Source organism: Pseudomonas alkylphenolica (assembly GCF_004025535.1).
Classification (GTDB): domain Bacteria; phylum Pseudomonadota; class Gammaproteobacteria; order Pseudomonadales; family Pseudomonadaceae; genus Aquipseudomonas; species Aquipseudomonas alkylphenolica_A.
In genome coordinates this window covers 790,304-846,778 of record NZ_QJRG01000034.1, presented here as the reverse complement: position 1 = coordinate 846,778, position 56,475 = coordinate 790,304, and the positions used below count along the sequence as shown (strand labels likewise).

The 56,475-nt window shown below is 61.2% G+C and carries 52 protein-coding genes; 29 read left to right on the top strand and 23 right to left on the bottom strand.

The features are described 5' to 3' along the window. Positions 1-241 precede the first annotated feature (241 nt). Entirely contained in the window at positions 242-1,123 is an 882-nt protein-coding gene (gene ypfJ, locus DM813_RS08060; protein WP_128322874.1) for a KPN_02809 family neutral zinc metallopeptidase, read from the bottom strand. Positions 1,124-1,323: 200 nt separating this feature from the next. On the opposite strand from ypfJ, the gene pcaH reads away from it, so the two are divergent. After that, positions 1,324-2,043, top strand: coding sequence for a protocatechuate 3,4-dioxygenase subunit beta (gene pcaH, locus DM813_RS08055; RefSeq protein ID WP_128322873.1), 720 nt, complete (start codon positions 1,324-1,326; stop codon positions 2,041-2,043). A 10-nt stretch (positions 2,044-2,053) separates the two neighbouring features. Then, a complete protein-coding gene (gene pcaG / locus DM813_RS08050; protein ID WP_128322872.1) occupies positions 2,054-2,659 on the top strand; it encodes a protocatechuate 3,4-dioxygenase subunit alpha in 606 nt (201 codons plus the stop codon). 69 nt (positions 2,660-2,728) lie between these two features. Here pcaG and DM813_RS08045 read toward each other — a convergent pair whose 3' ends face one another. After that, positions 2,729-4,447, bottom strand: coding sequence for an FAD-dependent oxidoreductase (locus DM813_RS08045; RefSeq protein ID WP_128322871.1), 1,719 nt, complete (start codon positions 4,445-4,447; stop codon positions 2,729-2,731). Between the two features lie 177 nt (positions 4,448-4,624). Here DM813_RS08045 and DM813_RS08040 point away from each other — a divergent pair, with 177 nt between their 5' ends. The 3 genes from DM813_RS08040 to DM813_RS08030 all read left to right on the top strand — a co-directional run bounded on the left by DM813_RS08040 (position 4,625) and on the right by DM813_RS08030 (position 7,217). Beyond that, entirely contained in the window at positions 4,625-5,401 is a 777-nt protein-coding gene (locus tag DM813_RS08040; protein WP_128322870.1) for an IclR family transcriptional regulator, read from the top strand. 105 nt (positions 5,402-5,506) lie between these two features. Further along, positions 5,507-6,322, top strand: coding sequence for a sugar phosphate isomerase/epimerase family protein (locus DM813_RS08035; RefSeq protein WP_128322869.1), 816 nt, complete (start codon positions 5,507-5,509; stop codon positions 6,320-6,322). A 16-nt stretch (positions 6,323-6,338) separates the two neighbouring features. Further along, a complete protein-coding gene (locus DM813_RS08030; RefSeq protein ID WP_128322868.1) occupies positions 6,339-7,217 on the top strand; it encodes a DMT family transporter in 879 nt (292 codons plus the stop codon). On the opposite strand, the gene DM813_RS08025 is transcribed toward DM813_RS08030, so the two are convergent. Then, a complete protein-coding gene (locus DM813_RS08025; protein ID WP_128322867.1) occupies positions 7,214-8,554 on the bottom strand; it encodes an MFS transporter in 1,341 nt (446 codons plus the stop codon). The genes DM813_RS08030 and DM813_RS08025 overlap by 4 nt on opposite strands. Positions 8,555-8,854: 300 nt before the next feature. On the opposite strand from DM813_RS08025, the gene quiC reads away from it, so the two are divergent. Together quiC and DM813_RS08015 are read left to right on the top strand one after the other, a co-directional pair. Further along, entirely contained in the window at positions 8,855-10,762 is a 1,908-nt protein-coding gene (gene quiC / locus DM813_RS08020) for a 3-dehydroshikimate dehydratase QuiC (protein WP_128322866.1), read from the top strand. A gap of 77 nt (positions 10,763-10,839) precedes the next feature. Then, a complete protein-coding gene (locus DM813_RS08015) occupies positions 10,840-11,508 on the top strand; it encodes a TetR/AcrR family transcriptional regulator (protein ID WP_128322865.1) in 669 nt (222 codons plus the stop codon). Between the two features lie 57 nt (positions 11,509-11,565). Here the strand turns inward: DM813_RS08015 and DM813_RS08010 are convergent, their stop codons facing one another. Then, positions 11,566-12,426 carry a shikimate dehydrogenase gene (locus DM813_RS08010; RefSeq protein WP_128322864.1) on the bottom strand — a complete coding sequence of 287 codons (861 nt, stop codon included), beginning with the start codon at positions 12,424-12,426 and terminating at the stop codon, positions 11,566-11,568. A gap of 165 nt (positions 12,427-12,591) precedes the next feature. Here DM813_RS08010 and DM813_RS08005 point away from each other — a divergent pair, with 165 nt between their 5' ends. Continuing rightward, positions 12,592-13,758, top strand: coding sequence for an alkaline phosphatase family protein (locus tag DM813_RS08005; RefSeq protein WP_241653145.1), 1,167 nt, complete (start codon positions 12,592-12,594; stop codon positions 13,756-13,758). On the opposite strand, the gene DM813_RS08000 is transcribed toward DM813_RS08005, so the two are convergent. The 4 genes from DM813_RS08000 to DM813_RS07985 form a co-directional block, all read right to left on the bottom strand. Continuing rightward, the gene (locus tag DM813_RS08000; RefSeq protein WP_128322862.1) at positions 13,759-14,205 is read right to left on the bottom strand and encodes a cupin domain-containing protein; all 447 of its coding nucleotides are present in this window, start codon (positions 14,203-14,205) and stop codon (positions 13,759-13,761) included. Positions 14,206-14,305: 100 nt separating this feature from the next. Next, positions 14,306-15,211 carry a LysR family transcriptional regulator gene (locus DM813_RS07995; protein ID WP_128322861.1) on the bottom strand — a complete coding sequence of 302 codons (906 nt, stop codon included), beginning with the start codon at positions 15,209-15,211 and terminating at the stop codon, positions 14,306-14,308. A 70-nt stretch (positions 15,212-15,281) separates the two neighbouring features. Further along, a complete protein-coding gene (gene trmA / locus DM813_RS07990) occupies positions 15,282-16,367 on the bottom strand; it encodes a tRNA (uridine(54)-C5)-methyltransferase TrmA (RefSeq protein WP_128322860.1) in 1,086 nt (361 codons plus the stop codon). Continuing rightward, on the bottom strand, positions 16,364-17,659 hold the full coding sequence (locus tag DM813_RS07985; protein ID WP_128322859.1) for an NCS2 family permease: 1,296 nt from the start codon (positions 17,657-17,659) through the stop codon (positions 16,364-16,366). Before DM813_RS07985 ends, trmA begins: the two co-directional genes overlap by 4 nt. 228 nt (positions 17,660-17,887) lie before the next feature. On the opposite strand from DM813_RS07985, the gene DM813_RS07980 reads away from it, so the two are divergent. Then, positions 17,888-18,436 (top strand): DJ-1 family glyoxalase III, encoded by a 549-nt coding sequence (locus DM813_RS07980; RefSeq protein ID WP_128322858.1) that lies wholly within the window; start codon positions 17,888-17,890, stop codon positions 18,434-18,436. A 5-nt stretch (positions 18,437-18,441) separates the two neighbouring features. Here the strand turns inward: DM813_RS07980 and DM813_RS07975 are convergent, their stop codons facing one another. Continuing rightward, positions 18,442-19,668 (bottom strand): MFS transporter, encoded by a 1,227-nt coding sequence (locus DM813_RS07975; RefSeq protein ID WP_128322857.1) that lies wholly within the window; start codon positions 19,666-19,668, stop codon positions 18,442-18,444. Positions 19,669-20,025: 357 nt separating this feature from the next. On the opposite strand from DM813_RS07975, the gene DM813_RS07970 reads away from it, so the two are divergent. From DM813_RS07970 to DM813_RS07960, 3 genes are read left to right on the top strand one after another with little or no spacing between them, the layout of a single operon-like run. After that, positions 20,026-21,465 carry a cytochrome ubiquinol oxidase subunit I gene (locus DM813_RS07970; protein WP_128322856.1) on the top strand — a complete coding sequence of 480 codons (1,440 nt, stop codon included), beginning with the start codon at positions 20,026-20,028 and terminating at the stop codon, positions 21,463-21,465. A gap of 3 nt (positions 21,466-21,468) precedes the next feature. After that, on the top strand, positions 21,469-22,476 hold the full coding sequence (gene cydB / locus DM813_RS07965) for a cytochrome d ubiquinol oxidase subunit II (RefSeq protein WP_128322855.1): 1,008 nt from the start codon (positions 21,469-21,471) through the stop codon (positions 22,474-22,476). Between the two features lie 12 nt (positions 22,477-22,488). After that, positions 22,489-22,644 carry a DUF2474 domain-containing protein gene (locus tag DM813_RS07960; RefSeq protein ID WP_128322854.1) on the top strand — a complete coding sequence of 52 codons (156 nt, stop codon included), beginning with the start codon at positions 22,489-22,491 and terminating at the stop codon, positions 22,642-22,644. Positions 22,645-22,739: 95 nt separating this feature from the next. Here the strand turns inward: DM813_RS07960 and DM813_RS07955 are convergent, their stop codons facing one another. Next, positions 22,740-23,864, bottom strand: coding sequence for a methyltransferase (locus DM813_RS07955; RefSeq protein WP_128322853.1), 1,125 nt, complete (start codon positions 23,862-23,864; stop codon positions 22,740-22,742). Positions 23,865-24,074: 210 nt separating this feature from the next. Between DM813_RS07955 and DM813_RS07950 the strand changes: the two genes are divergently transcribed. After that, positions 24,075-24,851: a ferredoxin--NADP reductase gene (locus DM813_RS07950; protein ID WP_128322852.1), complete on the top strand. Its 777-nt coding sequence runs from the start codon at positions 24,075-24,077 to the stop codon at positions 24,849-24,851. A 48-nt stretch (positions 24,852-24,899) separates the two neighbouring features. On the opposite strand, the gene mscL is transcribed toward DM813_RS07950, so the two are convergent. Beyond that, positions 24,900-25,313 carry a large-conductance mechanosensitive channel protein MscL gene (mscL, locus tag DM813_RS07945; protein WP_128322851.1) on the bottom strand — a complete coding sequence of 138 codons (414 nt, stop codon included), beginning with the start codon at positions 25,311-25,313 and terminating at the stop codon, positions 24,900-24,902. 175 nt (positions 25,314-25,488) lie between these two features. On the opposite strand from mscL, the gene radA reads away from it, so the two are divergent. Beyond that, the gene (radA, locus tag DM813_RS07940; protein WP_128322850.1) at positions 25,489-26,856 is read left to right on the top strand and encodes a DNA repair protein RadA; all 1,368 of its coding nucleotides are present in this window, start codon (positions 25,489-25,491) and stop codon (positions 26,854-26,856) included. Positions 26,857-26,928: 72 nt separating this feature from the next. Here the strand turns inward: radA and DM813_RS07935 are convergent, their stop codons facing one another. Both DM813_RS07935 and DM813_RS07930 read right to left on the bottom strand, forming a co-directional pair. Then, positions 26,929-28,449, bottom strand: a complete 1,521-nt coding sequence (locus DM813_RS07935; protein WP_128322849.1) for a nucleobase:cation symporter-2 family protein — start codon at positions 28,447-28,449, stop codon at positions 26,929-26,931. Positions 28,450-28,711: 262 nt separating this feature from the next. Further along, positions 28,712-29,077 carry a PilZ domain-containing protein gene (locus DM813_RS07930; RefSeq protein WP_128322848.1) on the bottom strand — a complete coding sequence of 122 codons (366 nt, stop codon included), beginning with the start codon at positions 29,075-29,077 and terminating at the stop codon, positions 28,712-28,714. 196 nt (positions 29,078-29,273) lie between these two features. Here DM813_RS07930 and DM813_RS07925 point away from each other — a divergent pair, with 196 nt between their 5' ends. The 3 genes from DM813_RS07925 to yjiA all read left to right on the top strand — a co-directional run bounded on the left by DM813_RS07925 (position 29,274) and on the right by yjiA (position 32,606). After that, positions 29,274-31,340, top strand: a complete 2,067-nt coding sequence (locus DM813_RS07925; protein ID WP_128322847.1) for a carbon starvation CstA family protein — start codon at positions 29,274-29,276, stop codon at positions 31,338-31,340. A gap of 18 nt (positions 31,341-31,358) precedes the next feature. After that, entirely contained in the window at positions 31,359-31,556 is a 198-nt protein-coding gene (locus DM813_RS07920; protein ID WP_028944033.1) for a YbdD/YjiX family protein, read from the top strand. 84 nt (positions 31,557-31,640) lie between these two features. Beyond that, positions 31,641-32,606, top strand: a complete 966-nt coding sequence (gene yjiA / locus DM813_RS07915; RefSeq protein ID WP_128322846.1) for a GTPase — start codon at positions 31,641-31,643, stop codon at positions 32,604-32,606. 72 nt (positions 32,607-32,678) lie between these two features. On the opposite strand, the gene DM813_RS07910 is transcribed toward yjiA, so the two are convergent. The 3 genes from DM813_RS07910 to DM813_RS07900 form a co-directional block, all read right to left on the bottom strand. Continuing rightward, positions 32,679-33,218 (bottom strand): hypothetical protein, encoded by a 540-nt coding sequence (locus DM813_RS07910; protein ID WP_128322845.1) that lies wholly within the window; start codon positions 33,216-33,218, stop codon positions 32,679-32,681. A gap of 151 nt (positions 33,219-33,369) precedes the next feature. Continuing rightward, positions 33,370-34,623, bottom strand: a complete 1,254-nt coding sequence (gene glyA / locus DM813_RS07905; protein WP_128322844.1) for a serine hydroxymethyltransferase — start codon at positions 34,621-34,623, stop codon at positions 33,370-33,372. Positions 34,624-34,807: 184 nt separating this feature from the next. Next, positions 34,808-38,635 carry a bifunctional diguanylate cyclase/phosphodiesterase gene (locus tag DM813_RS07900; protein WP_128322843.1) on the bottom strand — a complete coding sequence of 1,276 codons (3,828 nt, stop codon included), beginning with the start codon at positions 38,633-38,635 and terminating at the stop codon, positions 34,808-34,810. A gap of 267 nt (positions 38,636-38,902) precedes the next feature. Between DM813_RS07900 and ettA the strand changes: the two genes are divergently transcribed. Then, a complete protein-coding gene (gene ettA, locus DM813_RS07895) occupies positions 38,903-40,567 on the top strand; it encodes an energy-dependent translational throttle protein EttA (protein ID WP_128322842.1) in 1,665 nt (554 codons plus the stop codon). A 246-nt stretch (positions 40,568-40,813) separates the two neighbouring features. Beyond that, positions 40,814-42,151 (top strand): NADP-specific glutamate dehydrogenase, encoded by a 1,338-nt coding sequence (gdhA, locus tag DM813_RS07890; protein WP_128322841.1) that lies wholly within the window; start codon positions 40,814-40,816, stop codon positions 42,149-42,151. Here the strand turns inward: gdhA and DM813_RS07885 are convergent. From DM813_RS07885 to DM813_RS07870, 4 genes are all read right to left on the bottom strand, one after another. Next, on the bottom strand, positions 42,148-42,645 hold the full coding sequence (locus tag DM813_RS07885; protein ID WP_128322840.1) for a GreA/GreB family elongation factor: 498 nt from the start codon (positions 42,643-42,645) through the stop codon (positions 42,148-42,150). The genes gdhA and DM813_RS07885 overlap by 4 nt on opposite strands. A gap of 66 nt (positions 42,646-42,711) precedes the next feature. Continuing rightward, entirely contained in the window at positions 42,712-43,068 is a 357-nt protein-coding gene (locus DM813_RS07880; RefSeq protein WP_128322839.1) for a hypothetical protein, read from the bottom strand. Positions 43,069-43,183: 115 nt separating this feature from the next. After that, positions 43,184-45,037, bottom strand: a complete 1,854-nt coding sequence (locus tag DM813_RS07875) for an Lnb N-terminal periplasmic domain-containing protein (RefSeq protein WP_128322838.1) — start codon at positions 45,035-45,037, stop codon at positions 43,184-43,186. Positions 45,038-45,113: 76 nt separating this feature from the next. Then, positions 45,114-45,602: a DUF3015 domain-containing protein gene (locus DM813_RS07870; RefSeq protein WP_128322837.1), complete on the bottom strand. Its 489-nt coding sequence runs from the start codon at positions 45,600-45,602 to the stop codon at positions 45,114-45,116. A 278-nt stretch (positions 45,603-45,880) separates the two neighbouring features. Here DM813_RS07870 and DM813_RS07865 point away from each other — a divergent pair, with 278 nt between their 5' ends. The 5 genes from DM813_RS07865 (at position 45,881) to DM813_RS07845 (ending at position 50,589) form a co-directional block, all read left to right on the top strand. Continuing rightward, the gene (locus tag DM813_RS07865; protein WP_128322836.1) at positions 45,881-48,319 is read left to right on the top strand and encodes a Lon protease family protein; all 2,439 of its coding nucleotides are present in this window, start codon (positions 45,881-45,883) and stop codon (positions 48,317-48,319) included. A 159-nt stretch (positions 48,320-48,478) separates the two neighbouring features. Next, positions 48,479-48,820, top strand: a complete 342-nt coding sequence (locus tag DM813_RS07860; protein WP_045187966.1) for a hypothetical protein — start codon at positions 48,479-48,481, stop codon at positions 48,818-48,820. Between the two features lie 122 nt (positions 48,821-48,942). Beyond that, on the top strand, positions 48,943-49,431 hold the full coding sequence (locus tag DM813_RS07855; RefSeq protein ID WP_038614811.1) for a TIGR00645 family protein: 489 nt from the start codon (positions 48,943-48,945) through the stop codon (positions 49,429-49,431). Positions 49,432-49,579: 148 nt separating this feature from the next. Then, positions 49,580-49,885, top strand: a complete 306-nt coding sequence (locus tag DM813_RS07850; protein WP_128322835.1) for a DUF6482 family protein — start codon at positions 49,580-49,582, stop codon at positions 49,883-49,885. Positions 49,886-49,971: 86 nt separating this feature from the next. Next, positions 49,972-50,589, top strand: a complete 618-nt coding sequence (locus DM813_RS07845) for an FKBP-type peptidyl-prolyl cis-trans isomerase (RefSeq protein ID WP_128322834.1) — start codon at positions 49,972-49,974, stop codon at positions 50,587-50,589. Between the two features lie 120 nt (positions 50,590-50,709). Here DM813_RS07845 and DM813_RS07840 read toward each other — a convergent pair whose 3' ends face one another. From DM813_RS07840 to DM813_RS07830, 3 genes are all read right to left on the bottom strand, one after another. Continuing rightward, on the bottom strand, positions 50,710-50,952 hold the full coding sequence (locus tag DM813_RS07840) for a PA4570 family protein (RefSeq protein ID WP_128322833.1): 243 nt from the start codon (positions 50,950-50,952) through the stop codon (positions 50,710-50,712). A gap of 135 nt (positions 50,953-51,087) precedes the next feature. Continuing rightward, complete coding sequence (locus DM813_RS07835) at positions 51,088-51,429, bottom strand: zinc ribbon domain-containing protein YjdM (RefSeq protein WP_128322832.1); 342 nt, start codon at positions 51,427-51,429, stop codon at positions 51,088-51,090. 100 nt (positions 51,430-51,529) lie between these two features. Further along, on the bottom strand, positions 51,530-52,498 hold the full coding sequence (locus tag DM813_RS07830) for a polyprenyl synthetase family protein (RefSeq protein WP_128322831.1): 969 nt from the start codon (positions 52,496-52,498) through the stop codon (positions 51,530-51,532). A 251-nt stretch (positions 52,499-52,749) separates the two neighbouring features. Here DM813_RS07830 and rplU point away from each other — a divergent pair, with 251 nt between their 5' ends. The 5 genes from rplU (at position 52,750) to DM813_RS07805 (ending at position 56,428) form a co-directional block, all read left to right on the top strand. Beyond that, a complete protein-coding gene (rplU, locus tag DM813_RS07825; RefSeq protein ID WP_038614793.1) occupies positions 52,750-53,061 on the top strand; it encodes a 50S ribosomal protein L21 in 312 nt (103 codons plus the stop codon). Positions 53,062-53,092: 31 nt separating this feature from the next. Beyond that, the gene (gene rpmA / locus DM813_RS07820) at positions 53,093-53,350 is read left to right on the top strand and encodes a 50S ribosomal protein L27 (RefSeq protein WP_128322830.1); all 258 of its coding nucleotides are present in this window, start codon (positions 53,093-53,095) and stop codon (positions 53,348-53,350) included. A gap of 193 nt (positions 53,351-53,543) precedes the next feature. Further along, complete coding sequence (gene cgtA / locus DM813_RS07815; protein WP_128322829.1) at positions 53,544-54,767, top strand: Obg family GTPase CgtA; 1,224 nt, start codon at positions 53,544-53,546, stop codon at positions 54,765-54,767. Positions 54,768-54,842: 75 nt separating this feature from the next. After that, positions 54,843-55,961, top strand: a complete 1,119-nt coding sequence (gene proB / locus DM813_RS07810) for a glutamate 5-kinase (RefSeq protein WP_128322828.1) — start codon at positions 54,843-54,845, stop codon at positions 55,959-55,961. Continuing rightward, complete coding sequence (locus DM813_RS07805) at positions 55,958-56,428, top strand: CreA family protein (protein WP_431311936.1); 471 nt, start codon at positions 55,958-55,960, stop codon at positions 56,426-56,428. Before proB ends, DM813_RS07805 begins: the two co-directional genes overlap by 4 nt. Positions 56,429-56,475: the final 47 nt, after the last annotated feature.

The window sequence follows — 56,475 nt, the reverse complement described above, 5'->3', positions numbered from 1 at the left end:
TTTCAGGTTGACGCTGATGTTGGCAAACCAGCTGTTCATGTATTCCCTCCAGGAACGTAAGGCGTCGTTATCCGTATCGCTGGAAGATTTTTTGTTTTTGGTGGCCAGCCGATGTGCTTGAGCACGGGTTATCGGCGGCTTGGCCCGTAGCTGAAACGCTTTTTCAGCAAAAGTTGTCGGTGGAAGTAACCAGGTGTGTCCGCGGCAGCGTGGAAGGCTGCCGCGGGCGTGGAGGAGGGGGTTACAGTGAGCGGGTGCTGAAGGTGTCGCACTGGTTTATGTCACCCTTGGCGAAGCCGGTCTTGAACCAGCGCACACGCTGTTGCGAAGTGCCGTGGGTGAACGAGTCGGGCACTACCCGGCCCTGGCCCTGCTGCTGCAGACGGTCGTCGCCGATGGCATTGGCGGCGTTCAGGGCCTCTTCGATGTCGCCGGGCTCCAGCCAGTTCAGGCGTTGCTGCGCCTGGTAGGCCCATACGCCGGCCAGGCAGTCGGCTTGCAGTTCCTGGCGCACCAGCAGGCCGTTGTCGCCCTCCATGCGTTCGCCACGTTGTCGGGCCGCCTGGACCTTGGCCGAAACACCGAGCAGGGTCTGCACGTGGTGACCGACTTCATGGGCAATCACATAAGCCTGGGCAAAGTCGCCGGCGGCGGAAAAGCGCTGCTCCATCTCGCGAAAGAAACTCATGTCGAGGTAGACCTTCTGGTCTGCCGGGCAATAGAAGGGGCCGACAGCGGAGGAGGCATAACCGCACGCCGAACTGATCTGGCCGCTGAACAGGGTCAGGGTCGGGTCTTTATACTGGCGTCCGGCCTGGGCGAAAATTGCCCGCCAGGTGTCTTCGGTATCGCCGAGGATCGAGGCGACGAATTCGGCCTGTTCGTCGTTGGCCGGTGGCGCCTTGCCGGTGTCGGTGCTCATCGGTGCGCTTTGCTGACCCATCTGCCCGGTCAACTGGCCGAGGATCTGCAGCGGGTCCTGTCCGGTCATCCAGCCGATACCGACGATCAACAGGATGGCGCCGATGCTCAGGCCCTTGCCGCCGCCAAAGCGCATGCCGCCACCACCCTCGCCACGGGCATCGACCACATTGTCGCTGCGCCTGCCTTTTCGCCATTGCATGAGCGCTCTCCAGAGCTTGTAAACATGAGCTCAAAGATTAGTTCACCGCGCGTTGCTCTGTGAGATTACTGATGGACACATAACCATTTGGTTATCTGTGGCGGCGTTATTTTCAATATTCTCTGGCGCGCTCATGCCGGAAACTGCAAGCACGTCTGCCACGCCCAGGCGTTCCAATAATTCCAAGACAGGAGAACGGCATGTCTGCGCAAGACACAAGTCGCTTCGCTATCCGTGATCGCAACTGGCACCCGAAAGCCTTGACCCCGGATTACAAAACTTCCATTGCCCGTTCGCCGCGTCAGGCGCTGGTGAGCATTCCCCAGTCGATCAGTGAAAGCACCGGCCCGGACTTTTCCCACCTGAAGTTCGGCCAGCATGACCACGATCTGCTGCTCAACTTCAACAACGGCGGGTTGCCCATCGGTGAGCGGATCATCCTCGCCGGCCGTGTCTGTGATCAGTACGGCAAGCCGATCCCGCATACCCTGGTAGAGATCTGGCAAGCCAATGCCGGTGGCCGTTACCGGCACAAGAACGACCGCTACCTGGCACCGCTGGACCCGAACTTCGGTGGCGTCGGCAGGGCGTTGACCGACAGCGAAGGCTTCTACAGCTTCCGCACCATCAAACCGGGGCCATACCCATGGCGCAACGGTCCGAACGACTGGCGCCCGGCGCATATCCATGTGTCGATCAGTGGTCCGTCGATCGCCACCCGTTTGATCACCCAGCTGTACTTCGAAGGTGATCCGCTGATCCCGATGTGCCCGATCGTAAAGTCGATTGCCAACCCGGAAGCGGTGCAGAGCCTGATCGCTCGGTTGGACATGAGCAACGGCAACCCTATGGACTGCCTTGCGTATCGCTTCGACATCGTGTTGCGCGGCCAGCGCAAGACCCACTTCGAAAACTGCTGAGGAGGTGACCATGCCTATTCAATTGCTGCCGGAAACCCCTTCGCAGACGGCCGGCCCTTATGTGCACATCGGCCTGGCCCTTGAAGCGGCCGGCAACCCGGGGCGTGACCAGGAAATCTGGAACCGCATGGCCCGCAACGATGCGCCGGGTGAACATATCCTCGTGTTCGGCAACGTCTATGACGGCAACGGCCACCTTGTTCGCGACTCGTTCCTGGAGTTCTGGCAGGCGGATCACAATGGCCAGTACCAGAGTGACTTCGACCTGGAGCGGCCGTTCAACAGTTTTGGTCGCACAGCGACTACTTTCGATGCTGGCGAGTGGACCCTGCACACGGTCAAGCCGGGTGTAGTGCGCAATGCTGCAGGTGTGCCGATGGCGCCGCACATCAATGTCAGCCTGTTTGCGCGTGGCATCAATATCCACCTGCAGACGCGCCTGTATTTCGATGATGAAGCACAGGCCAACGCGCAGTGCCCGGTGCTCAACCTGATCGAGCAACCGCAGCGTCGCGAGACGCTGGTGGCGACCCGTTGCGAAGTGGACGGCCAGTTGGCGTATCGCTTCGACATCCGTATCCAGGGTGAAGGCGAGACGGTGTTCTTCGACTTCTGATCGCTGGCTGATCCGGTACAGGGCCGTTCCTGCTTCCACCGCGAGTGTGGAGGCAGGACGGCCCTGTATTCATTCGTAGTCTTTCACTTCGGCAATATGTCGCCCTGCGATGTAGCCGAAGGTTGCTGCCGGCCCCAGGTTGATGCCACCGGCCGGGTAATAGCCACCCATGATGCTGGCCATGTCCGTACCCACCGCATACAAACCGGCAATGGGCTGACGCTGGGTGTCGAGTACCTGGGCGTGTTCGTTGGTTCTGAGCCCGGCGAAGGTTCCAAAGCACCCTGGCTCGACTTTCACTGCGTAGAACGGACCTTGTTCGATCGGGGCCACGCAGGGATTGGGACCGTGCAAGGCGTCGCCCTGTTTACGGTTGTAGAGGGTTGAGCCGCGGCCAAACAGCGGGTCGTCGCCGTTGCGGGCATGGCGGTTGTATTCGGCGACGGTGTCGCTCAAACCCTGGGGGTCGATACCACAGGTGACGGCCAGCGCCTCGAGGGTGTCGGCAGTTTTCAGGTAGCCGCTGTTGATAAAGGGGCGCACCGGTAAGGGGAAGGGGCGTGACATGCCCAGGCCGTAGCGGCGCTGGAAGGCGTGGCTGCAGATCAACCAGGATTCGACCCGCTCACCGGGTGCCTTGGTGACCATGGCGCTGACATAGTCGTAGTAGCCGTCGGCTTCATTGACGAAGCGTTTGCCGTCGGCCAATACCCCGATGATGCCCGGCTTGCCGCGTTCAATGATGTGCGGGAAATGCCCGATCGTACCGTCCTTGTGCGCTACCCGTGAAACCGGGGCCCAAGCCACCGGGCTGTACAGATCGTCGGCCACCTGACCGCCGACGCTTTCACCCAGACGCAAACCATCACCGTTGGCGCCCAAGGGCGGCAATGCCAGGTGCTCGTGGCCAGTCGGGGTGCGCGGGAACAGCGCCTTGCGCCGTTCGATATCATTGGCAAAGCCGCCTGCGGCAAGCACTACCGCCTTGCGCGCATGAATGGTCAGCGGGCCGCGCGCCGTGTCGATCACCGCACCGGTGACGCGACCATCTTCCTTGATCAGCGAACGGGCTGGTGCCGACTCCCACAGCAACACCCCGAGGTCTTGCGCCGACTTGGCCAGGCGCGCCACCAGGGCGACACCGTTGACCAGTTGCAGGGCCCGACCGTGCAGGGCAAGGTCGAGCAGATGTCGGCTGAAACGCTTGCCCACATGCAGCAGCGAGCGCCATGAGCGCGTCAGGGTCAGAAAGGCGCCAAGGTCACTGCCGGCCATGATCGGCATACCGACAAATGAGGTTTCGCGCATGGTCTTGCGCAGGCGCTTGAGCAAATTGCCGACCTGACGGCCGTCGTAAGGTGCGGCGATCACCGAGCGCCCACCGGTGCCGGCGCCGGGGGTGTTGCCGTGGATATCGGCAATAGCGTTGCCGTCAGCAAACTGCAGCGCGGTATGACGCTCGAAAAACGACACCATGCGCGGCGCGGCGTCGAGAAAGGCATCGATCATCGTGGCGTCGAAGCGCTCACCCAGTTCGTGCTCAAGGTAAGTGCGCACCTGAGAGCGCTCCTCGCAGATGCCGGCGCGCTGTGCCAGCGGATTGCGCGGCACCCACATCCAGCCGCCGGACCATGCGGTAGCGCCACCGAAGACCGGGTCTTTTTCGACGACGATGACCTTCTGCCCGTGCCAGGCTGCGGTGACGGCTGCGGACAGGCCGGCAGCACCAGAACCGATCACCAGCACGTCGCAGTCGTGGCGGGAGGGTGGGGGGACAATCGCAGTCATGGGCAGCGTCTCCTGAAACAATGGATTTTGTTATATTATGGAACTTGATTCCATATTCTATGATTTCAGGCCATTCCCGGCCAAGCGCCCGGAAGACAAAGTGGGCGAAGATCGGACAGTGTTTTGCGCTTTGCCCAAGGCTCTTTAGAATCGGCAAAATTTTCAGGGACCGTGACCATGGCCGGCAGTCAGATTGAGCGTGCGTTCAGCCTTGTTGAACGCCTTACCAGCGAACCGCGCGGGCTGCCCTTGCAGACCCTGGCCGAGGAGCTGGATATTCCCAAGAGTGCGACGCATCGCATGCTCGCCGAGCTGATGCGCCTGGGCTATGTACGTCAGAACCCGGAGAGCAGCCGTTACTACCTGAGCACCCGGCTGGTGGCCATGGGCTTTCGCTACCTCTCCACCAGTGGTGCCGACGTGGTTCAGCCGATACTCGACCAACTGGCCGTGCAAAGCGGCGAACTGGTGCGTCTCGGGGTGATTGAAGACGACCGCCTGACCTGGATTGCCAAAGCCCAGGGCGCGCGTTCCGGCCTGCGCTACGACCCGGACATGGGCCGCGAGGCGCCGCTGTTCTACACCGCTTCCGGGCATGCCTGGCTGTCGAGCCTCAGCGATGCCCAAGCCTTGTTGCTGGTCGAGCGCCAGGGCATTGCCCGGCGTGAAGATTTCGGGCCCAACGCCCCGGCGTCCAATGCCGAACTGCTCGAGCGCCTGCGCATGGCGCGCGAGCTTGGCTATGCCTGGGTGGTGGAAAGCTCGGCAGTCGGTACCTCGGCGCTGGCAGCAGTGGTGCGTCATCCGGTGGATGGGCATGCGGTAGGCGTGCTCAGTGTGGCGGGGCCAAGCGCGCGAATCGATGAGGCGCGCATGCATGAGCTGGCGCCGATGCTGCTGGCTGCCACGGCAGAGCTGTCGGCCGCGAGCCCGGCGTCAGAGTTGTTCGTTTAACCCCTGCTCCCTGAAGCAGTCCTCCCGGGCTGCTACTTTTTTACTTGATTTGAAAATGGAACTAAGTTCTAAATAAAGCGAATTCATTCCACCGAGATAACAACAATGACTCAACGCGTGATGTCCCTGGCTGCCCTGACAGTGCTTGAGCTGTCGCCCGAGGACATGGTTGAAGTGGCCGCGCGGGCCGGCTACAGCCACGTAGGCTTGCGTCTGGAACCGGCGACCGCCGAGGAGCATCACTTTCCTCTGGTGGCGGATGGCGGATTACGCCGGCGTACTGCTGCGCGTTTACGTGATACCGGGATACGGGTGCTGGACGTGGAGATACTGCGGCTCAAACCGGATACTCGCGTCGCTGACTTCGAGGCGCTGCTGGCGGTTGGCGCCGACTTCGGTGCGAGCGAACTGTTGGTGGCCGGAAACGACCCCGACGAACAACGCATGACGGACAACTTTGCTGCCTTGTGTGATCTGGCCGGGCGCTATGGTTTGCACCCGCACCTGGAGTTCATGCCCTGGACCGATGCACGCAACCTGACCCAGGCGCTGCGAGTCGTCGAACAGGCTGGGTGTGACAACGGCTGCGTACTGGTGGATGCCTTCCATTTCGACCGCTCGGCGTCGTCGCTGGATGACTTGCGCCAGGTGACGCCAAAACGTCTGCGATATGCTCAACTGTGCGATGTGGCGGGCCCGCGTCCTGATGACATGGCAGAGATCTTGCGTCAGGCGCGTAACGAACGGCGCTTCCCCGGCGAGGGCGATTGCGATCTGGCGGGCTTGTTGAGCAGCTTGCCAGCCGGAATTGCGTTGAGCCTGGAGATACCGACCCGGCAGTTGTACGAACAGGGCGTCAGCGCCCTGCAGCGGGCACAGATGGCCCTGGACAAGACCCGCACGCTGCTGGCGCAGCATTAACCTACGAGCTCATTCCATGCCCCGTCCCACCGCGCTTACCGATCCCAGCCAGCCACTGCGGGGCATTCTTCTGGTGGTGCTGGCGACCTTCCTGTTTGCCAGTCACGACGCCTTGTCCAAGTACCTGGCCGGGTTTTATCCGATTCTCTGGGTGGTCTGGGCCCGCTACCTGGTGCATACCCTGTTGATGATGGCGATCTTCCTGCCGCAGTCCGGTTTGCGCGTTTTGCGCACCCGGCGGCCGGGCCTGCAGACTTTGCGTGCGTTGTGCCTGCTGGGCACCAGCCTGTTGTTCACCACGGCCCTGCAGTACATCCCCCTGGCCGAAGCCACGGCGGTCAACTTCCTTGCGCCTTTGCTGGTCACGGCCCTGTCGTTGCCGCTGCTGGGCGAACGGGTGACCCGCGGGCAGTGGGTGGCGGTGCTGGTGAGCTTTGTCGGGGTGACGGTGATCATTCACCCTGGCGGAGCGCTGTTCACGCCCGCGGTGCTGCTGCCCTTTGGCTCGGCGATGTGCTTTTGCTTCTACCAATTGCTGACACGCATGCTCAGCGCAACCGACAGCCCCACCACCAGCAACTTCTTTACCGGCCTGCTCAATACGCTGGTGATGAGCGCCATCGTGCCGATGTTTTGGCAAACACCGAGTCTGCTCCATGGGATCATGGCGCTGGCGCTGGGCACTTGCGGGATGACCGCGCACCTGTTTCTGACCCAGGCCTTCCGGCATGCGCCGCCGGCCATGCTGGCGCCGTTCAGTTACTGCCAGATCGTGTTCGCCGGGATTCTTGGCCTGGTGCTGTTCGGACACAGCCCGGACATGGCCGGGCTGGTGGGTATTGCCTTGATCTGCCTGAGCGGGCTGGGCGCTGCCTGGTTGCAGCGCAAGCCTTAGGCCTCGACTTTCGGCACTTTGCGCGGCGCCATCAGGTACATCCAGGTCAGGGCGATGAAGTACATGGCCGGGATGATGGTGAACAGCACGGTGTAGTTGTTGTTGGTCGTAGTCAGGATGTAGCCGACGATCTGGGTCATGAACATCCCGCCGATGGCGGCGCACATGCCGCCAAAACCGAACACGGTGCTCATCATGTGCTTGGGCGTGTAGTCCATCACCAGGCTCCAGATGTTGGCGGTCCAGGCCTGATGCGCGGCGATTGCCAGGGAAATGGCCAGCACCGCGACCCACAGGCTGCTGGCGCCCGCGGCGAAGATCACGCTGATGATGGTCAGTGCAAACAGCAGCATCGACAACAGGCGCGCCTTGACCGGTGCCATGCCACGGCCGATCAGGAACGACGAGAGGATACCGCCGCCTATGCTGCCGAAGTCGGCGCTGATGTAGATGACGATCAGTGGAATACCCATCTGGGTCACGCTGATGCCGAGGTTGTACTGCTGGTTGAGAAACGGCGGCAGCCAGTACAGGTAGAACCAGAACACCGGCGCAGTCATCGAGTAGGCCAGGGCAAACGCCCAGGTGCCACGCATGCGCAGGATGCGTGAGAACGGCACGCGCGCCTGGTCGGGCTCTGGCTCACTCTGAACGTAGGCCAGTTCGGCCTTGCTGACGGTGGGGTGGTCTTCCGGGTTGAAGTACTTCAGGCCCCAGAAGGTCACCCACACCAGGCCCAGTGCGGCCATGCCCATGAACGCAGCCTGCCAGCCCCAGACGGTCAGGATCAGCGGCAGCAGCATGGGGGTGAACATCGCGCCTACGTTGGTACCGGCGTTGAAAATGCCGGTGGCCACCGCCCGTTCGCCGGCCGGGAACCACAGGCGCGTGGTCTTGACGCAGGCCGGGTAGTTGGCCGCTTCGGTCAGGCCCAAAATGAACCGGCAGACCATAAAGCCCACCGCCGAGGTCGCCAGGCCGTGGGCACCGGTGGCCAGGCTCCAGAGCAGTACGGCAAAGAAGAACACGCGTTTGACGCCGATCCGGTCGATCAGGCGGCCTTGCAGCACGAAGCCGATGGCATAACCGACCTGAAACCAGAAGTTGATGTTGGCGTAATCCATCGCCGTCCAGCTCATTTCCTTGGCCAGGATTGGCTGCATGACGCCCAGTGCGGCGCGATCGATGTAGTTCAGGGTAGTGGCGAAGAACACCAGGGCGAGCATCGCCCAGCGGGTCTTGCCGACTGCCATGGCGCCACGGATCTTGTCGCCGATGCCGGCGTGCGGGGTGCTGGCCAGCGGCTGGGCCATGCGGGTGCTGTGCGAATGGATCATGGGAGGGTTACCCGTATTTTTATGTTTATGGGTCAAGCCTGGACTACGCAACACTAAGGACGTCGGAATGCTCGCCGTCGTTATCAATGACAGGTGCCGATGAACTTTTGGTCCTTCAGCAACACTGCCCCGTGTCGAAATGGTGCGCCTGTGGTCAAAAAAGGGTCAATTCGTAGAACGCTATTATGGGCGATAATCGAACACAAAACTAACTGGTTAGTACCTTTTTGATTGAGCAAAAAATGTTCGCCGCCAATAATTGCAGCATCCGGGTTTTGCCTACCCCACGGAGCCATAAAAATGCAGCGTTCGATTGCCACCGTATCCTTGAGCGGTACCTTGCCTGAAAAACTCGAAGCCATTGCCGCCGCAGGCTTTGACGGGGTCGAGATCTTCGAGAACGACTTGCTCTACTACGCCGGCAGCCCACGCGAAATTCGTCAGCGCTGTGCCGACCTGGGGCTGGCAATCACCCTGTTTCAGCCGTTCCGTGACTTCGAAGGCTGCCGCCGTGACCGCCTGGCGCGCAACCTTGATCGGGCCGAGCGCAAGTTCGACCTGATGCAGGAACTGGGCACCGATCTGGTGCTGGTGTGCAGCAACGTCGCAGCCGACTCACTGGGCGAACGCCAGGTGCTGGTCGATGATCTGCGCCTGCTGGCCGAGCGTGCCGGCGCCCGCGATCTGCGTATCGGCTACGAGGCATTGGCCTGGGGACGTCATGTGAACACCTGGGAGCAGGTGTGGGACATCGTTCAGGCCGCTGATCATCCAAGCCTGGGGATGATTCTCGACAGTTTCCATACCTTGTCGATCAAGGGCGATCCCCGGGCGATTGCGCAGATCCCCGGTGACAAGATCTTCTTCGTGCAAATGGCCGACGCGCCAATACTGGCAATGGATGTGCTGGAGTGGAGCCGGCATTTCCGCTGCTTCCCGGGGCAGGGTGAGTTCGACCTGGCGGGTTTCCTCGCGCCGATTCTGGCCACGGGGTATCGTGGGCCCCTGTCGCTGGAAATCTTCAACGACGGCTTCCGTGCTGCGCCGCCACGGGCAAACGCTGCCGATGGCTTGCGTTCGTTGCTGTACCTGGAGGAGAAAACCCGTCAACGCCTTGAGCAACAGGCGCAAGCGCCGCAGGACGATCTGCTGTTTGCACCACCGGCTGCGAGTGCTTACGACGGCATCGAGTTTCTCGAGTTCGCCGTGGACGATGCGCTGGGCGCCAAGCTGGGCAACTGGCTCGAGCGACTCGGGTTTACCCGTGCCGGCGTGCACCGCTCGAAGAATGTCAGTTTGTTGCGCCAGGGCGATATCAACATCATCCTCAACGCCGAACCCTATTCGTTTGCCCACAACTTTTTCGAAAGCCACGGCCCGTCCTTGTGTGCCACCGCCATTCGGGTCAAGAACAGCGCCCAGGCCCTGGCGCGTGCGGTCGCCTTCCACGGCCAGCCTTACCGGGGCCTGGTCGGGCCCAATGAGCGGGAACTGGCGGCGGTGCGTGCACCCGATGGCAGCCTGATCTATCTGGTCGATCAGGACGCCCAGGGGCGTACCATCTACGACACCGACTTCAGCCAGTTGCAGCCTTCGGTCAACAGCCTGGGGCTCACGCGAATCGACCATATGGCCCTGGCGTTACCGGCCGATGGCCTGGACAGCTGGGCGCTGTTCTACAAGAGCCTGCTGGACTTCACCGCCGATGATGAAGTGGTATTGCCGGACCCTTATGGCCTGGTAAAAAGCCGGGCCTTGCGCAGTCGTTGCAGCTCGATTCGCCTGCCGTTGAACATCTCGGAAAACCGCAACACTGCCATTGCCCATGCGCTGTCGCACTATCGCGGTTCAGGTGTGCATCACATCGCCTTTGAATGCGATGACATCTTTGCTGCGGTCAAGCAGGCCAAAGAGGCAGGCGTGGCGTTGCTCGACATTCCGCTCAACTATTACGACGACCTCGCCGCACGCTTTGATTTCGACGACGAGTTTCTCAGCGAACTGGCTTACTACAACGTGCTGTATGACCGCGATGCCCAGGGCGGCGAGCTGTTCCACGTGTACACAGAACCGTTCGAGGAGCGCTTCTTCTTCGAGGTCCTGCAACGGCGCAATGGCTATAGCGGCTATGGCGCCGCCAATGTGGCGGTGCGCCTCGCGGCCATGGCCAAGGCGCGGTCCGGAGCACTGACCCAGGCCCGTTTATAAGGCACGAGTCGACAGGCTTTCTTCCTGTTCCCTCGGGGCTCATAATCACCGCGTTAACCGTTGGCCACGAGTCCCGTATGACAACTACACCAGCACCCTTCGTTGTCCCTGAACCGGCGCAGCGCAAGGGTCGCAAGAACAACCCGGAAAAGACCCGCGAGAGCATTCTGCAGGCGGCCATCACTGAGTTCGTCCAGCAGGGGCTGGCCGGTGCCCGGGTGGATGCGATCGCCGAGCGCACCCAGACCTCCAAGCGCATGATCTACTACTACTTCAACAGCAAGGAGCAGTTGTACGTCGAGGTGCTGGAAAAGCTCTACGGTGATATCCGCAACACCGAAAGCAATCTGCACCTGGCCGAGCTGGAACCGCGTATGGGTATCCGCCGGCTGGTGGAGTTCACTTTTGATCACCATGATCTGAATGTCGACTTCGTGCGTATCGTCTGCAACGAGAACATGCACCACGGCGAGTACGTGAAGCGCTCTTCGGCCATTCGCTCGATGAACAAGACCGTTCTCACCGCTCTGGATGAAATCCTGCGCCGAGGCGCTGCCGAAGGTGTGTTCCGCCAAGGCCTGGAAGCGCTGGATGTACACCTGCTGATCAGTTCGTTCTGCTTTTACCGGGTATCGAACCGGCACACCTTTGGCGAAATCTTCCAGGTTGATTTCGAAGAAGCGGCGATCAAGCAGCGTCACCGCGAGATGATCTGCGAGTCGGTGTTGAAGTTTTTGCAGGCATAAGCCGAATGGGCCGCGATGCGGCCCAGATTGGCCCCTGCGGTTGCAGGGGCAGTCTGTTCAGGCGCCGAGACTGTTGAAGTGCTGGAGCATGCGCCCCGCATCCGCCTGCACGCCACTGAACAGTTCAAACGCTTTCACTGCCTGAAACACGGCCATGTTCGACCCGTCCAGGGTACGGCAACCCAAGGCCCGGGCTTCCCTGAGCAGCTCGGTTTCCAGCGGGAAGTAGACAATTTCCGCTACCCACAACTCGGCCCGCAGCAACCCTTTGGGCACCGGCATGCCCGGCAGTTTGGCCATGCCCATGGGCGTGGTATTGACCAGGCCATCGGCTTCGCTCAGCGCACTGGCCAGGTCATGGCCGACGCGGGCAGGGCTGCCGCTGAAGTGCGCGTTGAGATTGTCCACCAGCGCTTGGGCACGCGCCGTTTCGACGTCGAATACCGCCAGCTGTTCGACACCTTCAGCCAGCAGGGCATGGGCTACCGCAGCGCCGGCACCGCCTGCGCCCATCTGTACCACCTGCCGGCGCGGAGCATCGCTCAGCCCGCGGCGAAAGCCCTCGGCAAAACCCAGGCAATCGGTGTTGTGGCCAATACGCTTGCCCTCCCTGAGTACCACCGTGTTGACCGCGCCGATGCCTCTGGCTTCGGGCGACAGATCGTCGAGCAGGGGCAAGATTGCCTGTTTGCACGGGAAGGTGATGTTCAGGCCGGTGTAGCCCATCGATTCCGCCGCAGTGAGCAATTGCTCGAGCGCACTGCTGTCGAGTTTGAGCTGGTCCAGATCGATCAGCCGGTATAGGTAGTTCAGACCTTGGGCGCGGCCTTCGCGCTCGTGCAGGGCCGGGGTACGCGAGGCCTGGATACCTGCGCCGATCAGGCCGGCGAGAATGCCGAAGGGAGGGGCTGAATGCATGGGAAACTCCGTTATTGTTCTTGGTAAGCGACTGATACTGAAAATGTACCGAATGGTTAATTTGGTCAATCACCGAATCCGGCATGCAGCGCTTTTCTGTGCGCTGATCGCACAGGCTGTGCTACACCTGTTGCTTTGCACCCGACCATGAATGGAGACATGGCCATGCCGTTGAGCGATCCGCAGTTGCAAAGGGAGACGTGGCCTGGCCTGGCCACGCTTACCCAGTCGACCCTCGCTGCCCTGGGGTGCCAGGGGTTTCGCAACAGTTTCAAGCTCGAGCGCACGCACGCGACTTGCCTGTTTTTGGTTGATGGCCTTGGCTGGAACCTGTTGAGCGCCCACGCTCGGCATGCTCCGTTCCTGGCTTCGTTGATGCAGCCCGACGGCTACTTTCGCTGCGGCTTTCCGGCCACCACGGCTACAAGCCTGACCTCGGTCACCACAGGGCTGGGCAGCGGCGCACATGGCATCGTCGGCTGCAGTTTTGCCCTCGATGAGCAGACCGAACTGTCACCGTTGTCCTGGACCACTGCCGCCTTTGACGCGCAAGCGCAGCCGAGCGCGCCACCTGCGCCCGCAGTATTTATCACCCCTCCCGATGCCTGGAGCCTTGCCAGTGCACAGGGCATTGCTATCAGCACAGTGATGCTCGGGCGGTATGCCAACTCAGCGTTCAGTCAGGCGATCTACAAGGCCGGGCAGATTCTCCCGGCCCCTGCCTATGACGCTTATCCGGGTCTGATCAATGCCGCGTTGACCACGGGCGAGCCTGCGTTCTGCTTTGCTTATTTTGGCGACCTGGATTTTGCCGGGCACCTGTTCGGCCCCGGCTCGCCCGAGTGGATCAAGCAGCTGGAAACGGCCGACCACCTGGCCCGGAGCATTGCCTACGCATTGCCTGAGCAGGTTCAACTGATGGTGATTGCCGATCATGGCATGCTCGCGCTGGACAACGAGCAGGTTCGTGATTTTGACCTTGAACCGGTATTGCAGGAGGGCGTTCGGGCCATTGCCGGTGATATCCGCGCCCGCTACCTGTACACCTGTGAGCACCAGCAAGACCGTGTGCACCAGCGTTGGCAAAATCACCTGGGGGAGGGTTACAGGGTCTGGAGCAAGGCCCAGGCGATTGCCAAGGGCCTGTTCGGTGACGTGATGTTGAGCCAAGCCGAAGCACACATTGGCGATCTGATCGTGGTGCCAACCGGTGCGGGCGGGATTATTCGCAGCGAGGCAGAGCCGCACGCCAGCCAGTGGCGCGGGCATCACGGTGCGTTGACGGATGACGACCAACAGGTACCGCTGCTGTTGTGTCGGGGGCGAGGCTGATCAGCCTTTTGTCGGTACCAGGTCGAACGCGTCGCTCTGGTACTGGAACAGCAGGCAATCGGCGGCCGCGGTGCAGCCGCTTTCATGCACCAGGTTGGCCGGCAGGTTGTAGTACGAGCCGGCCGGGTATTCGGTGCGGACCTTGTCGATAACGGCGTAGAAGGTGCCCTTCAGAACAACAGTCGGCAGGTTCTTGCTGTGCGTGTGCAGTCCATTGTCGGTGCCAGCCTTGAAGGTGACAAACGCCGAGTAGTTACCTTTGCCGAAGAGGTCGCCCTCGGTGTTGGCGTAGCTGACAGCGCCGTTGGTACCAGGCACATCCTGCCATTGCAGGGCGGACTTGGGGTACGAGACAAGGGCATCTGCAGCGGGCTTGCTCTGGGCCACAGCGCCAGCGGCAAAGGCGGCGAGAGCAAGGCTGGCCAGGGTGATGTTCAGGGTTTTCATTGTTAGAACCTTCGTTGGTTGAGTTGGGCGAAGGTTAATGGAACGGTTACTGCAGAAATACGCACAGAAAGGTCCATGACTTGTGCTATAGCAGCACAAATCACGCCGGCCAGCGCGGCAGGCGATAGTAGTCCTGTACATAATCCAGCAGCACACGGACTTTGGGCGCCAGGTAGCGACTTTGCGGGTAGAGCGCATACAGCGTGCGCGCCGGTTGCCGCCAGTCTGACAGCAGTTGCACCAGACGCTGATCCTGCAACGCATCGTGAACGATGAAGCGATCAAAGCTGGCAATACCCAGCCCGGCAATGGCCGCCGCGCGCAAGGCCATCGGCGAATTGGCGCTGACCCGCGTGGGCATCAGCACGTCGCGCTGGCTGCCCGAGGGCCCTGTCAGGCGCAGGCGTTGCGGCTGCGCAAGGCGGTTGTAACCGAGCAACGGGTGGTCGCCCAGATTGTCGGCGCTGATCTGCGACGGCAGGCGCTTGAGGTAAGAGGGAGCGGCGACCAGCACCACATCGCTTGGTGCCAGCGTACGTGCCACCAGGCTTGAGTCCGGCAGATGGTCGGTAACCCGCAGGCACAGGTCGATGCCCTCGTCGAGCATGTCGACGAAGCGGTCCGTGCAACTCAGTTCGATCTGCAACTGGGTAAAGCGCTCGACGAAGCCCGGTAGCCAATGCCCCAGCTCCAGTTCGCCAAACGCGCTGGACACGCTCAGGCGCAAGGTGCCGCACGGCTGCTGCTGGTGCTCGGAAAGCTCCAGTGTCATGGCATCCATCTGATCGAGGATTTCTACGCAGTGGCGGTAGAGGAGGGTCCCTGCCTCGGTCAGTTGCAGGCGGCGGGTAGTGCGGTTCAGCAACTGGCTGCCGAACTGGCGTTCGAGGTTCTTCACCTGGCGCGACAGCACCGTGTGGGATTGACCTGTGAGGTTTGCTGCAGCACTGAAGCTGCCCTGCTCGACGACCCGGCGGAAGGCCTGCATGGCGCTGAACTGGTCCATCGGGGCAGTGCTCCTTGAGGTTAACAGCATGTTGTGGGCGCCGGGGGAGCCGACGCCCGCAACACGTGAATCAACGCCGAACCAGCAACACCCCGCTTTCCATGTGATGGGTGTAGGGGAACTGGTCGAACAGCGCACAGCGTTCGATACGGTGCGTATCGTGCAACTGGGCGATGTTCGCTGCCAGAGTTTCCGGGTTGCAAGAGATGTACAGGATGTTGTCGAAGCGCCGGGTCAGCTCACAGGTGTCCGGGTCCATGCCGGCACGCGGCGGGTCGACGAAGACGCTGCCAAAGTCGTAGCTCTTCAGGTCGATGCCTTCCAGGCGACGGAATGGCCGCACTTCATTCAACGCCTCGGTCAATTCCTCGGCCGACAGGCGCACCAGGCGCACGTTGTCCACCGCGTTGTCGTCAAGGTTATGCAATGCGGCATTCACCGAGGTCTTGCTGATCTCGGTGGCCAGCACCTTGCGCACGCGGGTGGCCAGCGGCAGGGTGAAGTTACCGTTGCCGCAGTACAGCTCCAGCAAATCGTCCTGGCGCTCGCCCAGGGCTTCATAAGCCCAGTTGAGCATCTTCTGGTTTACCGCACCGTTAGGCTGGGTGAACGCGCCTTCTGGCTGGCGGTAGCGGAAGCTGCGCCCGGCGATCTGCAGCTCTTCAACCGCGTAGTCGCGACCGATCACCACGCGCTTGCCCTTGGAGCGCCCGATGATGCTCACGCCCAGGTCGCTGGCCAGCTGCTGTGCAGCTGCTTCCCAGTGCTCGTCCAGTGGACGGTGGTAGCACAGGGTGATCATTGCATCGCCCGCCAGGGTGGTGAGGAATTCCACCTGGAACAGCTTGAAGCTCAGCGCCGAACTGGCCATCCAGGCGGCCTTCAGGCGCGGCATCAATTCATTGATGCGCAGGCTGGCGATGGGGAAGTCTTCGATCAGGATCGGCGTGTGCTTTTCGCCCGGGGCGAACATCGCATAGAAGCGCTGTTCGTTCTCGCGCCACAGGCGGAACTCGGCGCGCAGGCGATAGTGTTCGCGCGGGGAGTCGAATACTGCCGGCTCCGGGGCGTCGAATGGTGCCAGCAGCTCACGCAGGCGGGCAGCCTTGGCGTCGAGCTGCTGGGTGTAGGTCGAAGGGTCTAAAACAGCACTCATGCGTTGAACCAGCCCAACTTGATAACGAACAGGATCGACAGGATGACCAGCGCCGGGTTCAGGTCACCACGACGGCCGGAGAGCAGTTTGATCGCTGTCCAGGAGATGAAACCGAACGCGATGCCGTTGGCGATCGAGTAGGTCAGTGGCATCGCCAGCGCGGTGATCACCACGGGAGCGGCTTCGGTGACGTCGTCCCAGTTTATTTCCGCCAGGCCCGAGGCCATCAGTACGGCGACGAACAGCAGCGCCGGGGCGGTCGCGAAAGCAGGAACGCTACCGGCCAGCGGGGCGAAGAACAGTGCCAGCAGGAACAGGATGGCGACCACGATGGCGGTCAGGCCGGTACGGCCGCCAGCGCTCACGCCCGCGGCCGATTCGATGTAGCTGGTGGTGGTCGAGGTACCCAGCAGGGAACCGGCCATGGCGGCGGTACTGTCGGCAATCAGCGCGCGGCCCATTTTCGGCATGTGGCCGTCCTTGCGCATCAGGCCGGCGCGCTTGGCAACGCCGATCAGGGTGCCGGAGTTGTCGAACAGGTCGACGAACAGAAAGGCGAAGATCACGCTGATCAGGCCCACATCCAGAGCGCCCTTGATGTCGAGCTGGAGGAACGTCGGCGCCAGCGATGGCGGCATCGAAACCACGCCGGCGAACGGCGTGAAGCCCAGCACGATGGAGGTCACGGTCACCGCCAGGATGCCGATCAGCACCGCGCCACGGACCTTCATGGCCTCCAGGGCGACGATCAGGAAGAAGCCCAGGGTGGCGAGGATCGGTGCCGGTTGCTTGAGATCGCCAAGGCCCACCAGGGTAGCCGGGTTATCGACGACGATACCGGCGTTGTGCAGGGCGATCAGCGCCAGGAACAGGCCGATACCCGCAGCAATGGCCGAGCGCAGTGGCAGCGGGATGCTGTTGACGATCCATTCACGGATACGAAAGATCGACAGCAGGAAGAACAGCACCGCCGAAATGAATACCGCACCCAGTGCCACCTGCCAGGTGTGGCCCATGTGCAGGACCACCGTGTAGGTGAAAAAGGCGTTCAGGCCCATGCCCGGCGCCAGGGCGATCGGGTAGTTGGCGATCAGGCCCATGGTCGTCGAGCCGATCGCTGCTGCCAGGCAGGTGGCGACAAACAGTGCGCCTTTGTCCATGCCGGTTTCGCCGAGGATGCTCGGGTTGACGAACAGGATGTAGGCCATGGCCAGGAAGGTAGTGACGCCCGCAAGAATCTCGGTGCGCACGTTGGTGTTGTGTGCCTTTAGTTGAAACAGCCTTTCCAGCATGCCTGCTCCCCGTGGCGCGCCCCGGCGCCGTGAATGTATCGACCCCATCAGCAAAGCACAGACCCTCGCGTGGGGTATGTGGAATTTGCCTGGGTCGGAAAAAAGCCGCGCATCATACCAGCATGCTCGCCTGGCGGTAATTAATGTCGCGATACACAGCAGATGTACGCAGTTTCAGGGTGTTTTTCCGATCAACTACGCTTGAAAGACAGACACAGGAGAACGCCCATGAGCCACAGAGCATTGATCGTAATAGCCGAAGGCGTCGATGACTTGCAATGCGTGACCTTGATCGATGTGTTGCGCCGCGCCGAGGCGGAGGTAGTGGTGGCCAGTATCGAAGGGCGGCGGATGCTCACCTGTGCCCGTGGCACGCGCGTGACGGCCGACGGCATGCTGGTGGACCTGCTTGCCCAGCCGTTCGACCTGATGGTGTTGCCTGGCGGTGAGAAAGCTGCGCAGCACATGGCGGCGCACCAACCGCTGCATCAGCGGGTAGTGGATCAGGCCAAGGCCGGTAATTTTTTTGCCGCGATTGCCGAAGGCCCCTTGGTGTTGCAGGCGTTCGGTGTGTTACGTCAACGACGTATGACCTGTCATCCGGATGTCAGCCAGCGGTTGTCCGGTTGCAGTTTCGTCGATCAGCCGGTGGTGGTGGACGGTAATTGCATCACCGCCCAGGGTTCGGCAGCGGCGCTGGCGTTTGCCCTGACACTGGTCGAGCAGGTGGCGGGCAGGACGGTGCACAAGCGGGTGGCGGCTCAGCTAGGTGTGTGACGTACCTATCGGGCCCGGGTGTGCATATGATCGCGCCCGGCCAGCGTCGGGAACAGCTTGATCCACACCCCGGTCACCAGCAGCGTTCCAACCCCACCCAGCACCACCGCTGGCGCCGTGCCGAACCAGTGCGCGGTCAGCCCCGACTCGAACTCACCGAGCTGGTTCGACGCGCCGATGAACAGTCCGTTAACCGCGCTGACCCGACCGCGCATCTCATCCGGCGTTTCCAGTTGCACAAAGGCACCGCGAATCACCATGCTGATCATGTCGGCAGCACCCAGCACCGCGAGGACGGCCAGGGAAAACCAGAACGAGGTCGACAGGCCAAAGGCAATGGTCGCCACTCCGAAGATTCCCACGGCGGTGAACATCACCCGGCCGACGTTACGCTCCACCGGGAAGCGCGCCAGCCACAGTGACATCAGCAAGGCACCTACAGCCGGAGCCGAACGCAGCAGCCCGAGGCCCCAGGGGCCGGTCAGCAGGATGTCTTTGGCGAAGACCGGCAACAGCGCCGTGGCGCCGCCCAGCAGCACGGCAAACAGGTCCAGGGAAATGGCCCCGAGAATGTCCGGGCGACTGCGGATAAAGCGGATGCCGGCCAGCAGCGAGTCCAGGCTTGCGCGGCCTTGCTGCGGGCGTTGAGGGCGGACCTTGAGGCTCAAGGTCAACAGGCAGGCCGTCACATACAGCAGCACGGTAGGGCCGTACACCCAGGTGCTGCCAAAGGCATACAGAAACCCGCCCACTGCCGGCGCGACAATGGTCGCTGATTGCATGGCCGACGCCGAGGCGGCCACGGCACGCGGAAACAATGCGCTGGGGACTACGTTCGGCAACAGTGCCTGGGTAGCCGGCATTTCAAAGGAGCGGGTGCTGCCCAGCAGGAAGGCGAGAATGAAGATCAGCTCGCGGCTGACGTTGTCGGTGCTGCTGCCAATCACCAGCGCCAGGGCAATCAGGGCCTGCGCACTTTGGCACAGCGCGGCCACGCGCCGCCGGTCGTAACGGTCGGCGACGTGTCCGGTGTGCAGCATGAACAGCACACGCGGGGCGAATTCCACCAGGCCCACCAGGCCCAGGTCCAGCACGTTGCCGGTCAACTGGTAGAGGTGCCAGCCGATGGCCACGGTGAGCATCTGAAAACCGCTGGCGGTACACACCCGCGCCAACCAGAACGCAAGGAAGGGACGGTGCTGGCGCAACAACAGCGGCGGCTGGTCTGACATCGGCGAAACAGAGCCTCGGCGAGGGGAACGGCTGCGCAGATTATCACTAGTTTGTAACAAGTGGTTGCGAGGAATTTGCCGGAATTGCGCTTTGTGCACTGTTTTGGGGCGCACAAAAAGAGTGACAACTGATCTGCGGCAATGAACCACACAACTGCGCGGATGGTTCAGGACTATCCTTTCTGGCAACCGTTGATCCAGATCAATAGTTTCATCTGCAACGGTTGGCCATACGGTCGAATTCCCTGCGTTGTGATGTTTTTAGAACAATTCCAACTCGCCGCACTCAACTACCGTGGGGGCAGTTGGCGCCAAGGCGTAACGCCTGACGCCGGATTACCTGACAGAGGAAGCACTATGTTCGGATTAGAGGCTCTAGATCTCGCCCGAATTCAGTTCGCGTTTACCGTGTCCTTTCACATCCTGTTTCCGGCCATCACCATTGGCCTGGCGAGTTACCTGGCGGTACTCGAAGGCATGTGGCTCAAAACCAACAACAGTGTCTACCGCGACCTTTACCATTTCTGGTCGAAAATCTTTGCCGTGAATTTCGGTATGGGGGTAGTGTCCGGCCTGGTCATGGCCTATCAATTTGGCACCAACTGGAGCAAGTTCTCCGACTTTGCCGGCTCCATCACCGGACCGTTGCTGACCTATGAAGTGCTCACCGCCTTCTTCCTCGAGGCCGGCTTCCTGGGTGTCATGCTCTTTGGCTGGAACCGTGTCGGACGAGGCCTGCACTTCTTCGCAACCGTCATGGTGGCGATCGGCACCATCATTTCCACCTTCTGGATTCTCGCGTCCAACAGCTGGATGCAAACCCCGCAGGGTTACGAAATCGTCAATGGCGTGGTCGTCCCGGTGGACTGGTTCGCGGTGATCTTCAACCCGTCGTTCCCGTACCGGCTGCTGCACATGGCCACCGCGGCCTTCGTTGCCACCGCATTCTTTGTCGGCGCTTCGGCGGCCTGGCACTTGCTGCGCGGGCGTGACAACCCGGCAATCCGCAAGATGCTCTCGATGGCGATGTGGATGGCCCTGATCGTTGCGCCGATTCAGGCCGTGATCGGTGACTTCCATGGCTTGAACACCCTCAAGCACCAGCCGGTGAAAATCGCCGCCATTGAAGGTCACTGGGAAAATGTCGGCGACGAGCCGACCCCGCTGATTCTCTTCGGCATTCCTGACATGGAGGCCGAGACCACCCGCTACAAACTGGAAATCCCGGCCCTGGGCAGCCTGATCCTGACCCACAGCCTGGACAAGCAAGTACCGGCGATGAAGGAGTTCCCGAAGGAAGACCGGCCTAACTCCACGGTGGTGTTCTGGTCGTTCCGGATCATGGTCGGCCTGGGCATGCTGATGATCTTTGTCGGCCTGTGGAGCCTGTGGCTGCGCAAGCGTGACAGGATTTACAGTTCGCGGCCGTTCCTCTACCTGACCCTGTGGATGGGCCCGTCTGGCCTGATCGCAATCCTGGCCGGCTGGTTCACTACCGAGATCGGCCGTCAGCCCTGGGTCGTCTATGGCCTGATGCGCACTGCCGATGGGGTTTCCAACCATAGCTATACCCAGCTGGGCGTCACGCTGGTGATGTTCGTGGTGGTTTATTTCGCCCTGTTCGGTGCGGGCCTGGGCTACATGATGCGACTGGTGCGCAAGGGGCCGAAAACCGGCGAAGGTGAGGAAACCATCACCGGCGGGCCGGGCCAGCACCGTACGCCAGCACGGCCGCTTTCTGCTGCCGATGATGATCACGACGATGGTCAGCACACCAGCCTGAGCAAGGGGAACTGAGTCATGGGTATTGATCTTCCACTGATCTGGGCCGTGATCATTATCTTCGGCATCATGATGTACGTGGTCATGGATGGTTTCGACCTGGGGATCGGCATTCTCTTCCCCTTCGTCAAAGGCGAGCAGGACCGTGACGTGATGATGAACACCGTCGCGCCGGTCTGGGACGGTAACGAAACCTGGCTGGTACTGGGGGGCGCAGCGCTGTTCGGCGCCTTCCCGCTGGCCTACGCCGTGGTGCTGTCGGCACTTTACCTGCCGTTGATGCTGATGCTGGTCGGCTTGATCTTCCGCGGTGTGGCGTTCGAGTTCCGCTTCAAGGCCACCGCCGAAAAACGTCACCTCTGGGACAAGGCGTTTATCGGTGGCTCGCTGGCGGCGACCTTCTTCCAGGGCGTGGCCCTGGGTGCCTTCATCGAAGGCTTCAAGGTAGTCGACCGCAGCTTTGTCGGCGGCTCCCTCGACTGGCTGACCCCGTTCAGCCTGTTCTGTGGCCTGGGGCTGATCGTTGCCTATGCCTTGCTCGGCTGCACCTGGCTGATCATGAAAACCGAAGGCAAGCTACAGTTGCAGATGCATGACCTGGCCCGGCCATTGGCCCTGGTGTTGCTGGCAGTGACGGGTATCGTCAGTATCTGGACGCCGCTGGCTCATCCGGAAATCGCCTCGCGCTGGTTCACCCTGCCGAACCTGTTCTGGTTCCTGCCGGTGCCGATCCTGGTGCTGGTGACCCTGTACGGTTTGCTCAAGGCCGTGGCACGCAACGCGCACTACACCCCGTTCCTGCTGACCCTGGCATTGATCTTCCTGGGCTACAGCGGTCTGGGCATCAGCTTGTGGCCGAACATCATCCCGCCATCGATCTCGATCTGGGAGGCGGCTGCGCCACCGCAGAGCCAGGGCTTCATGCTGGTGGGGGCGCTGTTCATCATCCCGTTCATCCTGGGTTACACCTTCTGGAGCTACTACGTGTTCCGCGGCAAGGTGACCCACGAGGATGGCTACCACTAGGAGGGCCCACGCATGACTGGCAAACACGCCTTCGATGAAGAGAAAAAGCCGCTCTGGCAACGGCTGGGATGGCTGGCCATAATCTGGGCCGGCAGCGTGACAGCGCTGGGAATCGTGGCCTGGCTGATGCGCATGTTCATGGCAGCGGCAGGTTTGAGTACCCACTAACAGCGTATTTTCCATCTCGCCTTACGGCGACTTTCAGCCCTTCACAGCATGCGCTGCGAAGGGCTTTTTTTGGGGTTACGGCAGCAGCCTGGTGATTACTTGCGTGCCTTGAGCACCACGAACTTTGGCGTAGCCGCGACTTGCTCGACGCCGCGGAACAAACGCGCCAGTTTGCTGTGGTAACCCAGGTGACGGTTGCCCACGATGTACAGCGCGCCGCCAACCACCAGGGCTTCACGGGCCTGCTGGAACATGCGCCAGGCAAGGAAGTCACCGACTACCTGCTGCTGGTGGAAGGGCGGGTTGCACAGCACAACGTCCAGCGACTGGGCGGACTGAGCGGCCAGGCCATCGTCGGCGCGTACGCTCACTTCCCGGTCGCCCAGCGCGGCGCGCCAGTTCTCCAGTGCCGACTGGGTCGCCATGTAGGATTCATCGACCAGGGTGTACTGCGCCTGTGGGTTGTTCAGGGCGCTGGCAATGGCAAGCACGCCGTTGCCACAACCCAGGTCGGCAACCCGGGCGTTGCCAAGATTGTCGGGCAGGTGCGGGAGGAAGGCGCGGGTACCGATGTCCAGGCCTTCGCGGCAAAACACGTTGGCGTGGTTGAGCAGTTCCAGGCGAGGCGTGTCGAGGGTGTAGCGGGTGGGATAGGGCGAGACGAACGGCCCTTTGTCCTGCGCCGTGGCGATCAGCAGGCGGGCCTTTTTCTTCGCCAGCGATGCCTGTACCGGGCCGATGTACTTTTCCAGCAGGTCACCGGCAGCACGTGGCAGGTGCTTGATCATCGCGCCGGCGACCACCTGGGTGCCGGGTGCCAGGTGGGACTGCAGGCGAATCAGTTGTTCTTCCAGCAATGCCAGGGTTTTGGGGACTCGCAGCAGCACGCAGTCGAAAGGCCCCTGCCAGTGAGCGCTGGCAGGAATGAACGGCACGCTGTCGAATAGCTGGCCATTGCGCACCAGGTTCTTTTCCAGGGCCAGTCGCGCCAGATGCGAGTCACCGCTGCTGATAACGGTCATGTGGCGGCTCAGACTGATGCCCAGTGCGCCGAAACTGTCGTTCAGCACCAGCACGCGCGTGGCGGCACTGGGCGCCTGTTCAGCCAGGTGTTCCAACAGGTACTCATCGGCCGCATCGAAGGCTTGCAAGGGGTCGTTGGCTTGCTCTGGCTGGCGGAGCAGGTCGAGTTCGGCGAAGGGGCTGGTCAACAAGGGCATGGCTTAAGGCTCTGAGGCAGGGGCACGCGGCACAGTCGGCGGCGATTTACAGAGCGGTGATTCTACAGGGCTTGGCCGGCAAGGGGGTACTCGAGAAGGCCGTTCATGTCCGCAGTGATTTTCAGCCCTTGCAGATGCCACTACATTCCAGCGGTGTTTATCTGCGCGCGTTTGCGCGACACTGGGCGTATCTGTTTTTTGGAGCAAGTCATGACTGCCAGCGCTGAAAAGTTCACTCGCCAGACGTTGCTTGACGTCGAGCCGCTGACCCCCAGCCTGTTCAGCCTGCGTACCACGCGTGATCCAGGGTTTCGTTTCCGTTCCGGGCAGTTTGCCCGTCTCGGTGTGACCAAGGCTGACGGGAGTGTGGTCTGGCGTGCCTACTCCATGGTCAGCGCTCCCCATGATGAGCACCTGGATTTCTTTTCCATCGTGGTGCCGGGTGGTGAGTTCACCAGTGAACTGAGCCGCCTGAAAACGGGCGACAGTTTGCTGATTGATCGCCAGTCATTTGGCTTTCTGACTTTGGATCGCTTTGCTGATGGCCGTGATCTGTGGTTGCTGGCCACCGGTACTGGCATTGCGCCGTTCGTCTCGATCCTGCAGGACTTCGAGGCCTGGGAGCGCTTTGATTCGATCAAGCTGGTGTACTCGGTGCGTGAAGCTAAAGAGCTGGCCTACCTGGATCTGATTGCCGGCCTTGAGCAGCGCGACTACCTGGCCGAGCATGCCGGCAAACTGCAGTTCATTCCGGTGGTCACCCGGGAGCAACACCCGGGGGCGCTGAATGATCGCATTACCACGCTGATCGAGAATGGCGAACTGGAACGCGCCGCTGGGCTGGCGCTGACGCCGGAGTCTTCGCGGGTAATGCTGTGCGGCAATCCGCAGATGATCGATGACACGCGCCAGGTGCTCAAACAGCGCGGCCTGAACCTGAGCCTGAGCCGGCGGCCGGGGCAGGTCGCAGTGGAAAACTACTGGTAGTTCAGGCACGCAAAAACGGCGCCTTGGGGCGCCGTTTTTGTAATGGGGTCAGGGCTGCCGGTTCTGCGTCTTGAGCAAATCGCGGATCTCAGTCAGCAGCTCTTCTTCCTTGGTAGGTACCGGCGGCAGGGTCGGAGCTTCGGCTTCTTCGCGTTTCAGGCGGTTGATCGCCTTGACGCCCATGAAGATCGCGAAGGCGACGATGATGAAATCGAGCACGGTCTGAATGAATTTGCCGTAGGCCAGCACCACGGCGGGCACATCCCCTTCGGCCGCTTTGAGGGTGACGGCAAGGTCGCTGAAGTCGACGCCGCCAATCAGCAAGCCGATGGGTGGCATGATCACATCACCGACAAAGGATGAAACGATTTTGCCAAAGGCGGCGCCGATGATGATACCGACGGCCATGTCGACCACATTCCCTTTGACCGCGAAGGCCTTGAATTCACTAAGCACGCCCATGGTTTATTCCTTGTAACAGATGAGGTTGGTAAACGCAGTGTAATTCAGCTACGCGCTTCATGCGCCGCGCTGCCACTACAGACTGCGGTTATACCGAATAGTTTTGTCGATTTACGTGGCGGCCCAGGCCACCGAGGTCGGCTATGATGGTGGCTTTTTCCAGAGGACCGTCCCTATGGCCAAGGCCAAGCGCATGTACGGCTGCACCGAGTGCGGCGCGACCTTTCCAAAGTGGGCCGGGCAGTGCAGCGAGTGCGGTGCCTGGAACACCCTGGTCGAGACCGTACTCGAGAGCGGCGCCGCAGCGGCACCCAGCGGGCGCTCCGGTTGGGCCGGGCAACAGGCCCAGATCAAGACCCTGGCCGAAGTCAGCGTCGAGGAAATTCCACGCTTTACTACCGCAAGCGCCGAACTTGACAGGGTATTGGGTGGTGGCCTGGTCGACGGCTCGGTGGTGTTGATCGGCGGCGACCCTGGGATTGGCAAATCGACCATCCTCCTGCAAACCCTGTGCGCCATCGCTACACGAATGCCAGCGCTGTATGTCACCGGGGAAGAATCCCAGCAGCAGGTGGCGATGCGCGCGCGGCGCCTGGGGTTGCCGCAGGACCAATTGCGCGTGATGACCGAGACCTGCATCGAGGCAATCATCGCCACCGCCCGGGTCGAAAAGCCCAAGGTCATGGTCATCGACTCGATCCAGACCATTTTCACCGAGCAGTTGCAGTCGGCGCCGGGCGGCGTGTCCCAGGTTCGCGAGAGCGCGGCATTGCTGGTGCGTTATGCCAAGCAGAGTGGCACGGCAATCTTCCTTGTCGGTCACGTCACCAAGGAGGGCGCGTTGGCCGGTCCGCGGGTGCTGGAGCACATGGTCGATACCGTACTGTATTTCGAGGGCGAGTCCGATGGTCGCCTGCGTTTGTTGCGGGCGGTGAAGAACCGCTTTGGCGCGGTCAATGAACTGGGTGTGTTCGGCATGACCGATCGCGGCTTGAAGGAAGTGTCCAATCCCTCGGCGATTTTCCTCACCCGCGCTCAGGAGGAAGTACCCGGCAGTGTGGTCATGGCTACCTGGGAAGGCACCCGGCCGATGCTGGTGGAAGTGCAGGCGCTGGTCGATGACAGCCACTTGTCCAATCCCCGGCGCGTCACCCTGGGCCTGGACCAGAACCGTCTGGCCATGTTGCTGGCGGTGCTGCACCGGCATGGCGGAATCCCGACCCATGACCAGGATGTGTTTCTCAACGTGGTGGGCGGGGTGAAAGTGCTGGAGACGGCTTCCGACCTGGCGTTGATGGCGGCGATCATGTCCAGCCTGCGTAACCGTCCGCTGGACAACAGCCTGCTGGTGTTTGGTGAAGTCGGCCTGTCGGGCGAGGTTCGTCCTGTGCCCAGTGGCCAGGAGCGTTTAAAGGAAGCGGCCAAACATGGCTTCAAGCGCGCCATCGTGCCCAAAGGCAATGCGCCCAAGGAAGCGCCGCCCGGTTTGCAGGTGATTGCGGTGACCCGCCTTGAGCAGGCGCTGGATGCATTGTTCGAGTAAAGCCTGCGGCACACTGAAACGAAAAGACCGGTGCATGTGCACCGGCCTTTTTTATTTGTATCTCAGTAGCCGTCAATGCTCTGAAACGGCCTCTCGTCGTACCGAAGTCCCGCCATGTTCATCGTCGACCATCACCGGTACCTCCTTGCCTTCGGCGTTGAACAGCTTGCCATCCTGGAAGTAATCACCGTCACGCAGGGCAGAGATGTCCTGGTAGTTGATGGTGCGCTCGTAGGCGGCAGCGAAGACCGATTGCTGGTCGGAGTTGCCCTTGGTGAAGTGGTTGAAGACCAGGTTGAGGATGATCGCCATGATCGCTGCCGAGCTGATGCCGGAGTGGAAAATGGTGCCGAACCAGCTTGGGAAGTGATCGTAGAAGTTCGGGGCGGCGATCGGAATCATGCCGAAGCCCAGCGAAGCGGCAACGATGATCAGGTTGACGTTGTTGGTGTAGCTGACTTTGGACAGGGTACGGATACCGCTGGCGGCCACGGTGCCGAACAGCACGATACCGGCACCACCGAGTACTGAGGTCGGCACTGCGGCAATGACGCGGCCCATGATCGGCAGCAGACCGAGTACCACCAGGATTACACCACCGGTCGCCACGACGTAGCGGCTTTTCACTCCGGTCACGGCGACCAGGCCCACGTTCTGGGCAAAGGCACTCTGGGTGAAGGAACCGAAGACCGGCGCCAGGATGCTGGAGGCCATGTCGGCGCGCAGGCCGTTGCCCAGGCGCTTGGAGTCTACCTTGGTGTCGATGATCTCACCGACGGCGAGGATGTCGGCCGAGGTTTCCACCAGGGTCACCATGATCACGATGCACATCGACAGAATGGCGGCGATCTGGAAGGTCGGCATACCGAAGTGGAAGGGCGTAGGCATGGCTACCAGCGGGCCATCGAGGACCCGGCTGAAATCGGCCATACCCAGCGACCAGGCGATCAGGGTACCGACGACCATCGCCAGCAGGATCGACAGGCGCGAAATCGTCGCGTTGCCCAGTTTGCTCAGCACCAGCACGATCACGAAGGTCAGCGCTGCCAGACCGATGTTGGCCATGCTGCCGAAGTCCGGTGCCTTGCTGTTGCCGCCCATGACCCAGCGCGCGGCAACCGGCATAAGGGTCAGGCCGATGGTGGTGATCACGATCCCGGTCACCAGCGGCGGGAAAAACTTGGTGATGCGCGAGAACACCGGGGTAATCAGAAACCCGATCAGCGACGCCGCCATGACCGCCCCGAACACTCCGGGCAGGCCACCGCCACCTTCGGTGCTGAGAATTGCGCCCATGGTCGCCACGCCGGCAAAGGAGACCCCTTGCACCAGCGGTAGCTGACAACCGAACCACGGCAGGCCCAGCGTCTGCAGCAACGTGGCCAGGCCGCCAGCAAACAGCGAGGCGGCAATCAGCAGGCCAATATCTGCAGGGCCCAAGCCGGCGGCTTGCCCCAGAATCAGAGGTACGGCAACGATACCTCCGTACATCGTCAGTACGTGTTGCAGGCCGTACGCCAGGTTGGCACCTAGGCCCAGGTTCTCGTCTTCGGGACGTGAGGCTGAAGACGTGCTAGAGGAGGACGTATTCATGGGGCGGGGTCTCTGTTTTATTGTTGTGGCGCTACTGTAGACAAGTACTACCGGTTAACGCCAGAGCAATTGTATACAATTTTTAGATTTGCGTAGGAACAGTCTTACGCAAGGTTTGGGCTCACAGATGGATGCAGGTTCTGTTCCAACCGTCGAGCGCAGGCCTTGCACGGCTGCATTGAGGAGGGGGACAAGCGTGCGGAAGCTGTCCAGGTGGACAGAAAAATGTGGCGAGGGGTTTTAGATAGCCGGCTAACAGTTTTTAAACTTCGATCAGTTCTCGCAATTCACGCATCATCTTGGTGCTGTCGCCCAGGTTGAGCTCCACCAAACGGTGCAGATGAGTGATGGAGTCAATATCGATGTGCAGACAGACAAAGCCGAGTTTGTCCGGTTCTTCGTGGCGCAGTTCGACCTGCATCTGCACCCGGGCTTCGGGGCCCAGGTGGACAACGGCGTCGAAATCCTGGGTCAGGTCGGCCAGCCAGGGCTCCGGGCGCTCGATCAGCATCCCTTTCAGGGACAGGTCGAGCAGGTTGACTTCCCAGCACTCACTGCCCTGGCGCAGCTCGGTGGGGGCATCGAAGGCCACACGCTGGAAATGTCGACGTTCTTGATGGTCGCTCATGTTCAGGCACTCCGGGGTTCTACCTGGCAGGTTCTACCTGACTATAGCTCAGCACTTGCCAAGGCTCGCGCAAGGGCGCATAACGACTGTTGTTCAATCCGCGTTGAAGGCTCTAGACCAACGTGGGGGCTGGTCTTTCCCGTCAGTATCGCTAGACTCGAAAGGCTGTCTTTTATCCACTAGCTGGAAGCAAACCATGAACAACAATAATAGCCTGCTACGTCACATTCCGTGGCTGGCGCTGGCAGTCATAGGAGCCTGTGCGCTGGGTGTGGTCGCCCTGCGTCGTGGCGAGGCCATCAACGCCTTGTGGATTGTCGTCGCTTCGGTGGCCATCTACCTGGTCGCCTACCGCTACTACAGCCTGTTTATCGCCACCAAGGTGATGCAGCTGGACCCTCGTCGGGCTACCCCGGCGGTGCTCAACAATGATGGCCTGGACTATGTCCCGACCAACAAACACATTCTATTCGGTCACCACTTTGCAGCCATTGCCGGTGCAGGTCCCCTGGTGGGCCCGGTGCTGGCAGCGCAGATGGGCTACCTGCCCGGCACGCTCTGGCTGATCGCCGGTGTGGTGCTGGCCGGTGCAGTGCAGGACTTCATGGTGCTGTTCATGTCCACCCGCCGCAACGGTCGCTCGCTGGGTGACATGGTGCGCGAGGAAATGGGCCGGATTCCGGGCACCATCGCCCTGTTCGGCTGCTTCCTGATCATGATCATCATCCTCGCGGTGCTGGCCCTGATCGTGGTCAAGGCCCTGGCCGAGAGCCCATGGGGCATGTTCACGGTGATGGCGACCATCCCGATCGCGATGTTCATGGGCATCTACATGCGCTACATCCGTCCGGGGCGCATTGGCGAAATCTCGGTGATCGGCGTGGTGCTGTTGCTGCTGTCGATCTGGCTGGGGGGCCAGGTTGCCGCAGATCCGGTCTGGGGCCCGGCATTCACCTTCACTGGCGTGCAGATCACCTGGATGCTGGTGGGTTACGGTTTTGTTGCTGCCGTGCTGCCGGTCTGGCTGGTGCTGGCGCCACGTGACTATCTGTCGACCTTCCTCAAGATCGGCACCATCGTTGGCCTGGCCATCGGTATCCTGATCATCGCCCCCGAGCTGAAAATGCCGGCGTTGACCCAGTTCACCGACGGTACCGGCCCGGTGTGGAAAGGTACCCTGTTCCCGTTCCTGTTCATCACCATTGCCTGTGGCGCGGTGTCGGGCTTCCACGCGCTGATCTCCTCGGGCACCACGCCCAAGCTGCTGGATAACGAAACCAACGCCCGTTACATCGGTTACGGCGGCATGCTGATGGAGTCGTTCGTGGCGATCATGGCGATGGTTGCAGCCTCGGTGATCGAGCCGGGTGTCTACTTCGCCATGAACAGCCCGGCGGCCGTGGTCGGTGCCGATGTCGTGTCGGTTGCCCAGACCGTCAGCAGCTGGGGCTTCGCAATTACCCCTGACGCCCTTGAGGCGGTTGCCAAGGACATCGGCGAACACACCATCCTGGCCCGTGCCGGTGGTGCGCCGACCCTGGCGGTAGGTATCGCGCAGATCCTCCACCAGGTGCTGCCGGGTGAAAACACCATGGCGTTCTGGTACCACTTCGCGATCCTGTTCGAGGCGCTGTTCATCCTGACTGCCGTCGACGCCGGTACCCGTGCCGGTCGTTTCATGCTTCAGGACCTGCTGGGCAGCTTCATTCCGGCCCTCAAACGCACTGAATCCTGGGGCGCCAACCTGCTGGCCACCGGTGGTTGCGTGGCCCTTTGGGGTTACCTGCTGTACCAGGGCGTGATCGATCCACTGGGCGGCATCAACACCCTTTGGCCGCTGTTCGGCATCTCCAACCAGATGCTCGCCGGTATCGCCTTGATGCTCGGTACCGTGGTACTGATCAAAATGAAGCGCCAGCAGTACATCTGGGTCACCCTGCTGCCTGCTGTCTGGCTGCTGATCTGCACCACTACTGCCGGTTTCATCAAGCTGTTCGATCCGAACCCGGCCGTCGGCTTCCTGGCCCTGGCCAACAAGTACAGCGTGGCGCTCGACGCCGGGCAAGTACTGGCACCGGCCAAGGACATCGGTCAGATGCAGCATGTGATCTTCAACGCCTACACCAACGCCGGCCTGACCATCCTGTTCCTGTTCGTGGTGTTCAGCATTCTGTTCTTCGCCCTCAAGGTCGGTATCGCCGCCCTGGGCAAGAAAGAACGCACCGACAAGGAAACTCCGTTCCAGGCTCAGCCGGATGCGTAACCCTAGAGGAATGCAATGATGTTCAACGATCTGGGTCGACTGGGTAAATACCTGGGGCAGGCAGCCCGCCTGATGGTCGGCATGCCCGACTACGACAACTATGTCGAGCACATGCAGACCAAACATCCGGACAAGCCGGTGATGAGCTACGAGGCGTTTTTCCGCGAACGCCAGGAAGCCCGTTACGGCGGCAAGGGTGGGCCGAAGTGCTGTTGATCTACAGCACCTGACGCCCGTAGAACCTGTGGGAGCCCGGCTTGCCGTGCTCCCACAGTCATTTTCAGTTCAGGAGATTTTCGTTTGCACGCGCCCATTCCCGTAACAGTGCTCAGCGGCTTTCTGGGGGCCGGCAAGACCACCTTGCTGCGTTATCTGCTCAAGGCCGAACACGGCCTGAAGATCGCCGTGATCGAGAACGAATTCAGTGATGCCGGCATCGATACCCAGCTGTTGGGCGATGAACCGGTACAGGTCATGACCTTGGCCAACGGCTGCGTTTGCTGCACCATCCACACCGACCTGACCAAGGCCTTGTTTCTGCTGCTGGAGCGTCTGGACGCTGGCGAAATTGCCTTCGACCGCTTGGTGATCGAATGCACGGGCCTGGCCGATCCTGCACCGGTGGCACAAACCTTCTTTATCGACGAGGAACTGCGCGAGCGCTACATCCTCGACGGCATCATCACCCTGGTCGATGCCGCGCACGCCGACCAGCACCTGACCCAGGCCATTGCCCAGGCGCAGGTGGGGTTTGCCGACCGTTTGCTGGTGAGCAAGACCGACCTGGTCGAACCGGCTGACTTCCAGGCCCTGAGCGAGCGTCTCGCGCGCATCAACCGCCGAGCGCCGATCCGGGTGGTTGAGCACGGTCGCATTGACCTGGCCGAACTGCTCGATGTACGCGGTTTCAACCTCAATGCCGACCTTGGCGGCGGTCTGAGCCTGCGTCCGGTCAGCCAGGCTGTCACCCCGGACCGCATCTCCAGCATGGTGCTGCGCACCGATACCCCGCTGGACATCGATCGGCTCAGCGACTTCATGAACCAGTTGCTGGAAGACCATGGCAAGCAGTTGTTGCGATACAAAGGCGTGCTCAACATCGCCGGGGAAGATCGGCGCCTGGTCTTCCAGGGCGTGCTGAAGCTCTATGGTTTTGACTGGGATACCGAGTGGACCCAAGGCGAGAGGCGCGAGAGCGTGATGGTGTTTATCGGCGATGAGCTGCCGGAGGCGAAGATCCAGGAGGGATTCAAGGCGTTGAACTGATTATCGACAGATGAAGCCCGCGCGCTGACGGGGGCTTCTCGATTATCACAGGCGCCAAAGCACTCTTTCGCCTCAAATGTTGCGTTCGAGAATTTTGACCCTGAAGGGTAACTGCTCGTTTCGGTTGGAAAACAGGTAGATGTGGCTGGAGTCGTGACGCCTCGAACGGTGCACGCAATTGCCTGATTTATGGTCCCTCAAAAGACAGGTGAACTGGCTTGCGCCTATATCGGATAGCGTCACTGGCCCTTTCGGTCCGACTATTTCAAAGTGAGTTGGTGCGACTTCGTCGGGATGAAAGGCCCCAATCGCACCTGAAGGGCAGCTGCTGATAGCTTTGTCAAATTGCGGGCCGCTCGATCTGACATAAAGCAGGTAACCCTTGTCGGTATGGGAAAAGTACAGCGTCAGGACCGGCGGTGACTGCGTACTGGCTTGATGGCTGAGTAGATGTGAATCATCACGGTAGTTGAAGCGACCACTGAATACGCCTCCCCCCGTACCCGGAAGCATGATTTTCACGGGCTGGCCGAGCAGGACACCCAGAAAGTTGAGGTCAGCCCCAGGGCTGCTTACTTCGGCGATGAAGGATTGTTGCTGGTGAGTGAGCATCTTGGAATGTCCTCGAGTGGGCACCTGGGGCGTTCAGGTGCGGGATCTCAGACTAGGTTTATCGTAGCGCAGCGGGCAGAGGGAATGTGTATACCGGCAGGGCAAAAAAAGCCCGCATCGCTGCGGGCTTTTTCACATCTGCTAACTGCGATTACTTGCCGTAAACCGGCAGCTTTTTGCAGATGGCTTTGACCTTCTCACGAACGGCATCGATCACCGCTTCGTTGTTCAGGTCAGCCAGGATGTCGCAGATCCAGCCGGCCAGTTCTTTACACTCGGCCTCTTTGAAACCACGGGTGGTCACAGCCGGGGTGCCGAAGCGCAGGCCGGAAGTGACGAACGGGGAACGTGGATCGTTCGGTACCGAGTTCTTGTTGACGGTGATGAAGGCGCGACCCAGAGCAGCGTCGGCGTCTTTACCGGAGATCTCTTGCTTGATCAGCGACAGCAGGAACAGGTGGTTCTGGGTACCGCCGGAAACGACGTCGAAACCGCGCTCGATGAACACGCCGGCCATGGCCTGGGCGTTCTTCACCACTTGTTGCTGGTAGGCCTTGAACTCAGGCTGCAGTGCTTCTTTGAAGCAGATCGCCTTGGCGGCGATAACGTGCTCCAGCGGGCCACCCTGGGCGCCCGGGAATACTGCGGAGTTCAGCTTCTTCTCGATGTCGGCGTTGGCACGGGCCAGGATCAGGCCGCCACGTGGACCGCGCAGGGTCTTGTGGGTCGTGGTGGTTACCACGTCGGCGAATGGAACCGGGTTCGGGTAAACGCCTGCAGCGACCAGACCGGCAACGTGGGCCATGTCGACGAACAGGTAGGCACCGACCTTGTCAGCGATTTCGCGGAAGCGCGGGAAGTCCAGCACTTGCGAGTAGGCCGAGAAACCGGCAACGATCATTTTTGGCTTGTGCTCGACAGCCAGGCGCTCGACTTCGTCGTAGTCGATCAGGCCGTTGCCGTCGATGCCGTATTGAACGGCGTTGTACAGTTTGCCCGAAGAGCTGACGCTGGCGCCGTGGGTCAGGTGACCACCGTGGGCCAGGCTCATGCCCAGGATGGTGTCACCGGCCGACAGCAGGGCCAGGTAAACGGCAGCGTTGGCTTGCGAGCCTGCATGCGGCTGGACGTTGGCGTAGTCGGCGCCGAACAGTTCCTTGGCGCGGTCGATGGCCAGTTGCTCAACCACGTCGACGTATTCGCAGCCGCCGTAGTAACGCTTGCCTGGGTAGCCTTCTGCGTATTTGTTGGTCAGAACCGAACCCTGGGCTTCCATGACAGCCGGGCTGGTGTAGTTTTCCGAAGCAATCAGCTCGATGTGCTCTTCTTGACGCTGGGCTTCTTGCTCCATAGCGGCAAAGAGATCGGCGTCGTACTTGGCAATGGTCAAATCACGGCTGAACATGGCGGTCCTCAAGGATCGTGCTGAAATAGGCGGGCATTCTACCTCATCAGGTTTTGTCTGGCATATGAAAGGGCATCATGTCGCAGACAAGTGGGCTTCATTCTGAGATGGAAGGTGTTTCCATCGCCGGCAAGCCGGCTTCTACAAAGTGGCTTGCCAGCGATGAGGCCGGATCGGCACAGCATCACTCGAACATGAACAGCGTTTCGTTGCTGAACTGCGCTTCGAACTGGTTGGCCGGCATAGGCCGCCCGAACAGGTAGCCCTGAACTTCGTCGCAGCCGTGTTCGCGGAGAAACTCCAGTTGCTCGTGGGTTTCCACGCCTTCGGCGATTACCGCCAGGTTCAGGCTGTGCGCCATGGCGATGATCGCGCGGGCGATTTGCGCGTCCTGTTCGCCTTCGGGGAGACCGTCGACGAAGGTGCGGTCGATTTTGAGCACATCGATGGGGAACTGTTTGAGGTAGTTGAGCGATGAGTAGCCGGTACCGAAGTCGTCGACCGCAATGCTCAGGCCGAGTTTCTTCAGGGTATCGAGGATCACCATCGCTTCGTTGACCTCGCGCATCAGGATACTCTCGGTCAGTTCCAGTTCCAGGCACGCCGGCGGCAGCCCGGTTTGTTCAAGGATGGTGGCAATCCGGGTACCCAGCTGGCCATCGGAGAACTGCCGTGCCGAGATGTTCACCGACACCTTGGGCACCCGCACTTTGTCCTGGTGCCAGGCCTTGAGCTGGCGGCAGGCTTCCTTGAGCACCCAGTCGCCGACATCCACCACCAGGCCCAGCTCTTCGATCACCGGGATGAAGTCGCCCGGCGGCACCAGGCCGCGGCGTGGATGACGCCAGCGCAGTAGCGCCTCGGCCCCGGTCAGGCGCTTGCCGTCACCGCTGAACTGCGGTTGGTAATAAAGAATGAATTCGTTCTGCTCCAGCGCGTGGCGCAGGTCGCTTTCCAGTTCCAGGCGCTCCAGGGCACTGGCGTTCATGTCGGCCTGGTAGAACTGGAAGTTGTTCTTGCCGCGCTCCTTGGCGTGGTACATGGCGGTGTCAGCGTTCTTCATCAGTTGGCTGAGTTCGCTGCCGTCCTGTGGGCTCAGGGCGATGCCGATACTGGCGGTGACAAAGAACTCGCGATTCTCCAGCACGAATGGCCGCACCAGACTGCTGAGAATCTGCTCGGCAACATTGATGGCGCGGTTGAGGGCCATTTCACGGGTTGCGCGTGGTTGCAGCAGCAGGGTGAACTCGTCACCGCCCATGCGCGCTACGGTATCGTCGTCATCGACACAATCGAGCAACCGCTCGGCCATGTCCTTGAGCATGCGGTCACCGGCCGCATGACCGAGGGAGTCATTGATCGGCTTGAAACGGTCCAGATCAAGGAACATCAGTACCACCCAGGCTTTCTGCCGCTCGGCCTGTTGCAGGGCCGTGTGCAGCCGGTCCTGGAACAGGGTGCGGTTGGGCAGGTGGGTCAGGGCGTCGTAGTAGGCCAGGCGATGAATGCGTTGTTCGCTGGCTTTGCGCTCGCTGATGTCGGTGAAAAAGCACACGTAGCTGGCCAGGTCGCCTTCATCGTCGAGCACGGCGGTGATGCCGACCCAGGCCGGGTAATGTTCGCCATTGCGCCGCTTCAGCCAGACTTCGCCTTCCCAGGTGCCGCGCTGGTTGAGCTGCTTGAGCACATAACGCAGGTGCGCTTCCTGTTGTTCATCCACCGTCAGCATGCCCGGCAACTGGTCGAGTACATCGGCCACGGCATGGCCGCTGACCCGGCTGAAGGCTTCGTTGGCCTGAACGATGTAACCGGCGGGGTCGGTGATCAGGATCGCCGAGGTGGAGTGTTCGAATACCGTGGCCGCCATGCGCAGGTCTTTTTCGGCACGGCGCTGCTGGCTGATATCGCGGCCGACGCCGAGGATGCCCTCGAAATGTTCCTGATCATCCCAGACCAGCACCAGCCGCAGTTCGATGGGGATCTTGCGGCCATCGGCGCGCAGGCAATCGAACAGAAACAGCTGGTTGGGCAGCTGGGTACGCAGCTGTGCCAATTGCTGCGGATTGCCCAAGGCGCGGTTGACCCGCTCGATCAGGTTATAGATGCCGGTCAACTGCGCCGGGTTGGCAATGGTTGATTGCCAGCCGTTCTCGAAGATCCACTCCACTTCATAACCCAGCACCGCCAGCACGGAAGGGCTGACGTAGTTGAGCTGCAGCTGGTTGTCGGTCGAGAAGATCACGTCGCTGATGCTTTCGGCGAGCATGCGATAGCGTTGCTCGCTGTCACGCAGCGACTCGCTGGCCTCAATCTGATCGGTGACGTCTTTGCCCACGCCGATAATACGCGTGACCACGCCATTGCCATCGCGGCTCAGGGCCTGTTCGCGGATATCGAAGCGCAGCCAGCGTTGATCGCGGTGACGGAAGCGCAACTGGCAATGCAACTGATCATCGCCGCCTGGCTTGCGTTGCTTCTCGCGCATGTGTCGATACAGCTCGGCATCGTCCGGGTGCAGCAGGATCTCCCAGAAGCGTTCACCCATCTGCGCCAGTTGCGCGCGGTCATAACCCAGGGTCTGGCCCAGGTGGCGGTTGCTGAAGATCATCTGCTGGCTTTTGACATCTTGCACATACAGTTGATCAGGCACGGTACGGACCACATCCGACCAGAAACTTTCGCGCTCAAGCAGCGACAACTCGACCTGCTTGCGGCTGGTGATGTCGCTGATGCTGAGGATAACGGCCTGGTAATCCTGTTTCTGCTCCGGGAACCGGACCATCAGCCACAGGTGCAGGTCCTGACCTTCGCTGCCAGGCAGGCGAACTTCAAGCTCCAGTTGCCTCTGGTTATCCAGCACGGCTTCGAGCAATTGCACGCCAATGCCTTCGGTGCCGGCTTGTGCGCCTTCCACCAGATAATGCCAGGCCTGGTTGCAGCAATTGACCCCCAGCAACTGCAGCGCCACCTGATTGACCTCGGTGACCTTCAACTCCTGCAGCAAGACACGACGCAGTGGCAGGTCGTACGCCAGGCGCTGTTGCAGGGCCTGGCGGCTGCGCAGGCGGTGACGTTCCAGCTGCGCAGGCAGTCCGGAAAGGTCCAGCACGCACAGGGCAACGCCAGTGCCTTCGAATATGTCGTGATAGCGCCGCCGGCTTTCGTGCAGCATGCGATGGCGCCGGCGCATGTTGAACAGGGCCAGTAGCGGCAGCAGGGCACAGAACAGGCCAAGCAGGCACTTGCCCACCAATGCCGGCAGCAACTGTTGCCGGGCGAGACCGGCGTCGAACAGGCCGCGCAATTGCCAGGTGCTGTTATCCAGAAATGCCAGCATCACGCTTTGCAGGGGTTCGTCACTGCCTGGCGTTGGCTGGTGGCGATTGATGATCTCGCCGGTGCGGCTGTTTTCCAGTAGCCACAGGGGGTGGTTGGGGCGGTCAAGGTGCGAGGTAAGCTCGCCGTAGTAACTCGGGTTCAGGCGCAACAACCAGTAACCCGGTGTAACGCCGGGCTGACGAAGCAATAGATAGACGTGCTGATTGTCCACCGAGTTGCTGAAGAAGTAATCGTGGCCCTGATTCAGCCGGACGAGCTCGTCAAGCGTACCGCGGTCAGGCGTCTGGCCAAGGCTGTCGGCCAGCACCTGCCCCTGAGCATCGATCCAGGCCAGGCTGTGCAGCGCCGGCATCTGCTGCTGCAACTGCGCCAGCACCGCAGGCAGTTGATCAGGACGTGGCGACGTACGGTAAGGCTGAATGATGTTGTGCGCCACCTGAGCCTTGAGGGACATGTTCAGGGCCATGTGGTCGGCCAGCTCGGCACTGGCATTGAGGCTATGCTGGTACTGGTCTGCCTGGGTGTGGCGGTATTGGTCGACCAGTTGCCACAGCAGCAGGCCGAGCAGCAGCAGGACCAGCAGGGCCAGCGCGCTTTTCAGCGAACCACGCAATGGCGAGCCGGACGCGCTGGACGGTTTGCGCAAAGGTGTCGGCTGAGAGAGATTGGTCAAACGGTGATCCTGCGGTATGGCTGGATGGCAGGTTTAGAGTTGCTGGCTGGCAAGGGCCGCGGTCCTGGCGGCGACTCCGGATACGCACTATAAGCCCGACGCCCGGAGGGCGGCTAGCATGCCCGCAAACGTGGCAAAGTGCCAGCCCTGTTCGTCGGCGGTTTGCCCAACCGGGCGCATTACGGTAGCTTTGGCCCTTTCCAGGAGGCTGCGGCTTCCTTTATCTGCATTGCACCCATTTTTTCGTCTCTGACGCTAGGTTTTTCCATGGCTCAATACGTCTATACCATGCATCGGCTGGGCAAGGTTGTCCCGCCGAAGCGGGAAATCTTGAAGAATATCTCCCTGTCGTTTTTCCCGGGCGCCAAGATCGGCGTGCTGGGCCTGAACGGCTCGGGTAAATCCACCCTGCTGAAGATCATGGCGGGCGTCGACACCGAGTTCGACGGCGAAGCGCGCCCGATGCCTGAGCTGAACATCGGTTACCTGCCACAGGAACCGCAGCTGGACCCGACCAAGACCGTGCGTGAAGTGGTCGAAGAAGCGGTCAGCGTCATCAAGGACGCCCAAGCGCGTCTGGACGAGGTTTACGCGGCCTATGCCGAACCGGATGCCGACTTCGACAAGCTGGCGGCCGAACAGGCCAAGCTTGAAGCCATCCTGCAGGCCAGCGATGGCCATAATCTGGAGCGTCAGCTGGAAGTGGCAGCCGATGCTCTGCGCCTGCCGGCCTGGGATGCCAAGGTCGAACACCTGTCCGGTGGTGAAAAGCGTCGTGTGGCCCTGTGCCGCCTGCTGCTGTCCGCACCAGACATGCTCCTGCTCGACGAACCGACCAACCACCTGGATGCCGACTCCGTCGCCTGGCTGGAACACTTCCTCCACGACTTCCCGGGCACCGTGGTAGCGATTACCCACGACCGTTACTTCCTCGACAACGTCGCCGGCTGGATCCTCGAGCTCGACCGCGGCGCCGGTATCCCGTACGAAGGCAACTACTCGGGCTGGCTTGAAGCCAAATCCGATCGTCTGGCCCAGGAATCCAAGCAGCAGTCGGCCCACGAAAAGGCCATGAAGGAAGAGCTGGAGTGGGTGCGCAAAGGCGCCAAAGCCCGCCAGTCCAAGTCCAAGGCCCGTCTGCAACGCTTCGAAGAAATGCAGTCGCAGGAGTTCCAGAAGCGCAGCGAAACCAACGAAATCTACATTCCGGCCGGCCCGCGCCTGGGTGACAAGGTCATCGAATTCAAGAACGTCACCAAAGGCTATGGCGACCGCGTCCTGATCGACAACCTGTCGTTCAGCATGCCGAAAGGCGCCATCGTTGGCGTTATCGGCGGTAACGGTGCCGGTAAGTCGACCCTGTTCCGCATGCTCATGGGCAAGGAACAGCCGGATTCGGGCAGCATCGAGATCGGTGAAACCGTACAGCTGGCCTGCGTCGACCAGAGCCGCGAAGACCTCGACGGCAACAAGACCGTGTTCCAGCAGATCTCCGACGGTTCCGACCAGCTGCGTATCGGTACCTACGAGATTCCGTCGCGTACCTACGTCGGCCGCTTCAACTTCAAAGGCGGCGACCAGCAGAAGTTCGTCAAGGACCTCTCCGGTGGTGAGCGTGGACGTCTGCACCTGGCCCTGACCCTCAAGGAGGGCGCCAACGTCCTGCTGCTCGACGAACCGTCCAACGACCTCGACGTCGAAACCCTGCGTTCGCTGGAAGAAGCCCTGCTAGACTTCCCGGGCGCTGCCATTGTGATCTCTCACGATCGCTGGTTCCTGGACCGTGTGGCCACTCACATCCTGGCGTACGAAGACGACTCGCAAGCGGTGTTCTTCGAAGGCAACTACACCGAGTACGAAGCCGACCGCAAGAAGCGTCTCGGCGAAGCTGCTGCCCAGCCACATCGGGTACGGCACAAAAAACTGGCATAAACCTTCGGGTTTTGCACTGAAACGGGGCCTTCGGGTCCCGTTTTTTTTGGCGCGCAAACCGCGCCCAATGCCCAGCGGGCACTAGGGTAAAGAGCCTCGGGTGGCGCCGGGCAACATGTATACACTTATACAAATGCACCATTTAATTTCATAAAAACGACATATCGCTCTGTTCCGGTGCGACCGGTTCTTGGTAGAGTCTGGAAAAAAACCAATAAGTCCAAATCTCTATCTGGTGAAGTGTCTATGATCGAATCCGTCGAAGATTTCCTTGCGCGCCTGAAACAGCGCGACCCTGCCCAGCCTGAGTTCCACCAGGCCGTTGAAGAAGTTCTGCGCAGCCTCTGGCCTTTCCTTGAGGCCAATCCGCATTACCTGCAGGCCGGTATTCTCGAGCGCATGGTCGAACCTGAGCGGGCGATCCTGTTCCGCGTTTCGTGGGTCGACGATGCAGGCAAGGTCCACGTCAACCGTGGCTACCGTATCCAGATGAGCAGCGCCATTGGCCCGTACAAGGGCGGCCTGCGTTTCCACCCGTCGGTGAACCTTGGCGTGCTCAAGTTCCTGGCCTTCGAGCAGGTATTCAAGAACTCCCTGACCTCACTGCCAATGGGCGGCGGCAAGGGTGGTTCGGACTTCGATCCGAAGGGCAAGAGCGACGCTGAAGTCATGCGCTTCTGCCAGGCCTTCATGAGCGAGCTGTACCGCCACATCGGTGCCGACCTGGACGTACCGGCCGGTGACATCGGCGTCGGCGCCCGCGAGATCGGCTTCATGTTCGGCCAGTACAAGCGCCTGGCCAACCAGTTCACTTCGGTACTGACCGGTAAGGGCATGACCTACGGTGGCAGCCTGATTCGTCCGGAAGCCACCGGTTACGGCTGTGTGTACTTCGCCGAAGAGATGCTCAAGCGCCAGGACCTGCGTATCGACGGCCGTCGCGTGGCCATCTCGGGTTCCGGCAACGTTGCCCAGTATGCTGCACGCAAGGTCATGGACCTGGGCGGCAAGGTAATCTCGCTGTCCGACTCCGAAGGCACCCTGTTCTGTGAAGCAGGCATGACCGACGAGCAGTGGGATGCCGTGATGGAGCTGAAAAACGTCAAGCGCGGTCGCATCAGCGAACTTGCCGAGCGTTTCGGTCTGGAGTTCCGCAAGGGCCAAACCCCGTGGAACCTGCCGTGCGACATCGCCCTGCCGTGCGCCACCCAGAACGAGCTCAACGCCGAAGACGCCCGCACGCTGCTGCGCAATGGCTGCATCTGCGTAGCGGAAGGCGCGAACATGCCAACCACCCTCGAAGCGGTGGATATCTTTATCGACGCGGGCATCCTGTTTGCCCCGGGTAAAGCCTCCAACGCCGGCGGCGTCGCCGTCAGTGGCCTGGAAATGTCGCAGAACGCCATGCGCCTGCTGTGGACGGCAGGGGAAGTCGACAGCAAGCTGCACAACATCATGCAGTCGATTCACCACGCGTGTGTGCACTACGGCGAGGAAAATGGCCGGGTCAACTACGTCAAAGGCGCCAACATCGCCGGTTTCGTCAAAGTGGCCGATGCCATGCTGGCGCAAGGCGTGGTCTAAACCTCGGGTGTAATGGCGACGATCTCGATCAACTGATCACCCGCAGGTCGTCGCCACAGCACTTCGTCACCAGGCGCGGCCCCCAGCAGCGCCCGGCCCAGGGGTGAACCCCAGTTGATCAGGCCATGCGCAGCATCGGCCTGGTCTTCACCCACCAGTTGCACCTGATGCGACTGATTGTTTTCATCGATAAAACTCACCCAGCTACCGATTTGCACCTTGTCCGTGGCAATTGCCCTAGGCATGACGTGGGCGCTCTGCAGGCGCGCGCTGAAATAGCGCAAGTCGCGCTCGGTGTCGGCCAGACGTTGGTTGTCGGCGCGTTCACCCTGGGCCTGCAATTCGCTGCGCAGCCTGTTCAATTCGCTTACCCGTTGCTGTAACTGGGCAAGCCCGGCGGCGGTTACATGATTGGGCTGCTCGCTGATCCGGCGCTCTACAGGCTGGTCGGCCTGGGCTGCAGCCTGGTCTTCATTGACGAATGCGCGACTCATGACGGTCTCCTGTGCACTGAGACCATGCTGACAGATTCAGCGCCGAGCGGGCTGTCTGCTTGCGACCTATTTGCGTCGATAGGCGCGGGCCGCGTCGCGATCCTTCTCTTCCTGCCACTGTTCGTCGCGCTCGTCCCGGTGGCGTGCCTGGTACTCCTGCAGGTCCTGGTTCTCCCGCATGGCGTGGCACTGGCGAAAGCCATCGTCCCAACCGGTTTCGTATTGACGGTTGTGCAGGTAGCGCGGCACGTCTTTGCGAAAATCCCCGGCCATCACCCCGGCAGCCTGGCGGCCGCTGCTGCAACCGTCCTGAAAGCCGTCGGCATACGCCGGTGGATAACCTTGATTGATCAATTGCTCGTGGGTTGTCTGGCAACCCGTCACCAGCACCGCCATCCCCAACAACACGCCATACCGCCACATAACTCAGACTCTCCGTTTGCCGGGGAAAGTCTAGTGGGGGAGTTGTCGTCGCCGTGTCAAAAGGACGTGAAGCCATCGCACAAAACCCGTAGGAGCGGATTTATCCGCGAACCGCTCAATAGTGATACCACTTCACTTCCAGCATCACCTCATTCTGCGCGGTGGCCAGCTGGCTGAACTCGCGTTTGGCACTGAGCCTCAGGCCCAGGTTGCGTGACAGCTCCCATTGCTGGTTCAGGCTCAGGCTGCGGCGCACTTCGCCATTAGTGAAGTAGTCACCCTTTGCTTCCAGGGTGAAGTTACCCAGCGGGTTGCGCCAGAGCAGCCCGGTATTGAAGCCGGCCGCGGGAGCAATGAACTGGGCGAAGTCGTTGTTGTGCTCGACCCGAACCGTACCCAGGGCAAACCCCAGCATATCGTCGGCCAGTTGCCAGGTACTGCCGGCGCCGCCGTTGACGTGGCTGACCAGCACTTCATCGTCATGCTTGCCCAGCACTCGCTCCAGGCCGCCGGTAACCTGCCACGACCAGGGTTGCAGCAGGTCGTTGCGAGGGGTCAGCGAGCGAATGGTAGCCAGGTCCAGGCGCTGCACCTGCCAGTCGTTGTTTTCGTACTGACGCACTTTGAGCTGAAGAATCTCGATCTGCGCGCCCAGTGGGAAGCCATAAGCATTGTCGTTGAGGTCGTGATAGGCCATGCGCAGGCCGTACTCGGCAAACGCGCGGTCTTCGCGAGTGCCCGCGCCCAACTGCCAGGTGCGTGAGTCGTGGCCGTCCTCGGGTAATCCCGGGCGCTCGACCTCCAGCTCTGGTGGCGGGTTGCGGTTGATCGCCCGCAGCAGTTCGAAGCTGCGCTTGCTGCGCTCGGGATCGCGCTCGCGGCCGTTGGCACGGTAACGCTCGAGGCGATAGGCGGCGTCTTGCACCAGCGCCTGACGGTCCCGGGGCAGGGCGGTGAACTCTGGGCTTTGCAACTGTGCGGTGTCGGCACTGACGGCCAGTACCTGTTGCTGTTCGTTGTCAGCAAGCGGCTTGGCCCGTTCCAGCAGCTCACGCTCGCGGGACGGGCGGTAATCGATACGCTCCACAAGGCCCGACTGCTTGACCGCCTTGACCGTGTCGGTGGGGATTGCAGTCAGCGGGAACTGTGACGTCAGGTCCAGGCTCGGGCGGGCGACCTGAAGCAACTCGAGCAGACGGTAGGAACAGTTCTCGTCGAAAAAGAAGTAGTCGAACTGGATCTGTTTGAGTTCCCAGACATGCTCGACCATACGCCCGGTTTCTTCCGGGGTCAGGTTCAGGCGGTATTCCCACAGGTCGCGGTTTTCCAGGCTGCGGTACTCGGAGAGCTTTTCCTGGTAGGGCACCAGGGCGAACAACCCGGGGTAGCCGCCCATCAAGCCCTTCCAGGCGTAGAGAATGCTGTTGTCGCTGCCCTCGATGTAGGCACCGAAGTTGATCGCGTAGCTGAGCAGGGCGGTGTCGTTGGTTTGCACATCGGCCTGGTCGATGCGCAGCAAAGTGTGGCCGAACATCGAAGAGGGGCTATTGAGGTAAGCCGCAGGGAAGATCATCACTGCGCTGTGCGGGGCAATGTCCTTGAACCACTGGGTGTATTCCTTGCAATCCGGTGCAGGCAGGTCATCGAGCTGCAGCTGCTCGCGCAGCCAGCGGGTACGGGCAGGAAACACGCATTGTGCGTGTTTATCGCCGAGGCTGGCCGGTGCATACAGCGCCTGGAGCGTGGCGCGCAATTCCTGGTCGGGGTGGTGCGCACCGTCTTCGGCAAGGAAAAACTGCCGGTCATCGACGTAGCTACGCCAGCCGCCAAGCTTGGCCGTTTCATAGTGCCCCAGGGCGATCCAGTAGCGGTCGGCCGCCAGTTGCGCAAGGCGTGCATCATCGAACGAAGGGGTAGCGTGGAGCGGGGCGCAAACACAGAGCGCCAGGTAAGCAAGGCGTTTGAGCATGTCGGGCAACTACGTCTGAATGATGCCGATAGAGGCAGGAAACATCCCGCCCCCGGGAGGGGCGGGAAGGCCGAGCTTAAGCCGGGGTGGCGTATTTGGCCAGGCGTGGATCGGCCTTGAGTACGGCCAGGGTGTTGCTGTGGACGTCGTCGGCGGTGGCGTCTGCCGAGGTGAAGATCTGCTGGAAGTGCTCGTGGGTGACGGCAGCGAAGTGCGCGCGATCTTGCGGCGCGACACCGAGGACCACGGCATAGGTCGTCAGGGCCTCGCCTTGACCCTTGGCCATGTCTTCGGACAGTTCGTTCATCATGCCATTCATGGCAATCCAGGATTTACCCCCGTAAGTGAGCGCTGCGTTGGTCGAGCAGCCGTTGGTGCCCGAGGTCATGCCGAAGGTGGCGTTGCCGGAGGTGCCGTTGGTGGTGGAGGCGAGGAAGTGGGCGGGGGTGCCGCGCTGGCCTTCGAACAGCATGTTGCCCCAGCCACAATCCGGGCCGCCGGGGGCCTGGGCCATGGCATTGATGGAAACCGCGGTGAACAGAGTACCCAGAAGAATCCGTTTCATAGCTTTGTTCTCTTTCTAGTCATCGATAGCAAAGGTCAGGGTTGTCTGGCACCTGGATCGGCACCAGTTGCCAAGGGCTGGGCAGGTCTATGCCCGGCCGCGCAGCTTGGAGTTTAGGCACGATCTAAGGGTTCCGTGATTTATTGCCAAAAATTGCTTGAAAAAATTGACGCAGAGCAGGTTTGGGACATGCGACATATTGTGCCGATGAGCCTTGCAAGGCGCGGGCAGGCGGCGCCAGAATGCCGTCATCTGCCCCGCCGAAGTAAGGAAGCCCGATGCCCGATCCTGTTGCTGCGAGCCTGCGTCTTGCGCCAGAAGCCTTGACCCGGCCGTTTTCCGCCGAACAGTTCGCCTTTTCCACCACCAATGATCTGGAGCCTTTTCGCGGTGTGCTTGGCCAGGAACGTGCTGTCGAAGCCTTGCAGTTTGGCGTCGCCATGCCCCGTCCCGGATACAACGTGTTTGTCATGGGTGAGCCCGGCACCGGGCGTTTTTCGTTCGTCAAACGTTACCTCAAGGCGGAAGGCAAGCGCCTGCAGACGCCAGCCGACTGGGTGTACGTCAACAATTTCGACGAGCCCCGTGAGCCGCGCGCCCTGGAACTGCCGCCAGGCAGCGCGGGTGCGTTCATCAGTGATGTTGGCGGGCTGATCGACAACCTGCTGGCGACCTTCCCCGCAGTGTTCGAACACCCGTCGTACCAGCAGAAAAAGAGCGCTATCGATCGCGCATTCAACCAGCGTTATGACCGTGCCCTGGATGTGATCGAACGGGCTTCGCTGGAAAAAGACGTGGCCCTGTACCGCGACAGCAGCAATGTTGCCTTTACCCCGATGGCCGACGGCAAGGCGCTGGACGAGGCCGAATTCGCCCAGCTGCCGGAGGCCGAGCGCGAACGCTTTCATGACGACATCGCCGAACTGGAGGAGCGCCTTAACGAGGAGCTGGCCAGCCTGCCGCAGTGGAAGCGCGAATCGAACAATCAACTGCGTCAGTTGAACGAAGAAACCATCACCCTGGCGCTCCAGCCGTTGTTGTCCCCGCTGTCGGAAAAGTATGCGGAAAACGCTGCGGTATGCGCCTACCTGCAGGCCATGCAGGTCAACCTGTTGCGCACCGTGGTCGAGCAACTGGTCGATGACAGCAAGACCGACGCCCAGGCGCGCAAGCTGCTGGAAGAGCAGTACGCACCGAGCCTGGTGGTGGGGCATCACGTCAGCGGCGGCGCGCCGGTGGTGTTCGAGCCGCACCCGACCTACGACAACCTGTTCGGTCGCATCGAATACAGCACCGACCAGGGCGCGCTGTACACCACCTACCGGCAATTGCGCCCAGGCGCCTTGCACCGTGCCAACGGCGGCTTCCTGATTCTTGAAGCAGAGAAAATGCTCGGTGAGCCGTTTGTCTGGGATGCGCTCAAGCGCGCCCTGCAGTCGCGCAAGCTGAAGATGGAGTCACCGTTGGGTGAGTATGGTCGCCTGGCGACCGTCACCCTCAACCCGCAGATGATCCCGCTCAACATCAAGGTGGTGATCATCGGCTCCCGCCAGCTGTATTACGCGTTGCAGGACCATGACCCGGACTTCCAGGAAATGTTCCGGGTGCTGGTGGACTTCGACGAAGACATCCCGATGGTCGACGAGAGCCTGGAGCAGTTCGCCCAGTTGCTCAAGACGCGCACCAGCGAAGAGGGCATGGCACCGCTGAGCGCCGACGCCGTGGCGCGCCTGGCGACTTACAGCGCACGCCTGGCCGAGCACCAGGGGCGTTTGTCGGCGCGCATTGGCGACCTGTTCCAGCTGGTCAGCGAGGCGGACTTCATTCGCCACCTGGCTAACGACGAGATGACCGATGCCGGGCACATCGAACGTGCCCTCAAGGCCAAGGCCACCCGCACGGGCCGCGTGTCGGCGCGGATTCTCGATGACATGCTGGCCGGGATCATCCTCATCGACACCGAAGGTGCGGCAGTGGGCAAGTGCAACGGCCTGACCGTACTGGAGGTCGGTGACTCGGCCTTCGGTGTGCCGGCGCGCATCTCGGCGACGGTGTATCCCGGCGGCAGCGGTATCGTCGACATCGAGCGCGAGGTCAACCTCGGCCAGCCGATTCACTCCAAGGGTGTGATGATCCTGACCGGTTACCTCGGTAGCCGCTATGCCCAGGAGTTCCCGCTGGCCATTTCGGCGAGTATCGCCCTGGAGCAGTCCTACGGTTATGTGGACGGTGACAGCGCGTCGCTGGGCGAGGCCTGCACGCTGATTTCGGCACTGTCGAAAACCCCGCTCAAGCAGTGTTTCGCCATTACCGGTTCTATCAACCAGTTTGGTGAAGTGCAGGCGGTCGGCGGGGTCAACGAGAAGATCGAGGGCTTCTTCCGGCTCTGCGAAGCACGCGGCCTGACCGGTGAGCAAGGGGCGATCATCCCGCGGGCCAACGTCGCCACCCTGATGCTCGATGAGCGGGTGCTGCAGGCCGTGCGTGCCGGGATGTTCCACGTCTATGCGGTCAGCCAGGCCGACGAGGCGCTGAGCCTGCTGGTCGGCGAACCGGCCGGTGAGCCGGATGCCGACGGCGAGTTCCCCGAGGGCAGCGTCAACGCCCGGGTGGTGGAACGTCTGCGGGACATCGCCGAGATGCTCAGCGAGGAAGAACTCAAGGAGGCCGAAAAGGAGCAGGCCGAGCAAGCCCTGGCGCAGGTCAAGCCGACCTGAGTCAATTAACCGGCGCCTCGGCGGTCATGACCGCTGGGCGCCGGTAATCCCACGCAGCAGCTGTTTTCTTCTATTCTTCAGTGCAGGGATCGTAGTCATTCCAGGACAGAAACAGCCCTGCCCGCGGGGTTGACTCAGGGTTTATCGAGGATCGACGCCATGCCGCGCAGCCTCAGCCTCACCCGCCAATGCCTGGGCCTGGTGACCCGCATTGAATGCAGCATTCGCCCACTGGCCGGCGACAACGGCATGTGGACCCTGTTGTTTGCCGCCGGCATGGCTGGCGAGCAGCCGTCCGCGATCAAGGCCCAGGGGCCGTTTCACGGGCCTTTCGTAGCCGAATCGGTGCTCGACGCCATTGTCGACAGCCTGACCCTGCACGGGTACCAGGTGGCTGACGATCCGCAGATCTGGTGCGTGCACTTGCAGGCGCAGCTGCGGCGCATCAATGGCGAACGTGTGCATCACGTCGGTGACTTCCAGTTCCATCCGGAAACCTGACGCTTCACCGCGCCACGGCAACCCACCGCGTAATCCCCCTGTGGCAGCGTGCCACGGGCTTTTTCTGTCATGGCTGGCTGTTATACTCGCGCTCGCTTTTTTCGCCACCTGACGAGTTTTCAATGGAACGTATTATCGAAAATGCGATGTATGCCTCGCGCTGGCTGCTCGCCCCGATCTATTTTGGTCTGTCGTTGGGCCTGCTGGCGCTGGCACTGAAGTTCTTCCAGGAGATCTTCCATGTGCTGCCCAATATCTTCTCCCTTGCCGAAGCCGACCTGATCCTGGTAATCCTTTCGCTGATCGACATGGCCCTGGTGGGCGGTTTGCTGGTGATGGTGATGATCTCCGGTTACGAGAACTTCGTCTCGCAGCTGGACATCGACGAGGACAAGGAAAAGCTCAACTGGCTGGGCAAGATGGACTCCTCCTCGCTGAAGATGAAAGTCGCGGCATCGATCGTGGCGATCTCCTCAATCCACTTGCTGCGAGTGTTCATGGACGCGCGCAACATCGAGACCGAATACCTGATGTGGTATGTGATCATCCACATGACCTTCGTGGTTTCTGCGTTCGCCATGGGTTATCTGGACAAGCTGACCAAGCACTGATCCGGCACCCATGCCTGAAACACGACCGCCCGTCCGTTGCAAAACGGACGGGCGGTTGCGTTTTTGCCTTGTGCTTTGGCGCGCGCTGTACAAAAAATGAACGGTCACTCGTAGTACCCGCTCAACGTTCCAGTAGCGAGGTATCACCATGAACCTTCAACAACTGAGCAGCGAGGCCAGGGCCGGCCATGTCGAAGAACTCAACCTGATCGCCCTCGAAGGCGGCGACTTCATCATCGAGGCCCGGGTGAACGGGCACGCCCATCCACTGGCTGACAAACATGGGCAGCGCGTGAAAGTGCATTCGGTGGTCGACGCACAGCGTTTGCTCGATGGCTTGCCTACGGTACCGATGCACATGGTGCACTGGTCAATGGACGACGAGATGGTCGGCGGAAGCAGCACCGGTGACGGTGACCTGAAAATACCGATGCCCAGGCGTTCTGCCTGGTAGCTGAATAGCATCGGCGCAGTGTGCTAGGCTGCTCGCCCTTTTCACAAAGGGCGCGGTTGTCGTGCGCCCTGCAGCGGAGCAAGCAAATGTCCGAAATCAACCTGTCTACCGACGAAACTCGCGTCAGCTACGGCATCGGCCGCCAGCTGGGTGGCCAACTGCGTGACAACCCGCCACCAGGTGTGAGCCTCGACGCCATCCTGGCTGGCCTGACCGACGCGTTCAACGGCAAAGACAGCCGCGTCAGCGAAGAAGACCTGTCGGCCAGCTTCAAAGTCATCCGTGAAATCATGCAGGCAGAAGCGGCGGCCAAAGCCGAAGCTGCGGCTGGCGAAGGCAAGGCTTTCCTGGCTGAAAACGCCAAGCGTGACGGCATCACCACCCTGGCTTCGGGCCTGCAGTTCGAAGTGCTGACCGCAGGTGAAGGCGCCAAGCCAACCCGCGAAGACAGCGTGCGCACCCACTACCACGGCACCCTGATCGACGGCACTGTGTTCGACAGCTCCTACGAGCGCGGCCAGCCTGCAGAATTCCCGGTTGGCGGCGTGATCGCCGGCTGGACCGAAGCCCTGCAACTGATGAACGCCGGCAGCAAATGGCGCCTGTACGTTCCGAGCGAGCTGGCTTACGGCGCTCAGGGCGTTGGCAGCATCCCGCCGCACAGCGTTCTGGTGTTCGACGTCGAACTGCTCGACGTACTGTAAGGCCTATCTGTAGGAGCGGATTCATCCGCAAAGGACTGCATAGCAGTCCCATCATTGGGGCCGCTACGCGCCCCATCGCGGATGAATCCGCTCCTACAAAATTGTTTGCGCCGCGGTCCTTCAATAAAGTTCTGAGCTTGGGCGCAATGCCCGGGCGTAGCAGAACAGGAACAGGTTCCTCACCAGCTCCTTGAGCACGATCGGCTCGCTTGAATTCAGGCCGGTAAGATCCAGATCACCCTGGTCGCGCAGTTCATCCAGCGCCTCTTCTTCGAGCACCGCACAGACTTCGCCGGTTTCCCGGTGCAGGATGCGCAGGTAAGGGTGTGGGCGGTCAAGCCAGGCGTCTATCAGATAAGTCATGGCTATTCTCCTTGGAAACATCCAATGAGAATAATTCTTATTATCAAAATAGCAAGAGACTATTGTTAAAAAGTCGCCCAATGGTCATGGGCGAGAGGCTCCGAGGCTGGCAGACAGCCCCGAAACCAGCAGGATTCAGACCTTGCGGACGAATTCCGATTTCAGCTTCATCGGGCCGATGCCGTCGATCTTGCAGTCGATGTCATGGTCGCCATCGCACAGGCGGATGTTCTTGACCTTGGTGCCGACCTTGACCACCAGCGAGGTGCCCTTGACCTTCAGGTCCTTGATCACGGTGATGGTGTCGCCGTCTTGCAGGACATTGCCCACCGAGTCCTTCTTGACGGTTTCATCGCTCACAGCTTCGGCATCACCGGCGGCGGACCACTCGTGGGCGCACTCGGGGCAGATCAGCTGGGTGCCGTCTTCGTAGGTGTATTCGGAGTTGCATTTAGGGCAGGGTGGCAAAGTGCTCACTAGGGTTCCTCAAGACGGACTGGTGCAAAACCTACATTGTATAGGGTTTTGTCCGTCAGAGGTCAAACAGGCCCATCGAGTGATGGGCCGGAGGGCGAGATCAGTGGGTGCGGGCGACAGCGAATTCGCTCAGTTCCACCAGGGCATCGCGGTACTCGCTGGCTGGCAGGGCATCCAGGCAGGCGATGGCACGGGCAACGTAGTCGCGGGCCATCTGCGCGGTGTATTCAAGGGCGCCGGCGGCTTCGACGGCGGCACGGATGCGCTCGAGGTCTTCGATACCGCCTTTCTGGATCGCCTGGCGTACCAGCGCTGCCTGTTCGGCGGTGCCTTCGCGCATGGTGTAGATCAGCGGCAGGGTCGGCTTGCCTTCAGCCAGGTCGTCACCGACGTTCTTGCCCAGGGTCTCGGCATCGCCCTTGTAGTCGAGCAGGTCGTCGACCAGCTGGAAAGCGACACCCAGGTGGTCACCGAAGGTGCGCAGGGCTTCACGCTGCTCAGGGGAGGCCTCAGCCAGTGCCGCGGCGCTGTGGGTCGAGGCTTCGAAAAGCATCGCGGTCTTGCCGCGGATGACTTCCATGTAGACCTCTTCAGTGGTGCTGGCGTCACGGATGCGCGACAGTTGCAGCACTTCACCCTCGGCGATGATCCGGGTGGCCTTGGAGAGGATCTGCATGACCGGCATCGAGCCCAGTTCGACCATCATCTCGAAGGAGCGCGAATAGAGGAAGTCGCCCACCAGCACGCTTGGCGCGTTGCCCCACAGGGCATTGGCCGTCGAGCGCCCACGGCGCATGCCGGACATGTCGACGACGTCATCGTGCAGCAGGGTGGCGGTGTGCAGGAATTCGATGGTGGCGGCCAGCAGGCGCACGTCGTCGCCTTCGCGGCCCAGGGCCTTGCCGCACAGCAGGACCAGCAGCGGGCGCAGGCGCTTACCGCCAGCTGAGGTGATGTAGTCGCCGATTTTCGATACCAGCGGTACACGCGAAGTCAGCTGTTTCTTGATAATCTCGTCAACGGCGCTGAAGTCGTCCGCTACCGCTCGGTAGAAAGCTTGGGGTTGCATCGGCCACAGGTGCTCCATAAAGGTTGCGCGGCATGCTAGGTCGCGGGTCCCGGCGTGTCAAGGCGCGGTCCCCGCCAGCCGGGGGCGGGACTTGCAAGGGGCGAGCGGCTTGCGTACAATCGCGCACCCTGAACTTCCTGGGCAGCACCTGCCTTACGCAATTGCACTGGGCCGTTCCAGCCCTATGCAGCCATGCCAGCCAATACTCTTCCTATAAAGAGCTGGGTGAGCAGGATTATCGGAGAAATACCATGTACGCAGTAATTGTTACCGGTGGCAAGCAGTACAAAGTCGCCGAAGGTGAATACCTGAAAATCGAAAAACTGGAAGTCGCCACTGGCGAATCCGTGACTTTCGACCGCGTTCTGTTGGTTGCCAATGGCGACGACGTGAACATCGGCGCTCCAGTCGTTGCTGGTGCCAAGGTTGTTGCTGAAGTGATCTCGCAAGGTCGTCACGACAAAGTGCGCATCATCAAGTTCCGCCGCCGTAAGCACCACATGAAGCGTATGGGCCACCGCCAGTGGTTCACCGAAATCAAGATCACCGGTATTTCGGCTTAATCGCCTGAATCCATTTCTGGAGAATTGAACCATGGCACACAAAAAAGCTGGTGGTAGTACCCGTAACGGTCGCGACTCAGAAGCCAAACGCCTTGGCGTGAAGATGTATGGCGGCCAGGCTATCATTCCTGGCAACATCATCGTGCGTCAGCGCGGCACCCAATTCCACGCTGGCTACGGCGTTGGCATGGGCAAGGATCACACCCTGTTCGCCAAGATCGCGGGTAAGATCAAGTTTGAAGTAAAAGGCGAGTTCAATCGTCGTTACGTGAGCGTCGTTGCCGAGTAATCGCGCGAACGCTGGAAAAGCCCTGTCTCGCGACGGGGCTTTTTCGTTTGTGGGGTGAGTCTCTTGCAAAGCTGTTTGTATGGGCTGCCGGCGCTGGTGTTTCGGTCGTTGACGGGGGCCGCCGCGCTCACTTTTGCAAGAGCCTTATGTCTTTGTGTCACTCAGCTCGTCCAACTGACGAGAGGCGGTTTTTATGAAGTTTGTTGACGAAGTATCGATCCGGGTCAAGGCCGGTGACGGCGGTAACGGTTGCATGAGCTTCCGCCGCGAGAAATTCATCGAGAACGGTGGTCCCAACGGCGGTGACGGTGGCGACGGCGGTTCGGTATTCATGGTTGCCGACGAGAACCTCAACACCCTGGTCGACTACCGTTACACCCGTCATTTCGAGGCCCAGCGTGGCTCCAATGGCGGCAGCACCGACTGCACCGGCAAGAAAGGCGACGACCTGATCCTGCGCGTGCCGGTCGGTACCACCGTGATCGACTCCGCCACCCAGGAAGTCATTGGCGACCTGGTCAAGCCTGGCCAGAAGCTGATGGTGGTTCAGGGCGGCTGGCACGGCCTGGGTAACACCCGTTTCAAATCCAGTACCAACCGTGCGCCACGCCAGACCACACCGGGGAAACCGGGCGAGCAGCGTGACCTCAAGCTGGAAATGAAAGTGCTGGCCGATGTGGGCCTGCTGGGCTTGCCGAACGCCGGCAAAAGTACCTTCATCCGTTCGGTATCGGCCGCCAAGCCGAAAGTCGCCGACTACCCGTTCACCACCCTGGTGCCGAACCTGGGTGTGGTCAGCGTCGACCGCTGGAAGAGCTTCGTCATCGCCGACATTCCCGGCCTGATCGAAGGCGCCTCCGAAGGTGCCGGCCTGGGTATCCGTTTCCTCAAGCACCTGGCGCGTACCCGCCTGTTGCTGCACCTCGTCGATCTGGCACCGCTGGATGAAAGCAGCAGCGCCGATGCCGCCGAAGTGATCGTCAACGAACTGGCCCGTTTCAGCCCGTCCCTGGCCGAGCGTGACCGTTGGCTGGTACTGAACAAGACCGACATGCTGATGGACGACGAGCGTGACGAGCGGGTCAAGGAAGTGGTCGAGCGTCTGCAGTGGGAAGGTCCGGTCTATGTGATCTCGGCCATCTCCAAGCAGGGTACCGAGCAGCTCAGCCGTGACATCATGCGCTACCTTGAAGACCGCGCCGACCGTCTGGCCAACGATCCGGCCTACGCCGAAGAGCTGGCTGACCTCGATCAGCGCATCGAAGACGAAGCCCGTGCCCAACTGCAGGCGCTGGACGACGCGCGAGCCTTGCGCCGCAGCGGCGTGAAGAGCGTGCACGACATCGGCGACGACGATGACGACGATTGGGATGACGACGACGAAGACGGTCCGGAAATCATTTACGTGCGCGACTGATTCGTTGCAGTACACTAAACGCCGCTCTCAGGAGCGGCGTTTTAGTATCTAAAGATCTATATAGGTTGGAAGAAGATGCGGAGCAAGGTGACGGGTGCGCAGCGCTGGGTCGTGAAAATCGGCAGTGCCCTGCTGACAGCAGATGGCAAGGGCCTGGATCGCGCGGCCATGGGTGTCTGGGTCGAGCAGATGGTGGCGTTGCATGAGGCGGGAGTCGAGTTGGTACTGGTGTCGTCCGGGGCGGTTGCCGCCGGGATGAGCCGCTTGGGCTGGGCCAAGCGACCGGCTGCAATGAACGAGTTGCAAGCGGCTGCCTCGATCGGTCAGATGGTGCTGGTGCAGGCCTGGGAGTCGAGTTTTGCCGAGCATGACCGGCACACCGCGCAGATTCTTCTGACCCATGACGACCTTTCGGACCGCAAGCGTTACCTCAACGCGCGCAGCACCTTGCGCACCCTGGTTGACCTGGGTGTAGTGCCGGTCATCAACGAGAACGACACCGTCGTCACCGACGAAATCCGCTTTGGTGACAACGACACCCTGGCCGCCCTGGTGGCGAACCTGGTGGAAGCCGACCTGTTGGTGATCCTCACCGACCGCGATGGCATGTTCGACGCCGATCCGCGCAATAACCCCGATGCGCAGCTGATCTTCGAAGCCCGCGCCGATGACCCGAGCCTGGATGCCGTGGCCGGTGGTACTGGCGGTGCCCTGGGCCGTGGCGGCATGCAGACCAAGCTGCGCGCTGCGCGTCTGGCTGCGCGTTCCGGTGCCCATACCATCATCGTCGGCGGGCGTATCGAGCGTGTGCTCGATCGTCTCAAGGCGGGCGAGCGCCTGGGTACGCTGCTGTCGCCTGAGCGCGGCATGCTGGCTGCACGCAAGCAGTGGCTGGCCGGCCACTTGCAGACCCGTGGCACGCTGGTGCTCGACGACGGTGCGGTAAAGGCGCTGCGCCAGGACAACAAGAGCCTGTTGCCGGTTGGGGTCAAGACCGTGCAGGGCAGTTTCCGCCGTGGCGAAATGGTGGTGTGCGTCGGGCCAGATGGCCTTGAGGTGGCGCGCGGCCTGGCCAACTACAGCGCCCTGGAGGCGCAGAAAATCATCGGCCAGTCGTCCGAGGCCATCGAAGGCTTGCTGGGTTACAGCGCGGAGCCGGAACTGGTGCACCGCGACAACCTGATTCTGGTCTGAGGAAAACAGCCGTGCTCAAAGGAATAGTTGTCGCAGCGCTTCTGGCGCTGCCGATGCTGGCGGCGGCCGAGGAAATCGGCCAGGTGTCGACGGTGTTCAAGTTTGTCGGGCCGAACGACCGTATCGTCGTGGAAGCCTTCGATGATCCGAAGGTGGACGGGGTGACGTGCTACCTGTCGCGGGCCAAGACCGGCGGTGTGAAGGGTGGCCTGGGCCTGGCCGAGGACCGTGCCGAAGCCTCGATTGCCTGCCGCCAGGTGGGACCGATTCGTTTCAAGGAGCAACTCAAGGACGGCGATGAGGTATTCAAGGAGCGCACCTCGCTGGTGTTCAAGACCATGCAGGTGGTGCGTTTTCTCGACAAGAAGCGCAACACACTGGTCTATCTGGTGTACTCGGACCGCCTGATCGAAGGCAGCCCGCAGAATGCGGTGACGGCGATTCCGATCTTGCCTTGGGCTGAGTAAAGCTTCGCCTGTAGGAGCGGATAAATCCGCTCCTACAAATCTCAGTC

Excerpts from the sequence above, each read along its gene's own strand:
- radA (WP_128322850.1), top strand. The coding sequence starts at position 25,489 with ATGGCCAAGGCCAAGCGCATGTACGGCTGCACCGAGTGCGGCGCGACC.
- mscL (WP_128322851.1), bottom strand. The coding sequence starts at position 25,313 with ATGGGCGTGCTTAGTGAATTCAAGGCCTTCGCGGTCAAAGGGAATGTG.
- rplU (WP_038614793.1), top strand. The coding sequence starts at position 52,750 with ATGTACGCAGTAATTGTTACCGGTGGCAAGCAGTACAAAGTCGCCGAA.
- DM813_RS07925 (WP_128322847.1), top strand. The coding sequence starts at position 29,274 with ATGAACAACAATAATAGCCTGCTACGTCACATTCCGTGGCTGGCGCTG.
- DM813_RS08030 (WP_128322868.1), top strand. The coding sequence starts at position 6,339 with ATGCCCCGTCCCACCGCGCTTACCGATCCCAGCCAGCCACTGCGGGGC.
- glyA (WP_128322844.1), bottom strand. The coding sequence starts at position 34,623 with ATGTTCAGCCGTGATTTGACCATTGCCAAGTACGACGCCGATCTCTTT.
- DM813_RS07935 (WP_128322849.1), bottom strand. The coding sequence starts at position 28,449 with ATGAATACGTCCTCCTCTAGCACGTCTTCAGCCTCACGTCCCGAAGAC.
- DM813_RS07875 (WP_128322838.1), bottom strand. The coding sequence starts at position 45,037 with ATGCTCAAACGCCTTGCTTACCTGGCGCTCTGTGTTTGCGCCCCGCTC.
- DM813_RS07865 (WP_128322836.1), top strand. The coding sequence starts at position 45,881 with ATGCCCGATCCTGTTGCTGCGAGCCTGCGTCTTGCGCCAGAAGCCTTG.
- gdhA (WP_128322841.1), top strand. The coding sequence starts at position 40,814 with ATGATCGAATCCGTCGAAGATTTCCTTGCGCGCCTGAAACAGCGCGAC.
- DM813_RS08010 (WP_128322864.1), bottom strand. The coding sequence starts at position 12,426 with ATGCATTCAGCCCCTCCCTTCGGCATTCTCGCCGGCCTGATCGGCGCA.
- trmA (WP_128322860.1), bottom strand. The coding sequence starts at position 16,367 with ATGAGTGCTGTTTTAGACCCTTCGACCTACACCCAGCAGCTCGACGCC.
- DM813_RS08015 (WP_128322865.1), top strand. The coding sequence starts at position 10,840 with ATGACAACTACACCAGCACCCTTCGTTGTCCCTGAACCGGCGCAGCGC.
- DM813_RS07995 (WP_128322861.1), bottom strand. The coding sequence starts at position 15,211 with ATGGACCAGTTCAGCGCCATGCAGGCCTTCCGCCGGGTCGTCGAGCAG.
- pcaG (WP_128322872.1), top strand. The coding sequence starts at position 2,054 with ATGCCTATTCAATTGCTGCCGGAAACCCCTTCGCAGACGGCCGGCCCT.
- DM813_RS08005 (WP_241653145.1), top strand. The coding sequence starts at position 12,592 with ATGCCGTTGAGCGATCCGCAGTTGCAAAGGGAGACGTGGCCTGGCCTG.
- DM813_RS07980 (WP_128322858.1), top strand. The coding sequence starts at position 17,888 with ATGAGCCACAGAGCATTGATCGTAATAGCCGAAGGCGTCGATGACTTG.
- DM813_RS07830 (WP_128322831.1), bottom strand. The coding sequence starts at position 52,498 with ATGCAACCCCAAGCTTTCTACCGAGCGGTAGCGGACGACTTCAGCGCC.
- DM813_RS07880 (WP_128322839.1), bottom strand. The coding sequence starts at position 43,068 with ATGTGGCGGTATGGCGTGTTGTTGGGGATGGCGGTGCTGGTGACGGGT.
- DM813_RS07840 (WP_128322833.1), bottom strand. The coding sequence starts at position 50,952 with ATGACTTATCTGATAGACGCCTGGCTTGACCGCCCACACCCTTACCTG.
- DM813_RS07920 (WP_028944033.1), top strand. The coding sequence starts at position 31,359 with ATGTTCAACGATCTGGGTCGACTGGGTAAATACCTGGGGCAGGCAGCC.
- DM813_RS07910 (WP_128322845.1), bottom strand. The coding sequence starts at position 33,218 with ATGCTCACTCACCAGCAACAATCCTTCATCGCCGAAGTAAGCAGCCCT.
- cydB (WP_128322855.1), top strand. The coding sequence starts at position 21,469 with ATGGGTATTGATCTTCCACTGATCTGGGCCGTGATCATTATCTTCGGC.
- DM813_RS07930 (WP_128322848.1), bottom strand. The coding sequence starts at position 29,077 with ATGAGCGACCATCAAGAACGTCGACATTTCCAGCGTGTGGCCTTCGAT.
- cgtA (WP_128322829.1), top strand. The coding sequence starts at position 53,544 with ATGAAGTTTGTTGACGAAGTATCGATCCGGGTCAAGGCCGGTGACGGC.
- DM813_RS07860 (WP_045187966.1), top strand. The coding sequence starts at position 48,479 with ATGCCGCGCAGCCTCAGCCTCACCCGCCAATGCCTGGGCCTGGTGACC.
- pcaH (WP_128322873.1), top strand. The coding sequence starts at position 1,324 with ATGTCTGCGCAAGACACAAGTCGCTTCGCTATCCGTGATCGCAACTGG.
- ypfJ (WP_128322874.1), bottom strand. The coding sequence starts at position 1,123 with ATGCAATGGCGAAAAGGCAGGCGCAGCGACAATGTGGTCGATGCCCGT.
- DM813_RS07985 (WP_128322859.1), bottom strand. The coding sequence starts at position 17,659 with ATGCTGGAAAGGCTGTTTCAACTAAAGGCACACAACACCAACGTGCGC.
- DM813_RS07975 (WP_128322857.1), bottom strand. The coding sequence starts at position 19,668 with ATGTCAGACCAGCCGCCGCTGTTGTTGCGCCAGCACCGTCCCTTCCTT.
- proB (WP_128322828.1), top strand. The coding sequence starts at position 54,843 with ATGCGGAGCAAGGTGACGGGTGCGCAGCGCTGGGTCGTGAAAATCGGC.
- DM813_RS08045 (WP_128322871.1), bottom strand. The coding sequence starts at position 4,447 with ATGACTGCGATTGTCCCCCCACCCTCCCGCCACGACTGCGACGTGCTG.
- DM813_RS07970 (WP_128322856.1), top strand. The coding sequence starts at position 20,026 with ATGTTCGGATTAGAGGCTCTAGATCTCGCCCGAATTCAGTTCGCGTTT.
- DM813_RS07850 (WP_128322835.1), top strand. The coding sequence starts at position 49,580 with ATGAACCTTCAACAACTGAGCAGCGAGGCCAGGGCCGGCCATGTCGAA.
- DM813_RS08025 (WP_128322867.1), bottom strand. The coding sequence starts at position 8,554 with ATGATCCATTCGCACAGCACCCGCATGGCCCAGCCGCTGGCCAGCACC.
- DM813_RS08040 (WP_128322870.1), top strand. The coding sequence starts at position 4,625 with ATGGCCGGCAGTCAGATTGAGCGTGCGTTCAGCCTTGTTGAACGCCTT.
- ettA (WP_128322842.1), top strand. The coding sequence starts at position 38,903 with ATGGCTCAATACGTCTATACCATGCATCGGCTGGGCAAGGTTGTCCCG.
- DM813_RS07845 (WP_128322834.1), top strand. The coding sequence starts at position 49,972 with ATGTCCGAAATCAACCTGTCTACCGACGAAACTCGCGTCAGCTACGGC.
- DM813_RS08000 (WP_128322862.1), bottom strand. The coding sequence starts at position 14,205 with ATGAAAACCCTGAACATCACCCTGGCCAGCCTTGCTCTCGCCGCCTTT.
- DM813_RS08035 (WP_128322869.1), top strand. The coding sequence starts at position 5,507 with ATGACTCAACGCGTGATGTCCCTGGCTGCCCTGACAGTGCTTGAGCTG.
- DM813_RS07955 (WP_128322853.1), bottom strand. The coding sequence starts at position 23,864 with ATGCCCTTGTTGACCAGCCCCTTCGCCGAACTCGACCTGCTCCGCCAG.
- rpmA (WP_128322830.1), top strand. The coding sequence starts at position 53,093 with ATGGCACACAAAAAAGCTGGTGGTAGTACCCGTAACGGTCGCGACTCA.
- quiC (WP_128322866.1), top strand. The coding sequence starts at position 8,855 with ATGCAGCGTTCGATTGCCACCGTATCCTTGAGCGGTACCTTGCCTGAA.
- DM813_RS07855 (WP_038614811.1), top strand. The coding sequence starts at position 48,943 with ATGGAACGTATTATCGAAAATGCGATGTATGCCTCGCGCTGGCTGCTC.
- DM813_RS07885 (WP_128322840.1), bottom strand. The coding sequence starts at position 42,645 with ATGAGTCGCGCATTCGTCAATGAAGACCAGGCTGCAGCCCAGGCCGAC.
- DM813_RS07950 (WP_128322852.1), top strand. The coding sequence starts at position 24,075 with ATGACTGCCAGCGCTGAAAAGTTCACTCGCCAGACGTTGCTTGACGTC.
- DM813_RS07870 (WP_128322837.1), bottom strand. The coding sequence starts at position 45,602 with ATGAAACGGATTCTTCTGGGTACTCTGTTCACCGCGGTTTCCATCAAT.
- DM813_RS07960 (WP_128322854.1), top strand. The coding sequence starts at position 22,489 with ATGACTGGCAAACACGCCTTCGATGAAGAGAAAAAGCCGCTCTGGCAA.